This window comes from Streptomyces sp. NBC_01255, from assembly GCF_036226445.1.
Classification (GTDB): domain Bacteria; phylum Actinomycetota; class Actinomycetes; order Streptomycetales; family Streptomycetaceae; genus Streptomyces.
In genome coordinates, this window is sequence record NZ_CP108474.1 from 1,829,772 (window position 1) to 1,887,442 (window position 57,671).

Here is a 57,671-nt window from a genome sequence, read left to right on the forward strand (position 1 = left end):
ACCAATGAGGGTGATCACGGTGCCGGTGACGACCGGCGGGAAGAACCGCACGAGCCGGGAGAACCAGGGGGCGGCGAGGAAGCCGAGCAGTCCGGCGACGATGATCGCGCCGAAGATGACGGGGAGCGCGTCGGACTTGTCGTCCGTCGTGTCGACGATCGCGAGCATCGGGGCGACACCGGCGAAGGTGACTCCGTTGACGAACGGCAGCTTGGCGCCGATCTTCCAGACACCGAGTGTCTGGAGGAAGGTCGCGAGACCGGCGGTGAACAGGCTCGCGCCGGTCAGGAAGGTGAGTTCGGTGCCGGAGAGGCCGACGGCCGCTCCGACGATCAGGGGCGGCGCTACGACGCCCGCGTACATGGCGGCCACGTGCTGGAGGCCACTGGTGAGCATCTTTACTGGGGGCAGCGTCTCGTCGACCGGATGCTTCTCACGGTCTTCGGGGGCGGAGCCTGCGTCTTGTGCATTGCGAACCTGGGGCTTGGCGGCCACGGCGGTTCCTCCGGTCGGTTACACGTCGGCGGGGACGCGGGGTTCATGGAGGTGGAGCGATGCGGTGCGAAGTACAGGAGGTGCGGCTCGTTGCGGGGTGGAGCGGTGCGGGCGCGGGGTGGAGACGTACGCACGCGGGGTGGAGAGGTGTACGCGGGAGGAGGCGCTGCGCGGGGACGGGTGCCCTACAGGGGGGTGCGGGCAGGCATCACCTTCCCGGGAGGTGCCGTACGTCTTCTGCGTACGGCACCTCCCGGTCGGGCTGCCGCGGACCCCGCTCGGGTCCGCGGCGACCGACCGAGGGCCGTCCCCCTCGGTCGGACTCCATGGGGAGGGTCAGCTCTGGGCCGTGATACGGGCCAGGCGCTGCGCCTCCGCGCGCGCGTCACGCGCGATCTGCTCCTCGTCGGCGAACAGCAGTCGATTGTTCTCGACGATCTGCTTGCCGTTGACGAAGGAGGCGGTGACCGGGGCCGCGGCGCCGAAGACGATCGCGGTGACCGGGTCGGCGATCGAGGAGTGGCCGAGGCCGTCGATCTTCCAGAGGACGAAGTCGGCGAGCTTGCCGGCTTCGAGGGAGCCGATGTTGTCGGCGCGGCCGAGGACCTGCGCGCCGCCGTAGGTGCCGAGGCGCAGGGCCTGGCGGGCGTTGAGCGCGGACTCGCGGTGGGCGCCGAGGCGGTTGATGAGGAGCGCGTTCCGCAGCTCGGTGTGGAGCTCGCCGGACTCGTTGGACGCGGTGCCGTCGACGCCGAGGCCGACCGGCACGCCCGCCTTCAGCATGTCCGGTACGCGGGCGATGCCGGCGGCGAGGCGCGCGTTGGAGGACGGGCAGTGCGCCACACCCGTACCGGTGCGGGCGAAGGCGGCGATGTCGGAGTCGTTCATGTGGACGCAGTGCGCCATCCACACGTCCTCGCCGAGGAAGCCGGTGGACTCGAAGTAGTCCGTCGGGCCCATGCCGAAGAGCTCGTGGCAGAACTTCTCCTCCTCCACGGTCTCCGAGCCGTGGGTGTGCATGCGCACCCCGAGCCGGCGGGCCAGCTCGGCACCCTGCTTGAGCAGCTGGGTGGAGATGGAGAAGGGGGAACAGGGAGCGACGGCGACCTGGGTCATCGCGTCGAAGGAGGCGTCGTGGAACTTCTTGACGGTCTCCTCGGTCGCGGCGAGCGCGCCCTCGGTGGACTCGACGGCGAAGTCGGGCGGCAGGAAGCCGTCCTTCTCGCTCATGTCCATCGAACCGCGGGCGAGAGTGAAGCGGACACCCATGTCGGAGGCGGCACCGATGATGGCGCCGGACAGGTCACCCGAGTTCTTCGGGTAGACGTAGTGGTGGTCCATGGCGGTGGTGACGCCGCCGCGGGCCATCATCGCCAGGGAGCCCTGGGCGGCCACGCGGACCATCGACTCGTCGATCCGCGACCAGGTCGGGTAGAGCGCCACCAGCCAGTTGAACAGGTTGTGGTCGGTGGCCAGGCCTCGGGTGATCCACTGGTAGAAGTGGTGGTGGGTGTTGACCAGACCGGGCGTCACCAGATGACCGGTGGCGTCGATCCGGCGGACCACGTTCTCCAGGCCCTCGGGCGCCTTGCCGGCACCGATGGACTCGATCCTGTTGTCGGCGACGACGAGGTAGCCGGAGGCGTACTCGGTGTCGTTCGCATCGACGGTCGCGATCGCCGCGTTCTCGATGACGATGCGCTGGGCTGCCGAAGGTGCTGCCATGGCGGTGCTTCCTTCATTCCTCGGGGGTGGTGTGGGCACGGCAGGACCCTAGGAGGATTTGAGTGCCGGAGCCGCGTGACGGCTCCGGGTGCCGAGATGGTGGAAGAACAAGTTGAGCAGGACGGCGACGAGCGCCCCCGCGCTGATGCCGGAGCCGAGCACGGTCTGCGCCCAGGCCGGGAAGTCGGCGTAGAAGGTGGGAGCGGCGAGCGGGATGATGCCCGCTCCGAGCGCGACGGCCACCAGGATGATGTTGGAGCTGTCGTCGAGTCCGGCTTCCGAGAGGGTCCGGATGCCGCTGACCGCGATCGAGCCGAAGAGGACGATGCCGGCGCCGCCGAGGACGGGCATCGGGACGGTGGAGACGATCGCGCCGAGGACCGGGAAGGCACCGAGGACGATCAGGGCGCCGCCGGCGACGGCGACGACGTACCGGGAGCGGACCCGGGTCAGCGAGACGACGCCGACGTTCTGGGCGAAGGCCGAGGTCGGGAAGCCGCCGAAGACGGGGCCGAGCAGGGTCGCGATGCCGTCGGTGCGCAGACCCCGGGTGATGGTCTTCCCGTCGCTGCGGCGGTCGCAGATCTCGCCGAGGGCGAGCATCCCGGCGCTGGACTCGGTCATCAGGACGAGCATCACGATGCACAGGGAGAGGATCGCGGCGGGCTGGAACTCGGGGGCGCCGAAGGCGAAGGGAGCGGGCAGGGCCGCGACGGGCGCCTCGCGCAGGGCCGTGAAGTCGGCCATCCCGAAGGGGATCGCGGCGAGGGTGCCGATGAAGAGGCCGAGCAGCAGGGCGATCTGCTTGACGAAGCCCTTGCCGAAGCGCTGGAAGAGCAGGATGACGACGAGGGTGAAGCCGGCGAGTGCCAGGTACTTCATGGCGCCGAAGTCGGCGGCGGTCTTGTCGCCGCCCTGGGCCCAGCCGACGGGCACGGGCATCAGGGTCACCCCGATGAGGGTGATGACGACGCCGGTGACGAGCGGCGGGAAGAACCGCAGGAGCTTCCCGAAGAAGGGGCCCACGGCGAGGCAGAACACTCCGGCGACCATCACCGCACCGTAGATGGCGGGGAGTTGGTGCCCTGGGGCGCTGGTCTCGGCGATGGCGAGCATCGGGGCGATGCCGGCCGAGGAGGCGGCGTTGACGAACGGGAGCCGGTTGCCGGCGAACGTCCGGATGCCGAGGGTCTGCAGGATCGTGGCACAGCCGGCGATGAGCAGGCTTGCGGCGATGAGCCGGGTCATCCCCGCCGCGTCCAGGCCGACGGCCTGGCCGATGATGAGCGGAGGAGTGACGACGCCGGCGTACATGGCCGCGATGTGCTGGAGTGCCGCGGGGACGAGCCGCGAGGCAGGAAGCTTTTCGTCCACCGGATGGACCTGGTGTGTGGTGTCCGGTGGGGTGGAACACGGGCCTTCGGCGGATGCCGGCCCCATTGCGGGCTGTGCCATCGGAATCCCTCCGGTGCGGGCCCCGCCCGACTGCGGGCGGGCGGGGCCGTCACTCAGATGCCGCTTAGAGGTTGGTCATGTCGACCGGGATCAGCGCCGTGGCTCCGTCACGCAGCACGGTGGCCTCGATGAGGCCGTACATGCGGTCGGCGGCGTAGTAGACCTCGTTGTCGTTCTTCAGACCGAAGGGCTCGAGGTCGACCAGGAAGTGGTGCTTGTTCGGGAGCGAGAAGCGGACTTCGTCGATCTCCGAGCGGTGGTTGATGATGCGCGTGGCCATCTGGTACAGCGTCTGCTGGAGGGAGTACGAGTACGTCTCCGAGAAGGCCTCGAGCATGTGCTTGCGCGTCTGCTCGTAGGACCGCTCCCAGTTGGGCATGCGCTGGTCGTCGTCGGTCCAGTTGAACCGCCACCGGGCGGACACCTGCGTCGCCAGGATGCGGTCGTACGCCTCCTGGAGCGTCGTGTACTTGTCCTTGATGTAGCCCCAGAACTCCGAGTTGGTGGAGTTCATGACGACGAGGTCCTTGAGGCCGGAGATGACCTCCCACTTCTCGCCGTCGTACGTCACCTGGGTGACGCGGGTCTCCTGGCCCTTGCGGGCGAAGGAGTGGTTGACCTCGTCGGCGCCGATGAACTTGGAGTTGGCGTCCGAGGAGGCGATGCGCTCCCAGGAGTACTCCTCGATCCGGATGCGCGCCTGCTTGATCGGCTCCTGGCTCGTCACGAAGTGGCGGGCGAGGTGGATGCCGAACTGCTCGGCGGACTCGATGCCGTACTCCTTGGCGAACGCGAAGATGGTGTTCTTCGTCGTGTCGGTGGGGAGGCAGTGGGCGTTGGAGCCGGTGAGGTGGACGTCGTCGAGGTCGCCGGAGAGGGCGACGGAGACGTTCAGGTCCTTGATGTGGTGGGTGTCGCCGTCCCGCGTGATCTTGACGACGCGGTTCTCTGCTTTGCCGTACTGGTTCTGGCCGAGAATCGTGGGCATGTCTGCTAGCTCCCTCGGTAAACGGAGTAGCCGAACGGGTTGAGCAGCAGCGGTACGTGATAGTGCTCGCCCGGCTTGACGGCGAACGTGATCGCCACCTCCGGGAAGAACGCACCGCTGTCCCTTACGCGGGGGGCGTCCTGCTGCGCCTCGGCTTGCTTCTTGGAGAAGTACTCCTCGACCTCGAAGTCGAGTCGTACGTGGGTGGTTTCTTCCGGCAGGGCCGGCAGGTCCTTGCAGCGCCCGTCCGCGTCGGTGGCGGAGCCGCCGAGCGCGACCCACTCGCCGTCGAGGCCCTTGCGGGCCGCGAGCGTGATGGCCACGCCCTCGGCGGGGCGGCCGATGCTGGTGTCCAGGATGTGCGTGGACACCGAGGCCGTGGTGTCGGTGCTCATGCGGAGCTCTCTTCCTCGGAGGTCTCTACGAGACGGGTCAGCCGGATGCGGTTGATCTTGCCCAGTTCGGTGCGGACGATCTCCCGCTCCGCCTCGGGCGAGTTGCCGATCCGCTCACGGACCGCGTCGCGCATCTGCTCGCCGGTCCTGCCGGTGGCGCAGATGAGGAAGACATGACCGAACTTGTCCTGGTAGGCCAGGTTGAGTTCGAGCATCTCGGCCTTGAGCTCCTCGGAGGCGCCGGCCATCCCGCTCTGTTCGCGGGAGGAGGTCGGGTCCCCGGCCTTCGGACGACCGATCGGCGGGTGGCCCGCCATCGCGTCGGCCAGGTCCTCGGCGGTCAGCTCGGCCATGGCGGCGTCGCTGGCGAGGAAGAGGGCTTCGGCGGTGGCGTACGGGCGCTGGGCGAGCAGTTTGCTCCCCCACGCCGAGCTGGAGCACACCTCGTGGAGCGCGGCGAGAGCCTCGCTGTCCGCCGAGGTGTTGAACCGGGTCAGACCCGGTGTCGTACCTGAAGTCACGGGAAGCCTCCGTGGCTGTTTTTCGCTGTGCGTCGGACGGGCTGCGGATAGCTAACGCCCTCCGCAACACAACGTCAACACTTTGTTGAAAAGTCGGCCACACAAAAGCCGTCGTCCCGACATCTGGACGACGGCTCCTGGTCACACAAGATCAACTAGCTGCTCTCGGCAGCCTTTTCCCTGTTCAGGGCGGTCTCCCTGTTCAGGTAGTTGTACACGGTGAAGCGACTGACGCCCAGCGCCCCCGCCACCGTCTCCACCCCATGGCGCACCGAGAAGGCACCGCGTGCCTCCAGAACGCGCACCGCTTCCTGCTTCGCCTTGCGGTCGAGTTCGGCCAATGGCATCCCGTGCCGTCGTTCCATCGCCGCGAGGATGTGATCCAGGGAATCCGACAGCTGCGGCAGCCGCACGGCGAGCACGTCCTCCCCCTCCCAGGAGAGGACGACGTCGTCGCCCTGCGCCTGCGCGGGGCCGAGCAGCTCGGCCCCCATGGCGTCGACCAGCGGCTTCACTGCCGCGACCAGCGGGTGTTCGGTCACTTCTCGCCCTCCCCGATCACATTCACCTGGAGGGAGACCCGGGTGGCACCGGCCGCGAGCGATCTGCGCAGCAGCGCGTCGACCGCGCCGAGCACCTCGTCGGCACCGCCTTCCGCCGTGTTGCCGAAGGGGCCGACATCCACCGCGTCCAGTTCGGCCGACTGGATGACCTCTCGGGCCACGACCGCGTGCGCCGGCGCCTCGTCGAGGTCGAACGGCTCGGTCGTGAACTCCACTCTCAAACGCACCATGCCCCCAAAGTACGGCCCCGCTCCGGCCGGCGGGAGCCCCGGACCTGCGGGGACCTCTTGACAAGGAGGACAACCTGCTTGCAACATTCCGTCAGACAGAAACTTACTTCCGCGATACGGAAGGAGCGCCGCCCCTCATGGCCCGCTTCTCAGCAGGCGCAGGCACGGACCAGCGCTTCGATGTGAACCTGTCGATCCTCTTCACGGAACTCCCGCTCCTGGAGCGCCCCGCGGCCGCCGCCGCGGCGGGCTTCACCGCGGTCGAGCTGTGGTGGCCCTGGATCGACACCGCCACCCCCGAGCAGAGCGAGCTCGACGCCCTCAAGAAAGCCCTTGAGGACGCCGGCACCCAGCTGGTGGGTCTGAACTTCTACGCCGGGCAGCTCCCCGGCCCGGACCGCGGTGCCCTCTCCGTACCCGGGGACGAGTCGGACCGCTTCCGCGCCAACATCGAGGTGGCCGCCGACTTCGCCGCCTCGGTCGGCTGCAAGGCGCTCAACGCGCTCTACGGCAACCGCGTCGACGGCGTGGACCCGCAGATCCAGGACGCCCTCGCCCTGGAGAACCTGGTCCTGGCCGCCCGCGCGGCCGACCGGATCGGCGCGATCCTCCTCGTCGAGACCCTCAACAAGCCGGAGTCGCCGCTCTACCCGCTGGTGAGCGCCCCCTCCGCGATCGAGGTCATCGACAAGGTGAACGCGGCCACCGGCCTCGGCAACGCCAAGTTCCTCCTCGACATCTACCACCTGTCGATGAACGGCGAGGACGTCAGCCAGGTCATCGCGGAGTACGCCGCCAAGACCGGCCACGTCCAGATCGCGGACAACCCGGGCCGCGGCGCGCCGGGCACCGGTGAGCTCCCCCTGGAGCAGCTCCTCGGCGAGCTCAAGAAGGCCGGCTACGACGGCTGGGTCGGCCTGGAGTACAAGGCCGCCGACGCCGCCGCGTCCTTCGACTGGCTCCCGGTCGAGGCCCGCCCGGCCCGCTGACGCGCGGCCCCGCCGTCACCCTCCCCAAGTACCACCTGTTTTTGAGAGGCACCCTCACCATGAGCAATCTCCCCAAGATCGCTTGGATCGGCCTCGGCATCATGGGCTCCCCCATGTCCGAGAACCTGATCAAGGCCGGCTACTCGGTCACCGGCTTCACCCTGGAGCAGGACAAGCTGGACCGCCTCACCGCGGCCGGCGGCACCTCCGCCGCCTCGATCGCCGAGGCCGTGAAGGACGCCGACGTCATCATCACGATGGTGCCCGCGTCCCCGCAGGTCGAGGCCATCTCCTACGGCCCCGCGGGCATCCTGGAGAACGCCAAGCAGGGCGCGCTGATCGTCGACATGTCGTCGATCACCCCGCAGACCTCGGTCGACCTCGCCAAGAACGCCGCCGAGAAGGGCATCCGCGTCATCGACGCCCCGGTGTCCGGCGGCGAGGCCGGCGCGATCGAGGCCGTGCTCTCGATCATGGTCGGCGGCGAGCAGGCCGACTTCGACGAGGCCCTCCCGATCCTGGAGACCCTCGGCAAGACCATCGTTCTCTGTGGCCCGCACGGCTCCGGCCAGACGGTGAAGGCCGCCAACCAGCTCATCGTCGCGGTCAACATCCAGGCCTGCGCCGAGGCCGTCGTCTTCCTCGAGAAGTCCGGCGTGAACCTCCAGGCCGCCCTGGACGTCCTCAACGGCGGTCTGGCCGGCTCCACGGTCCTGACCCGCAAGAAGGACAACTTCCTGAACCGGGACTTCAAGCCCGGCTTCCGGATCGACCTGCACCACAAGGACATGGGCATCGTCACCGACGCCGCCCGCAACGTCGGCGCGGCCCTCCCGGTCGGCGCTGTCGTGGCCCAGCTGGTCGCCTCCCTGCGTGCGCAGGGTGACGGCGGCCTGGACCACTCGGCCCTGCTGCGCGCCGTCGAGCGCCTCTCCGGCCAGCAGGTCTGATCCCAGGGGTGGCTTGCGGGCCACCCACAGCCCCTTCACCGGGGCCCCTGATTTCCGGTCGGCGGCGGCGCTGACACCTGTCCTGTCGCGCCCAGGCGTCGCCGCCGGCCGGAACACCTCACTTCATTTTCAACAAACTGTTGACGTTACGTTCAAGCCGAATTTACGCTCCTCGGACCGTCAGCAGAGTTCCCGTACGGAAGGTCACGATGTCGAAGCGCGTGCTTACGACCGAGTCCGGCGCCCCCGTCGCCGACAACCAGAACTCCGCCACCGCCGGCGTCGGTGGCCCCATCCTCCTCCAGGACCAGCACCTGCTGGAGAAGCTCGCGCGCTTCAACCGTGAGCGGATCCCGGAGCGCGTGGTCCACGCCCGCGGCTCCGGTGCGTACGGCTACTTCGAGGTGACCGACGACGTCACCGCGTACACCAAGGCCGACTTCCTCGGCGAGGTCGGCAAGAAGACCGAGACCTTCATCCGGTTCTCGACCGTGGCCGACTCGCTCGGCGGCGCGGACGCGGTCCGCGACCCCCGCGGCTTCGCCCTGAAGTTCTACACCGAAGAGGGCAACTACGACCTCGTCGGCAACAACACCCCGGTGTTCTTCATCAAGGACCCGATCAAGTTCCCCGACTTCATCCACTCCCAGAAGCGCGACCCCTTCACGGGCAAGCAGGAGGCGGACAACGTCTGGGACTTCTGGGCGCACGCCCCCGAGGCGACGCACCAGATCACCTGGCTCATGGGCGACCGCGGCATCCCCGCCTCGTACCGCCACATGAACGGCTACGGCTCGCACACCTACCAGTGGACCAACGAGGCCGGCGAGGCCTTCTTCGTCAAGTACCACTTCAAGACGAATCAGGGCATCCGCAGCCTCTCCGGTGAGCAGGCCGCCGAGCTCGTCGGCAAGGACGCGAACTCGCACCAGACCGACCTGCTCCAGGCCATCGAGCGCGGTGTGAACCCCTCCTGGACCCTGTACGTCCAGGTCATGCCGGCCGCCGAGGCCGCCGAGTACCGCTTCAACCCGTTCGACCTCACCAAGGTGTGGCCGCACAGCGACTACCCGCTCCAGCGCGTGGGCCGTCTGGTCCTCGACCGCAACCCGGAGAACGTCTTCGCCGAGGTCGAGCAGGCCGCCTTCTCCCCGAACAACTTCGTCCCGGGCATCGGTCCCTCGCCGGACAAGATGCTCCAGGGCCGCCTCTTCGCCTACGCGGACGCCCACCGCTACCGCCTCGGTGTGAACCACACCCTGCTGCCGGTGAACGCCCCCAAGGCGACCACGGCCGAGAACTACGGCCGCGACGGCTTCATGGCCACGCGGAACGGCTCGCGCCACGACAAGAACTACGAGCCCAACTCGTACCAGGGCCCGGCCCAGACCGACGCCGCGCTCTCCGCGCCGCTCGCGATCCACGGCTGGACCGGCACCCACGAGGCGCCCGCCCACACCAAGGACGACGACTTCTTCCAGGCCGGCGAGCTCTACCGCCTGATGTCCGCCGAGGAGAAGAACCGTCTGATCGCCAACATCGCCGGCGGTCTGTCCCAGGTGTCCCGCGAGGACGTCATCGAGAAGAACCTCGCGCACTTCGCCGCCGCCGACGCCGAGTACGGCAAGCGTGTGGCCGAGGCCGTCCGCGCCCTGCGCGAGGACTGAGCGGACAGCACCACCCAGACTGCGTACGGCGCCTGACGGGAGGTCAGTGCCGTACGCGGTCCGGATCGCCGGCCCGGATGAGGGGTGGTCGGCGGACCGGACAAGCGTGAGGACCGCGGCGGCGTCGAGCCAGTGCGGTGGTAAGGGCGTCGGGCTCCTCTTCTTGACCTGAAAGAAGAGGACAGCCGGCACGCCCGTCGCCGCCGCCGCGGTCCTATCGCCCAGCCCCCTCCCCCTCGGGGCACCCTCAGCCCCGAAAGCGGCTGCACCCACAGACTCCGTCCGGCGGCGCGAACGTCCTGTCGCGCCAGCCTCGCGCCGTCGGACGGGTACAACGGGAGAGCGCGGAACCAGGTTTACGGTCCCTGGTTCCGCGCTCTTCTTCGTATGTACGGGGACTTCGGCGGCGCCCAGCGCATCGTTTCTGCGGTCAACTTCTTGGTCCTGGAGGATCGAGCTTGTCACCCGATCCGTGGAGGGCCGTGATTGCAGGTGGAGCGCGGCTGGCTGTCGCGTGGTCCCCCGCGTCCGGAATCAGCGTGTGCTGACTCTGGGGCGATTGACTGCGCCCCGCTTCCACACAGCGTCGCCACGGTGGGCGATATTGCGGGAGCCGTTGTGGTCCGCGTGCATGACGGTCCCGCAGGACCGGCAGACGAACCGTGCTTGAGTCACCCTGTTCGTTCGATGGGTGTGCCAGCACTCCGAGCACTGGCGGGAGGTATTGCGCGGGTCCACGAAGACCACGGGCACCCCCGCCCGACGTGCCTTGTACTCGACAAAGGCGCCGAGCTGGGCGAACGCCCAGGAGTGCAGTCGTGCCCGCTGGTCCTTCTTGGCCGTAACCCTCTGCCGGATACCCGAGAGGTCTTCCAGGGCGATCCCGCGCGAGGTGCGTTCAGCGGTGGCGACGAGCTGTTTGGCGATGATGTGGTTGGTGTTCGCGGCATGCCGCGCCTCACGGCGACGGACACGCTTCAAGACCCGCTTCGCGGACTTGGTCCGCTTCTTCTGCAACTTCTGCCGCAGATCACGGTGCCGCTGCCGATAGCCGTTGAGCCCGCGCCCGGCCATGATCTCGCCGTCCGAGGTAGTGGCGATGTTGACGACGCCCAGGTCCACACCGAGGAAGCCGCACGGCTCGAACACCTCCGGGTCGGGCACGTCGACGGTGGCGATCAGGAAGAACCTGCCATCCCGCATCACCAGGTCCGACTCCCCCTTGCGGGACACAAGGAGTTCCATGGCCTGCTCGGAGCAGACGAACGGGATGTGTTTGATGCGCCCAGCCACGGTCCAGATCGACACCGTGCCGGCGTCGAGGTTCCACGTCAAGATGCGGTCGTCGAACGGCTGCGCCGCGTCCTCACGGAAGACGATCGGCTTCGACTCTGCACGTACGCGCCGTTTCGAGCCTTCCCGGCCGAGGTTCCCGGCCTTGATGTTGCCCTTCAGGGTGGCGTAGGCGTCGCAGACCTTCTTCACGACCCGCACAGCGGGCTGGGCCCCAAGGTCGTAGTCCGCCTTGAGCGCGAAGTACACCTCCTGCTGCAACAAGTTCCGCCGCTTGAGGCCCTTGATGAACGCCACCGACGACGCGTGGTTCGCGGCCCGGTTGCAGGCGCGCAGGGTCGCCGCCAGCGCGTCCGCATCATGCGCGGACGCTGGCAACAACTTCACCTGCGCGACAATCTTCACGCAAAGAGCACTACTACGATCGACCGCGGGAAACTGACCATCCCTCAGAGCGAACCGAAGCGAACTCCGCCGCCGCGCGGCTCCGCTCCAAGAAGCCGATCCCTCCCAGGACCGAAGCCCCGGGCTTCCTGACTCAGCAGGAGAGGGGTGAAGATCCGCACCCGCTCGGAGGAGCGCACCGCGATTCTCTCCCCGTGCGCCCCGCGACCGCCGCTATCCACTGGTACATGATCAAGAACCTGATGCGCGGCCTCGCGCCGCTCGCGCTGATCCTGTCCCCCCTCGCCGTCCCCTCCCCCGCCCTCTCCGCCGGCGTCGTCCTCTTCCCCGACGCGCTCGCCGAACTCACCGAGGCCTCCGAGGACCCGGACGGCTACAAGGAGTCGGCGTTCCGCCACTGGAACCAGGGCCTCGACGCGGCGGACGGCTGCGACACCCGCGCCGAGGTCCTCGTCGCCGAGGCCGTCGACGCCCCGAAGGCGGGCGCGGGCTGCGCCCTGACCGGGGGCCGGTGGACCTCGTACTACGACGGGCAGAACGTCACCGACCCGGCCGCGCTCCGCGTCGACCACGTCGTCGCGCTCGAAGAGGCCTGGCAGTCGGGGGCCTCCGGCTGGACGGCCGCCCGGCGCGAGAAGTACGCCAACGACCAGGGAGCCGCCGCGACCCTCGTCGCCGTCACGGCCCGCAGCCAGAAGGAGAAGGCCGGCCGCGACCCCGCCGAGTGGGTGCCCGCGGACAACGCCCGGTACTGCCGCTACGTCGGCGAGTGGGTCAGCACCAAGCTGCGCTGGGGCCTGTCCGCCGACAAGGACGAGGTGGAGGCGCTCAAGCTGTTCGCCGACGGTCCGTGCGAGGACACGGTCGTGCACCGCTCGACGGCGCCTCACTAGGAAGCGGTTCCCGGGTACCCCGGTCGGCCCGGTCGGCCCGGTCGGCCCGGTCGGCCCGGGCGAGCGCCAGGGTCACGGTGAGCGAGGCGAGGGCGAGCAGCACCATCCCCGTACGCGGTGACGTGTACTGGGCGAGGGTGCCCGCCAGCGCCGCGCTCACCCCCTGGAGGGCGAGCATCCCGGAAGTGTGCAGCCCGAGCGCGTGACCGCTCAGCTCGGCCGGTACCAGGGCCATCAGCCGTTCCTGGTGCAGCAGGCTCGCTCCGTACCCGACGGCCGAGACGGCGACGAAGGCGAGCGCGAGCGGTAGCCCCGGGTCGAGGGCGAAGAGCAGGAACGGGGCGGCGAGCAGCGCCTGGAGCGGGAAGCGGAGCCGGCCGCGCAGCCGCGCCGGTACGAAGCGGCCGACGGTGAGGTCCCCCACCAGCATCCCGAGCGCAGCGAAGGCGAAGAGGAGGCCGGCGCGCTCGGGGTCGTACGGCACGAAGAGCGACTCGCAGCCCACGATCAGTCCGTTGGGCAGCCAGAGGGCCAGGTAGGTGCGGCGACGCGCGGGCGAGGACCAGAGCCGCCGGTTGGTGCGCCAGGTCTCGGCGACCGAGGCACGCCCCGCGGCACGGGGCGCCCGCTCCGCGAGGCCGAACCGGGCGAGGAGGGCCGCGGCGAGGTAGAGCGCCGCGCCGACGAGGACCGTGCCGCGCGGCGAGAGGAGCGCGACGAGGACGCCGCCGGTCGCGAAGCCGCCGATCTGACAGACGCCGACGGCCATGTTCGTCACGGAGCGGCCGAGGAGATAGTCCTCGCGGGGCAGGATCTCGTTGAGGAGCCCGTGGCGCACGCCCCCGCCGAGTGAGGCCGCGAGCCCCTCGGCGAGGAGCACCACGAAGACGGCCCAGGTCGGCAGGGCGGGGAGCGCCAGGAGGGCGGTGCCGAGGGCGAAGAAGAGCGCGAGCCCGGCGATCGTGGCGCGCGGCCGCAAACGGTCGGCCGCCGAGAGCAGGGTGGTCGCGCCGATCAGCTGGGCGAGGGAGGGCCCGAAGAGCGCGAGGGCGGAGAGGAGCGGGGAGCCGGTCTCGCGGAACACGAGCGTGGCGAGACCGAGCCCGGCGATGGTCTGGGCGGCGTTGTGGGCGGAGCCCGTGAGGAAGAGCGGGGTGAACTCGGGGGTACGGAAGAGGGTGCGGTAGCGGGGCATGCGAGGAGCTTCGGGGACACCGGGCAACGGGGATATTGTTTCGCTCGGTGGCGAAACCAACGGGTCGTGGCGAAGGTGCGGTCGTAGGCGTATGGGCTGGTGGCAGATCGGTACGGACTCGCTCGCGGGGAGTCGTTTCGTCGTCTCGCCGCTGACCGAGACGATCGCGGCGCTGAAGATCCTGCACGCGGCCTCGGGCTCCCACCCGGGCGAGCAGGCCTGGCTGGCCCGGCACCTCCCCGCCTACCGGGCGCGCCTGGCGGCCGAACCGCTCGACGGTCTGCTCGTCGGTGCCGCGATCGGTCGGACGTGGAACGCGGACTTCCTGACACCGACGCCGCTCGGCGAGGGCGAGCAGTCCTTCGAGGAGGAGGTCGAGGCCGTCCGCGCGGCCGATCCGGCCGCTGCCGTACCGCAGTTGGCCGTCGCGCTCGGCGGTCCCGTACCGGAGCCGCTGCGCTCGGCCCGCGACCTGCCGGAGCGGATGGCCGGGGTCCTGACGTGGGTGTGGCGGGAGACCGTGCTGCCGGACTGGGCGCGACGCCGGAGGATCCTCGAAGCCGATGTGGTGGCGCGGACGGCCCAGTTGGTCCGGGGCGGCTGGGCGGCGGCACTCGACGAGCTGTGCCCGGGGAAGATGCGCTGGCTGGGCGACGGCCGGCTCCAGGTCAACTCACGGAACTATCCGCCCCGTTCCGTCGACGGCGGCCGTCTGCTGTTCGTGCCGGTGACCGCGAACACGGGGTGGGTGTCGTGGGAGGGGACGGAGCGCTACGCGGTGGTGTACGCGTGTGCGGGCGTCCTGGCGGACAGCGCGGGGCCCGTCGTGCCCCAGGCGCTCGGGGCGCTGCTCGGCACGGCCCGGGCGGGCGTGCTCGTACGACTCGAAACTCCCAAGTCCACCAGCCAATTGGTGGCGCTGACCGGACAGGGGCTCGGCTCGGTGGGCCGCCACCTGAAGGTGCTGCTCGACGCCGGGCTCGTACGCAGGGGCCGGGCGGGACGCTCGGTCCTGTACGAGTGGACGGACGCGGGCGCGGTGCTGGTGACGGCGCCCGGGGGCGTACGGGAGGGGTGAACGCGGAGCGGCCCCCGTCCCGGTGCTCCTCGGGACGGGGGCCGTGTCACTGCGGCCGGGATCGGACCTTCAGGTCCTTCAGACCTTGAGGGGCTTGATCGCGGTCGGCGCGTGGCCGGGCTCGGTCGCGAGCTCCTCGAACTCGGTGACGTCGCTCATGTCGACCGTCTTGCTCATCGCGATGTTCGTGATGCGCTCCAGGATGGCCTCGACGACGACCGGGACCTGGTGCTCGACGGCCAGCTTCTTGGCCTGCTCCAGGGCCTCCCCCAGCTTGTCCGGGTCGGTGACGCGGATGGCCTTCACGCCCAGGCCCTCGGCGACCTTGACGTGGTCGACGCCGTAGACGCCGATCTCCGGGGTGTTGATGTTCTCGAACTCGAGGTTGACCTCGAAGTTGATGCCCAGGTTGCCCTGCGCCTGGCGGATCAGGCCCAGGTAGGCGTTGTTCACGAGGACGTGGACGTAGGGGACCTTGTGCTGGGCGGCGACCGCCAGCTCCTCGATCATGAACTGGAAGTCGTAGTCGCCGGAGAGGGCGACGACCGGGGTCTCCGGGTCCGCGGTGGCGACACCGATCGCGGCCGGGATGGTCCAGCCGAGCGGGCCGGCCTGGCCGCAGTTGATCCAGTGGCGCGGCTTGTAGACGTGCAGGAACTGCGCGGCCGCGATCTGGGAGAGGCCGATGGTGGTGACGTAGCGGGTCTCCGGGCCGAAGGCCTTGTTCATCTCCTCGTAGACGCGCTGCGGCTTGATCGGGATGTTGTCGAAGTTCGTGCGGCGCTGCAGGGTCGCCTTGCGCTCCTGCGCGGAGGCGGTCCAGGCGGAGAAGTCCGGGAGCCTGCCCGCGGCCTTCCACTCCTTGGCGATCTCGACGAAGAGCTCCAGCGCGACCTTGGCGTCGGAGGCGATGCCGTAGTCCGGGGCGAAGATCTTGCCGATCTGGGTGGGCTCGATGTCGACGTGGACGAACTTGCGGCCCTTGGTGTAGGCGTCCATGTTGTAGCCGGTGTGGCGGTTGGCCCAGCGGTTGCCGATGCCCAGGACGAAGTCCGACTCCAGGAAGGTCGCGTTGCCGTAGCGGTGCGCGGTCTGGACACCGACCATGCCGGCGGCCAGCTCGTGGTCGTCCGGGATGGTGCCCCAGCCCATCAGGGTGGAGATGACCGGGACGTTGATCAGCTCGGCGAACTCGACGAGCAGGTCGGAGGCGTCGGCGTTGATGATGCCGCCGCCGGCGACGATCAGCGGGCGCTCGGACTCCAGGAGGAAGCTCAGGGCCTTCTCGGCCTGGGCACGGCTGGCCTGCGGCTTGTAGACCGGCAGCGGCTCGTAGGTCTCCGGGTCGAACTCGATCTCGGTCAGCTGGACGTCGATCGGGAGGTCGATGAGGACCGGGCCCGGACGGCCGGAGCGCATCAGGTGGAAGGCCTGCTGGAAGACGCCCGGGACCTGCGCGGCCTCCAGGACGGTCGTCGCGGCCTTGGTGACCGGCTTGGCGATCGAGGCGATGTCGACGGCCTGGAAGTCCTCCTTGTGGAGCTTCGAGACCGGGGCCTGGCCCGTGATGCAGAGGATCGGGATGGAGTCCGCGATCGCCGAGTAGAGGCCGGTGATCATGTCGGTGCCGGCGGGGCCGGAGGTGCCGATGCAGACGCCGATGTTGCCGGCCTTGGCGCGGGTGTACCCCTCCGCCATGTGCGACGCGCCCTCGACGTGACGAGCGAGCGTGTGGCTGACGCCGCCCACGTTCTTGAGCTCGCGGTAGAAGGGGTTGATCGCCGCGCCAGGCACGCCGAACGCGTTGGTGACGCCTTCGCGCTTGAGGATCTCAACGGCCGCTGCGGCGGCGGTCATACGAGGCATGGGAGTGCTCCTGCTTCGGCCGGTCGGAGACAAACGCACCCGGCGGCTCGGGGAGCCCGGGGAGGCTTGTTTCCGTAATGCGGAAATACTGTTCTGCTATACGGAAGCAATGTAGGTCGGGTCCCGGAGAACCGTCAAGAGAAGTCCGCCTCGCGGGATCAGCGAAGTGGCCGAACTCCCTCCCCCGAGGTGGCCGATGGGTGGACGATGGGGCGGAACGACAGGGGGTAAGGGTTGTGGCTGAGTCGGTACCGGTGCGCTGTCCGGAATGCCAGCGGACGCAGGCGTACGCGGCGCCCGTCTTCCCCTGCGCGTGCGGGAGCCCGGTGGCGCCGCCGGTGACGGCGGGCGGGACGGCGGAACCGATCACGCACCGGAACTGGACGGACGAGTGGGTCACCGTCCGCTGCGGCGCCTGCGGCCGCGAGGACGACTGGCCCCACCCGGAGCTGGGCTGCGCCTGCGGCACGGTCCTCCGGGTCCCGGTCCAGCCGGTGCGGCCGATGGGCGCGGAGCCCGACGCGAGCGGGGGCGCCGGTGACGGGGCGGCTCATGGCCGCCGGGAGCCGGACGTCCCTGGCGGGACGGGGGCCGTCGGCTCACGGCCCGACGCCCTCCGGCGGGCCGAGGTGCCGCGACCGGCCGAGCGGAGCGCGCCCTTCCCCGGGCCGGCCCTTCAGCCGCCCCTCACCCCTCCCTCCCCTCCCTCCGCGGACGGGCCCGGCTCGGCCGCGCCGAACGCGGGCCCGGCGGGCAGGTCCGGCCCCTCGGAACCGTCCGGTACGCGCCCGGGCACCGACCCGCGCGGCCCGGGGCTCATCCCGCCGACGGCCACCGGCGGGACCTTCGGCGCCCGGCCCGAAGGGGCGCCCCTGCACCCCGGTACGAGCGGGCTGTCCGGCGCGCCGGGAGCGGAGGCCCCCGGCGGCCCGGCCCGGCCCCGGGCGTTCGGACCCGGCTCGGAGTGGTTCGGCCCGGGACCGGCCGCCCCGGACGGGAGCACGCCGGGCGGCCCGGACCGCAGGATCCCGGGCGGCCCCGACGGCAGCGCTCCGGGCGGCCGGGACGTCCCGCCGCGGGCAGGCGCGCACCGCACGTTCGCCGAGCGGTACCCCGCGCACATCCCGCTGCCGCCCACGGCCCCGCGCCCCGGACCGGTGCGGGGCACCTTCCGGCCGGTGACGATCCGGACCGCGCGGGACGCGGTGGCCGCGGCCGCCGGGTACCTCCGCTGGCTCGGGTTCCGGGACGTGGTCCAGCCCGAGGACCGCCCCGCCTCCGGCGTGGACCTACGGGCGCCGGGCCTCGTCGCCCAGGTGGATCCGAGCACGCGGCCCGCCGGGCTGCGGGCCGTCGAGTGCCTCTGGCTCAACGGCCTGAGCACCCCCGACACGAGCGTGAGCGTGTTCTTCTCGCTGGCCGGCTACACCCCGGAAGCGCGCAAGCGGGCCGCCGAGATCGGCCTCCCGCTCTTCGTCCTCGACCTGACGGGCACCCCGCAGCCCGCCAACCACGCCGCCGACGAACTGGCCGCCGACGGCGCCTGACCCTCCCGCCGGGGCCGCGCGCACCTCACCGCGCCCCCGCCCACAACACCTCGCCATCCGAAACCGGCCATTCACGCGTGACGATCACGCTCCCCCGGGCACAACACCCTCGGGGGGTGGCGTCATGTCGACGGCGATGTGGTGGTTCATCGGGGTGGCCTGCGCGGAACTGGTGCTCGCCGCCTTGCTGTTGCGAACCCGCAGCCAGGAAAGCGGAGCGTGGCCCGGGGGCGCCGAGCCACCGCCGCAGGCCCTCGCGCTGCTGCGGGGAGGGCGCCGGGCGGCCGTCACGGTCGCGCTCGTGGCACTGCACCAGCGAGGTGCGGTCGCCGCCGGCCGCAAACGTACAATTCGGGCCAACGGAGGGCCGGGCCGGACCCGTGACCCCGTACAGCTCGGGGTGCACGGCGCTCTGCACCGGGCCCTGGCGCTGCGGGCGCTCGCCCTGCGCCCCGAGGCGCGGCGGGCCGTGGACGCCCTGCACGGCGAGCTCGGCCGGGCCGGTCTGCTGCGGCCGACCGCCCGGCTGCGGGCCGCCCGCGCCCTGCTCGTCTGCGTCCCGCTGACGGTCGGCGCCGGACTGCTCTTCTCCTGGGCGCGCCACGGCCACGGAGGCGGGTACGCCGACGGATCCGGCGGCGTGGGTCTCGTCGTCGCGGTCGCCGTGCCGCCGGTCCTCGCCGCGGTGGTGCTGCTGCGCCTGCGGCCGGCCACGCGGGCCGCCCGGCACCTGCTCGCCGGCCTGCGGGAACGGCATCCGCTGCCGGCCCACCGGCGCGAGGTGACGGACGGACGGCTCGTCCAGCTGTACGTGGCGCTGTACGGGGATCCGGCGCTGGCCCTGTTCCTGCCCCGCTTCTCCCGGGACGGCGGGCTGCTCGACCGCCCGCGCGAGCCGGACGAGAACCGGCCGCCGCCGGAGCCGGGCGGGGGGACGGGCCGCACCGCTCGCTGACGCCGCGCCATACTGTCGTATGCGCATCAGAGCGGCCGCTCCGGCCGAACTCCCGCTGCTCCAGGACATCGAACGGGCGGCGGGCGAGCCGTTCCGTTCTCTCGGCATGGCGGCGATCGCCGACGACGACCCCCTGCCCCTGGACGTCCTGGAGGCGTACCGCTGCGAGGGCCGGGCCTGGGTGGCGGTGGACACGGCCGACCGTCCGGTCGCCTATCTGCTCGCCGACACGGTCGACGGCTCGGCCCACATCGAGCAGGTGTCGGTGCACCCGGACGCCGCCCGCCGGGGCGTCGGGCGGGAGCTGATCGAGCACCTGGCAGCAGCCGCCAGGGAGCAGGGCCTGACGGCCCTGACCCTGACGACCTTCACCGAGGTCCCGTGGAACGCCCCGTACTACACCCGGCTCGGCTTCCGCCCGCTCGCCGACTCCGACCCGGCGCTCACGGACGGGCTGCGCGCCATCAGCCGCGCGGAGGCGGCACACGGCCTGTCGGTCTGGCCCCGGGTCTGCATGCGCCGAGAGGTCTGCTGACGCGGGGGCGCCGCCGGCGCGGCAAGACCCGCTGCCGCGGGGCGGTCAGTCGGTCCCGTACCGCTGCCGCAGCTCCACCTTCCGGACCTTGCCGCTGACCGTCATGGGGAACTCGGTGAGGATCTCCACCCTGCGCGGGATCTTGTAGTGGGCGAGCCGGTCGCGGCAGAAGGCGGTGATCTCCTCCAGGCCCGGCGGGTCGGCCGGGTCGCGGGGGATCACGCAGGCCAGGATCTCCTCGCCGTACCGGGCGTCGGGCACGCCGACGACCTGGACGTCGGCGATCTTGGCGTGCCCGTAGAGGAACTCCTCGATCTCGCGCGGGTACACGTTCTCCCCGCCCCGGATGATCATGTCCTTGATGCGGCCGACGATCTCGACGTAGCCGTCGTCCCGCATCACGGCCAGGTCCCCGGTGTGCATCCAGCGGCCCGCGTCGACGACCTCGGCGGTCTTCTCCGGCTCGTCCCAGTAGCCGAGCATCACGCTGTAGCCGCGGGTGCACAGCTCCCCCGCCGTGCCGCGCTCCACGGTCAGTCCGGTCCCGGGGTCGACGACCTTGACCTCGACGTGCGGCAGGACCCGGCCGACGGTGCCGGTGCGGCGCTCCAGGTCGTCGTCGCGCCGGGTCTGGGTGGAGACGGGCGAGGTCTCGGTCATGCCGTAACAGATCGACACCTCCGCCATGTTCATCTCGGCGACGACCCGCTTCATCACCTCCACCGGGCACGGCGAGCCGGCCATGATCCCGGTGCGGAGCGTGGAGAGGTCGTAGGCGGCGAAGTCGGGGTGGTCGAGCTCGGCGATGAACATCGTCGGCACCCCGTACAGCGAGGTGCAGCGCTCCTCCTGCACGGCCCGGAGGGTGGCGGCGGGGTCGAACGACGGCGCGGGGATCACCATGCAGGCGCCGTGCGAGGTGGCGGCCAGATTGCCCATCACCATGCCGAAACAGTGGTAGAACGGGACGGGGATGCAGATCCTGTCCTGCTCGCTGTAGGCGATCATCTCCCCGACGAAGTAACCGTTGTTGAGGATGTTGTGGTGGGAGAGGGTGGCCCCCTTCGGGAAGCCGGTGGTCCCCGAGGTGTACTGGATGTTGACCGGCTCGTCGCAGGAGAGCGGCTCGGAACGCAGCCCGCCCGCCGTACGCGCCAGCAACACGTCCCAGCTCGGGTCCCCGAAGTGCACGACCTCCCTCAACTCCGGACACTCCCCCCGTACTTCCTCGACCATGGCCCGGTAGTCGCTCGTCTTGTGGGCGAGCGAGGCGAAGAGCAGGGAGATGCCCGCCTGGTTCAGCACGTACACCAACTCGTGGGAGCGGTAGGCGGGGTTGATGGTGACCATGATCGCGCCGATGCGGGCGGTGGCGTACTGGACGAGGACCCACTCGGCGCAGTTCACCGCCCAGATCCCGACCCGGTCGCCCTTCCGGACGCCGCTGCCGAGCAGCGCGCCGGCCAACCGGTCGACGTCGGCGCCGAATTGGGCGTAGGTCCAGCGCCGTCCACCGGGGACGTCGACGAGGGCCTCCCGGTCGGGCCAGGTGGCGACGGCCCGGTCGAGGTTGGCGCCGACGGTGTCGCCGAGGAGGGCGGTGCCGGACACCCCGTGCGCGTACGAGAGTTCCGTGGTCGTCCCCTTGGTCATCCCCGCTCTCCTTCGGCGTACTCCGTGCCGGCGCCCTCGGCGGTGAGCCGGCGCAGTTCCACACGCCGGATCTTCCCGGAGACGGTCTTGGGCAGCTCGGCGAACTCGATGCGCCGGATCCGCTTGTACGGGGCGAGGACCGCGCGCGAGTGGGCGAAGAGGGCCTTCGCCGTCTCCGCGCCCGGCTCCCAGCCCGCGGCGAGGACGACGTACGCCTTGGGGACGGCGAGCCGCAGCGGGTCCGGGGCGGGGACGACGGCCGCCTCGGCGACGGCCTCGTGCTCCAGGAGGGCGCTCTCCAGCTCGAAGGGGCTGATCTTGTAGTCGGAGGCCTTGAAGACGTCGTCGGCACGCCCGATGTACGTGATGTACCCGTCGCCGTCCCTGGCTCCGATGTCACCGGTGCGGTAGTAGCCGCCCGCCATCGCCTCGGCCGTACGCTCCGGGTCGCCGTGGTAACCGGTCATCAGGCCCACCGGGTTGGCCGACAGGTCGAGACAGATCTCGCCCTCCTCCACGTCCGCCCGGCCGGTCACCGGATCGACGAGCGTGACGCGGAATCCGGGGCTCGGGCGGCCCATGGACCCTTCCTTGAGCCGCTGGCCGGGGCTGTTGGAGACCTGCACGGCGGTCTCCGTCTGGCCGAAGCCGTCCCGGATGGTGACGCCCCAGGCGCGCCGTACCGACTCGATGACCTCGGGGTTGAGGGGTTCGCCGGCGGCGACGACCTCGCGCGGCGGGGTCTTCAGCTGCCCGAGGTCGGCCTGGATCAGCATCCGCCACACGGTCGGCGGGGCGCAGAAGCTGGTGACGCCGTGCCGCTCCATCTCGCTCATCAGACGGGCCGGGTCGAAGCGCGTGTAGTTGTGGATGAAGACGGTCGCCTCCGCGTTCCAGGGCGCGAAGAGGTTGGACCAGGCGTGCTTGGCCCAGCCGGGCGAGGAGATGTTGAGGTGCACGTCCCCGGGCTTGAGGCCGATCCAGTACATCGTCGAGAGGTGGCCGACCGGGTACGAGGTGTGGGTCTGCTCGACGAGCTTCGGCCGGGCGGTCGTCCCGGACGTGAAGTACAGCATCAGCGTGTCCTCGGCGAAGGTCACGCCGTCGGGCTCGAAGTCCGCGGACTCCTGGGCCGCGTGCTCGTAACCGAGCCAGCTCACCCCGTCGCCGCCGATCGCGATGCGGGTGTAGTCGCCGGGGACGTCGTCGAACTTGGCGGTGTCCTCGGCGCGCACGATGACATGGCGGGCGCGGCCCCGCTCGACGCGGTCGCGGAGGTCGGCGGGGCCGAGGAGGGGCGTGGCGGGGATGACGACGGCGCGCAGCTTCATCGCGGCGAGCATCGTCTCCCACAACTCGGCCTGGTTGCCGAGCATGACGATGATCCGGTCCCCGGCGCGGACGCCCTGGGCTCGCAGCCAGTTCGCGACGCGGTTCGAGCGGGCGGACATCTCGGCGAAGCTCGACGTCGTCCCGGAACCGTCCTCCTCGACGATGTGCAGGGCGGTTCTGTCGTTGCCGGCGGCGATGACGTCGAACCAGTCGAGCGCCCAGTTGAAACGGTCGGGCCGGGGCCACGCGAAGCCCTCGTAAGCCGTCTCGTACTCCTCGCGATGCCGGAGCAGGAAGTCCCGGGCGGCCCGGAACATCTCCGTCGCGCTGGTCGCGCTCGCTTCCGTCATGTGTCCTCCTCGTTGCGGGACCGGTCCCGGACATCGTGTAATCGGTGACCCAGGTCTCACTACCCCCGTTCGGGGGTGAACCGGCCGCACAGCCCAACGGACAGCGGGGAGAGAACGGTGCGCGAGCACGTCGAATCGGTGGAGCTGCGCGGCGCGCTGCTGCGGATGCGCCGCACCACCGGTCTCCCCGTGGTGTTCGGGGGGCTGCTCCACGAGGGCCGCGTCCTGCGGATCGCCGAGCTGAACGGGGCGGTGACCCCGGCGCTGCACGGGCTCGCGATCTCGACCGGCTGGGGGCTCGGCGGAAAGTGCCTGGCCCTCGCCCGGCCGTGCGCGGTGACGGACTACCCGACGGCCCGGCACATCACGCACGAGTACGACGTGCCGGTCTCCGCGGAGGGGCTGCGGTCGGTGATCGCGGTGCCGGTCGTGGTCCGCCGCAAGGTGCGCGGGGTGCTGTACGGGGCGCTGCGCGACGCGCTGCCGATCGGCGAGCGGGTCTTCGACGCGGCGGTGGCGGCGGCCCGGGACCTGGAGCAGGCGCTCGCGGTACGGGACGAGGTCCGGCAGCTGCTGACGCCGCCGCCCTCGGAACCGTCCTGGGAGGAGGTGCGCCAGGCGTACGGAGAGCTGCGCGCGCTGGCTCCGCGGGTGGCGGATCCGGAGCTGCGGGAGCGGCTGCTCGCGGTGTGCGGACGCCTGGGGGCAGCCTCCGGCGCGACGGCGGCACCGGTCCCGGGGGCTCCTGTACCGGGGGTGTCGCTGACCCCGCGCGAGACGGACGTCCTGGCGGCGGTGGCGTCGGGGGCGACGAACGCGACGGCGGCGTCACGCCTTGGGCTGCGGCCGGAGACGGTGAAGGGCTACCTGCGCTCGGCGATGCGGAAGCTCGGCGCGCACACCCGTCTGGAGGCGGTGGTGGCGGCGCGCCGGGCGGGGGTGCTGCCGTAGTACTCGTGGTCACTGATGGACGATGTCGTACGGGGTGCCGGGCGGCGTCATGATCCGGAGGGTCCGCTCGGCCTCGGCGGCGAGCTCGGCGCGCTCGGCGCGTGTCACGGGCGCGAAGGGCTCGATGGTGAGGGTCGTGCGGGTGGTGCGGGTGGTGCGGTCCTTGGCCTCGTCGAGGCGCCAGATGCCGGCGAGGATGCCGTCGAGGAGGAAGACGGAGAAGGCCCGGTTGCCCTGCCAGGTCCGGGAGCGGATCTCGGGGGTGACGACCCGGGTGCGGTCGGCGTGCGACAGGAGCAGGTTGTCGAACTCGGGCAGGAACCGGGGCGGGGCGGGGGTGTCCTCGTCGGGGCGGGGCGCGTCGGGAAGGTCGAAGAGCTCGGTGCCGCGCTCGTCCTGGAAGACGAGGAGCCGGGGCCTCAGGCGCTCGAAGGACTCACCGAGGCGGGTCAGGCCGCACCAGGTCTGCATGTCCTTGACCGAGGCGGGCCCGAAGGCGCCGAGGTAGCGCAGCACGGTCTCGTCGGTGTCGGCGGTCTCCGCGGGGACGGCGTCCCCGAACCACACGTCGGTGGTGGTGAGGGCGACCTGCCCGCCGCGGCCCCACAGGCCGCGCGGCGTGACCTGCACCAGGGGGAGGAGGCAGCGGGCGGCGAGGGAGAGGGACTGCGGGTCGGCGTGGGGCCACACCGTGAGGAGCTCGTCACGGAGCTGCTTGGGGGTACGGGGCCGGTCCTCGACGAGCGCGCGGGAGAGCGCGGCGAGCCTGTCGAGGTCGACACCGTCGAGCCCCTTGCGGCCGACGAAGATGGCGAGCTCCCGGTCGATGGCCCCGGGCTGCACGAGCCGGCGCAGGGCGACGGCGTCCCGGGCCGTGTGGGTGTGGACGGTGGAGCGCATGGTCACGATGCGGGCGACGGCGTGGGACTCCATGAGCGCGGACAGCTGCTCGGGCCGGAACCCGTCGAGACGGGCGGCGAGCGCGTAGTACGGGGGCTTGGTGTTCTGTGCCTGGAGGCCGAGCAGATGGGCCACGGCGTCCTCGACGCCGAGCGGGGCGCGGCGCAGGAGGAGCTGACGGTCGAGGGTGGCACGGTTCAGGGCGCGGGGGCTGAGGACCGGGTGCTTCGTCGTGGAGGCCATGAGAGGACGCTACTGCGCCTTGCGGACAGATTCGGTCCGCAAGGCGCTGCGGATCAGCCCGAGCCGCAGCGACAACCGCCGGATAACATGCCCAAAGCCCCACAGACACCACGCGACACCCCGCGACACCCCGCCGGCACTCACCGGCCGGCACCCACAGGAGGAGGGGAAGACCCGTGTCCGACCGTCGTCCCCGCGCGGCCTGGCGCCGCCACCCGGACCAGCCGCCCGAGCCCGCGTCGGCGCCGAGCCGCGCCGACCGGCCGAGCGTGGTGCAGGCGAGCCTCTACCGCGAAGGCCTGCGGGTCTCCTCCCCCGCGACGCTGGCGGACACGTTCCGCCAGCTGCGCGAACACCCCGACGGCATGGCGTGGATCGGCCTGCAACGCCCGACGGAAGCGGAACTCCACTCCCTGGCCGCGGAGTTCGACCTCCACGAACTGGCGGTGGAGGACGCGCTGGAGGCCCACCAGCGCCCGAAGCTGGAGCGGTACGGCGAGACCCTGTTCGTCGTCCTGCGCGCCGCACGGTACCTCGACGCCCAGGAGGAAGTGGAGTTCGGCGAACTCCACATCTTCGTGGGCCCGGACTTCCTCATCACGGTCCGCCACGGCGCGGCCCCGGACCTCTCCACGGTCCGCCGCCGCATGGAGGAGAACCCCGACCTCCTCGCCCTCGGTCCGGAAGCGGTCCTGTACGCGATCCTCGACGCGGTGGTCGACGGCTACGCCCCGGTGGTGGCGGGCGTGCAGAACGACATCGACGAGATCGAGACGGAAGTCTTCGGCGGCGACCCCGCGGTCTCGCGCCGCATCTACGAACTCTCCCGCGAAATGGTCGAGTTCCAACGAGCGACCCGCCCCCTGGTGGGCATGCTCCACGGCCTGATGGCGGGCTTCGCCAAGTACGGCACGGACGAGGAACTCCAGCGCTACCTCCGCGACGTCGCCGACCACGTGACCCACACCAGCGAACGCGTGGACGGCTTCCGCCAGGCCCTGACGGACATCCTCACGGTCAACGCGACCCTGGTCACCCAACAACAGAACGCGGAAATGCGCGCACTGGCGGAAGCAGGCTTCGAACAGAACGAGGAGATCAAGAAGATCTCCTCCTGGGCCGCCATCCTCTTCGCCCCCACACTCGTGGGAACGATCTACGGCATGAACTTCGACGCGATGCCTGAGCTGGACTGGGCGTTCGGCTACCCGTTCGCGATCCTGCTGATGGCGGCGGTGTGCACGAGCCTGTACTTCGTCTTCAAGCGCCGGGACTGGCTGTAGACGGAAGACCGGAAACGCTCAGCAGGCGAGTTCCATGGCCACGAGGGAGCCGGCTGACTCCTTACTGATGGGCGCCGGGTTCACTGCCTGGCCAGGTGCATGCGCATCTCGCTGTCCGCGTCGGTGATGAGTTCGCCGGACAGGTCGACGGTCACGCTGTGGAGTGTTCCGGTGAACCGGAACGGTTCCCGGTAGTCGGCCGTGACCGGCTGGCCGGGGTTGGCGCCACAGGTCAGACCGCCGGGGTTGAACATGATGGGGGTGGTCACCGGGAGGTCGGCCTCCGCCACGAGGCGGCGGTCGATGTACAGCTGGGCGCGGCCTGGTGCGCCCTTGCCTGCGGAGAGGTCGGGTTCGCCCGTCGGTTCGAACTCGAAGCGCAGTTCGTGCCGGCCCGTGGGCACCGGGTCGGGAGACGTCACCGTGTAGACGGCTCGCGAGACGTAGTTGTGGACGTAACTCAGCTTGCCGTCCTTGATGTACAGGCTCCAGCCACCGGCCCCGGAACCCTGACTCATCAGGACGCCTTCGGCGCCGTCGGCGGGGATCTCCACGTCTGCGGTGACGCTGTGCGGCCGGTTGAGGACCCGGGGGGCGACGGAGGGCGGCAGCGTCTGGGTGCCGGGCCGCAAGGTGTAGCTCGATCGCGCCGTGGTGATCTGGGGGCGTTCCACGGTCATCCGTGCGAGGACGCTGCTGTCGATCGGCAGCACGCCGTACTTGCCGGCCTCCACATACCACAGGGACACCATCTCGATGACCTTGTCGCGCTGCTCCGCCGCGATGTCCCGGGTCTCCGCGAAGTCCTCGTCGACGTGGTAAAGCTCCCAGGAGTTGGCGTCCAGCCCGGCGAGCGTCTCGGAGGTGATGGGCGTGCCGAAGGGCTGATGCGCCTCGGAGAAGGAGGGACCGGGCCAGGGGCATACGGCGCGCCATCCGTTGTGGTCGATGGCGCGGTGTCCGAGCATCTCGAAGTACTGGGTGTGGTGCAGCGTCGGCGCGTTCGGGTTGTCGAAGGTGTGGGCGAGGCTGACGCCGTGCAGGGGGGACTGGGTGACGCCCTTGATGGTGTCGGGCGGTTCGATGCCGAGGACGTCGAGCACGGTGGGGACGATGTCCACGAGGTGGGCGTACTGGGTGCGCACCTCTCCTCGGGCCGTGATGCGCTGCGGCCAGTGGACGAGGAACGGGTCGCTGGCGCCGCCGCGGTACGTCTCCCTCTTCCAGCGCCGGAAGGGGGTGTTGCCGGCCCATGTCCAGCCCCACGGATAGTGGTTGAACATGGTCGGGCCGCCGAGTTCGTCGATCCCCTTGAGGCTGTCCTCGATCGGTTCGGGGGCGTTGTTGAAGAACTGGGCCTCGTTCGTCGTCCCGGTGACTCCGCCCTCCGCGCTCGCCCCGTTGTCGGAGACGACCAGGATCAGCGTGTTGTCGAACTCGCCGATGTCCTTGAGGAAGTCCAGCAGCCGCCCGATCTGGTGGTCGGTGTGGGAGAGGAATCCCGCGTAGACCTCCATCATGCGTGCGGCGAGGTGCCGGGCCTCCGGGGTGAGGGAGTCCCAGGCCGGGACGTCGGGGTCGTGGCGGGAGAGTTCGGCGCCGGGCGGCACGACACCGAGTCTCTTCTGGTTGGCGAACGTCACTTCGCGGTAGGCGTCCCAGCCGTCGTCGAACCGGCCTCGGTAGCGGTCCGCCCATTCCCGGGGTACATGGTGCGGTGCGTGCGTGGCCCCGGTGGAGAAGTTGAGGAAGAACGGCTTGTCGGGGGTGACCTGCTTGGCGTCGGAGATGAAGAGCATCGCCCTGTCCGCCAGGTCCGCGGTGAAGTGATAGCCCTGATCCGGTGAGGCGGGGGGCTCGACCTGGTGGTTGTCGTACACGAGGTCCGGATACCACTGGTTGGTGTCGCCGCCGAGGAAGCCGTAGAACCGTTCGTAGCCGCGGCCGAGCGGCCAGCGGGTGTAGGGGCCGGCGGGGGACTCCTGTTCCGAGGGCATGAGGTGCCACTTGCCGAGCATGTACGTGTTGTAGCCGTGCTCCAGCAGCATCTCGGACAGGAATCCGTTCTCGAACGGGATGTTGCCGTTGTAGCCGGGGTATCCGGTGGCCATCTCGGTGATCGCGGCCATGCCGTTGGCATGATGGTTGCGGCCGGTGATGATGCAGGAACGCGACGGCGAGCACAGCGCCGTGGTGTGCATGTTGTTGTAGAGCAGACCGCCGGCCGCCAGCGCGTCGAGACGGGGCGTCTGCAGCGGACTGCCGTAGCAGCCGAACTGCCCGTAGCCCGTGTCGTCGAGCACGATCATCAGCACGTTGGGGGATCCGGGTACCGCCCGCGTCGGCTCGGGCCAGGCGGGGGTGGACTCGTCGGCGGTCCTCCCGATCATTCCGGGGAAGGCGCTGCCTGGCTTGTACGTGTTCACTGGCATCGTGGCTGTCCTCAATCCCGCCGGGCTGCCGGGCAGCTCCAGCGAGTGGACCGTGACGGTACTGCTGCCGCTCGCTGCGCCGGCCATGTCGGTGGGCCGGGCGGAAGGGCCCGTCCGCCGGACGCAGGGGCGTCGTTGCGTGCCCGTGCCATCGGCTTCCGCCCGGGGGAGAGCCGACATGCGGCCCGCTCCGCGAAGTCGCTTCGCACCAGCGGCGGTTACGGCCAGAGCAAGGGCACACGCGGTTTCAGCTCGGTGAGCGCCGGGACTCGGTGGGTGAGGCCCGGTTGCCGGACTGTCGCGCATGCCGCACCGTTTTCATCGTAGATCCGCACCAGGCCGGTTTCCACCGGGGCAGCCGGACGCCGATCCGTCCGCGGCTCCCTGCGCCTGCGCTGGACGGCGGAGCACGGAAAGGGTGCTCATGGTTCGGCATTGGTATCCGCTCGCCCCAAGTGACGACGCGTTCCTCGGGTCCGCGCCCTTCCGTTACGTGCACTCCGTCGAGACCACGGCCTCCTCGGAGCGCGGCCTACGTGCGGGCCCGGCGGCCTGCGGCTCCGGGTAGGACAGCCCGGCCCGTCCGCGCCCTGGCCTGGCCTGGCCTGGCCTGGCCTGTGAGCGTGGACACAGCGGCCGATTCGGCCGCTGTCCCGTGCGTACGATATGCGCGAAATGCCGCTCCGTGCGTTGCGGGGCTTGGGAGGCTTCAGCCGGCGCGTGTCCTGGCGTACGAAAGGCGAGCCTCTCCGGTGATGCGCGGAAGGCTCCTCGGATGGTGGCTCCCCGGACGGTGCGACTGGCTTCCTCGGACGACGCGCGCGTGCGTGCCGTGGGCGAGGCACTGGCCCCTCATGCCTGGCGAAGGCTCACACCCGGCATGATCAGCCGTCGTGCACTCGCCGCGATCGACGCACGCGAGCGGGCGGACGCGACGCCGGTGGCCCGCCATGACGAGCGGATCGACATCCTCGTCGAGTTCCTCACCGGCTGCCGCTGGCGCTCGCTCACGGCCGACGCGTTGAGCCGCCACCTGGTGACCGCCCTCGACGCGTGGCATCACGAAAGCCAGTGGCTGGAGATCGAACTGCTCTGGTCGCTGGACCGCAACGGCTGAGACGCCGGGAGATCTCCCGGACCACGACGGATCCCGACGGATCCCGACGGATCCCGACGCCCCGGACGTCCGGCGCCGCCTCACGTCTCCGGGTGGTCCAGGCGGCCGAGCCTGCCGCGTGCGGGGGTTTCGGGTACGGGAGTGCCCTCGCGCAGGTCACGGGAGGCGGCCGAGGCCTTCTCGTGCCAGCGGCCGTACCGCTCGGCGAGGGACACGGCCGAAACGCCGTGCAGGAGGACGCTGAGACCGACGGTGACCGCCACCACCCTGCCCAGCAGTTCCACCCCCGGGACGTGCTCCTCCACGACGAGCAGCGCCAGGACCACGGACGCGAGCCCGCGCGGCCCGAACCAGCCGATGTACGCCACCGTGGGCGGCCGCAGCCCGCTCCCGGCGAGCGAGAGAGCCACGGGCAGCATCCTGACCACGGTGAGACTGAGCACCGCGTACAGGATGATCCGCCAGCTCAAGTGCTCCAGTGCGGGGCCGAGCAGCACCGCCCCGAAGACGAGAAGGCTGATCGCGGCGAGGAGCCCCCCGAGGTTCTCGGTGAACTCGGCAGTGCGGTCCGGCTGCCCCTTCTCGCTGTCGGCCCTGTGACGGCGCAGGGCGAACCCGCAGGCGAACCCGGCCACCCAGGCGGCGATGAAGCCGCTGCCGTCCGTCACCACGGCGAGTTCGTACGCCCCGGCCGCGACGGCCGGCAGATAGACCTGCCGCCACTGCCCCGTGATCCAGCCCCTGGCCCGGGACCACTGCAGAAGCCGGCCACCCACCCACCCGACCAGCAGGCCCAGTGCGGTGCTCAGCACCAGGGCGCGCCAGAAGACACCCGCCACGCCCTCCTCCGCGTAGTGGGTGCCAGGGATGGCTGCCAGGAACAGGAGGAAGAAGGGCAGCACCATGCCGTCGTTCAGGCCGCTCTCGACATTCAGCCCGTGCCGTACGACGGCCGGCACACGGGGGTGCGAGATGGCGGTCTTCCCGAGGGCGGCGTCGGTCGGGGCGAGGATGGCGCCGACGAGGGCGAGCTCCCACATCGTCAGCCCCGGCAGCAGAGGCCAGGCGAGCAGCCAACCGGCCCCGATGCTCAGCGGCAGTCCGATGCCCAGCAGACGCCCGGGGAGGAATCCGCCGGTCCGAAGGTCCCTTCTGCGCACCGTCATGGCATCGGTGAACAACACCAGAGCCAGGGTGACTTCGAGAAGCGCGACGATCGGCGCGGCGTCTTGCGTCAGGTCGATGATGTCCAGCACCGCGGGCCCGAGAAGGATGCCCGCGCCGACGAACACCATCGCCGACGAGATCGGTGTCGAGGACAGCCGACGCGAGCCCAGTGCGTATGCGGCGGTGACGGCCGCCACCGCCGCGCCGGTCCAGGCACCACTGCTCATGTTCCAGTCCTCCGGATGCTCGCCCGTGCCCCCTTCTACAGGTCGGCGAAGAGCTGTCCGCCGACATCCACGGGGACACGCCGGACAGCACCGCCCATCCGCACACCGATCTGATCCAGTGAGCGGGCGCCCGCCGCTCGATGCGGTGGGCGCCGGTGTTCTCGTTGCCGGGCAGAGCCCGTTCAGCAGGGGTTGACGGTGATCTTGAAGTTGGTCGTGTTCCGGATGTTCTCGACGTTGTCCTGCATGCGCAGGCAGTTGAAGGTCGCCTCGCCGACGGGCGGGCCCTGGCCGGGCTCGGGCATCTCGTTGGCCCAGACGCCGATGCCGGACTTGGCGTCCCAGGCGTCACCGCTCCGCTTCGCGCCGGTGATGGAGATGTCGGTGAAGACGGTGTCCTTCACGGGGTTCTCTGGCTGCGAGCCGGTGTACTTCGTCTGGAACATGATCCCGCTGTACGTGGGATCCACGATGTCCACGTGGCTGACCCGGATTCCCTGGAAGACCTTCGAGGCGGAGAACAGCCAGATGCCGGGGAAGGCCTGGTTGCCCCAGAAGTGACCGCCGGACCGGACGATCGAGATGTTCTCGAAGTTCGTCGGGATGGTCCCGAAGCCGTTCATCGGGTAGCCGAAGTCCAGCGAGGAGATCGTGATGCCGGAGTAGACGAGGGTGTCGGCGATGTGGATGTTGCGGAAGGTGTTGTTGTAGCCGCCGTACACCGCGACACCCGCGGCCCGCCAGGTGAGCGTGGAGGTCAGGTTCTCGTAGACGTTGTTCTTCATGTCCGCGCCGCCGGCGTCGATCGCCGAGAAGAGCGCGAAGCTGTCGTCGCCGGTGGCCCGGGCGTCGTTGTGGGCCACCAGGTTGTCCGTGGACCCGTTGGTCATGTTGATGCCGTCGGCGAACATGTTCCGGATCCGGGAGTTCTTGATCGTGATCCGGTCGGTGTTGGTGCCCCAGTACAGGCAGACCATGTGCTCGTTCCAGATGTCGGCGATGACGATGTCGGCGACGTTCTGGAAGTCGAAGACCTTGCCCGGGCCGTCGATTCGGGTGACGTAGTTGCCGAAGTAGGCGAAGCCCTTGAAGAGCGAGCCGTTCGCCGTGGCCTCGGCGCGGAAGCCTATGTCGGTGTTGTCCTGCGTGGTGGGCGCGTGGAACTTCGTGTACCAGGGGCCGGCGCCGACGACCTTGACCGCCTTGCCGTAGACCTGGAACTTGCTGGAGGTCTGATAGTCACCGGGCGGCAGGTAGACGCCGACGAGTTTGCCGGTGGTGTCCATGCGGACCTTGTCGAGCGCGTTCTGCACGTCCTGGTGCGTGAAGCCGGCCGGCACCGTGTACGTGGCCGGGTCCGGGTTGGCGACCGGCGCGACCTGCTCCAGGTCGACGAAGTCGATCGCGTAGTGGGCGGCGGAGTTCGCGGCGTCCTTCTGCAGCCTGATCCTGCTGCCGGCGGGAACGGTCTCGCCGAACATCAGGTGCGCCTCGTCGTAGATGTGGCGCGGGGCACCGGAGCCCGGGTCGTTGCCGGGACCGGCCTCGGCGCCGTACAGCCAGGAGTACTTCGAGGTGAGCGGCAGGGCCTTCTTGAACACGCCGTCGACGTAGACGTTGACGGTGGAGTCGATGCCGCCGCCACCCGGGGCGTCCGGGAGGGAGAAGCGGGTGACGAGGGTGTTGGTGGCGGCGCGGGTGGTGAACTCGACGTACTCGCCGGTCGAGTCCAGGGTGACGGCCTTGCGGCCGGACGCCTCACCGGCGATGTCGCCCACGGTCCGGTTGGGGCCGACGACGGCCGCTCCGCCGCCGGCGGTGCCGTCCTCCGCCTCGTACATCGTGTACGGCATGTCGGCGCCGCGTCCGACGAACAGCGGCTGCGTCCGGGTGTTGTTCTCGCGCTTGACCGGCAGTTCGTTCGCATCGTCGGCGAGGACGGTCCTGACGGTGTACGAGCCGTTCACGGCGGTCCACGTGCCGAGGCTCACCTCGGCGGCAGCTCCGGGTGCCAGCGCTCCGCTGTGGGCCCCGGTCAGCGTCCTGACGACGCCGCCCTGTGCGTCGACCAGCTCCAGCGTGACGCCGTGGCCGCCGCCCGCGGTCGCCTCGGTGCCCTGGTTCCTCACCGCGACCTTGAACGTCACGGCGTCGCCGGCGGTCGGGCTCGACGGGACGGTCGTCACCGAGGTGGCGACGAGGTCCGCGCTCGCGACCGGCTTGACCACGAGTGCGGTGGGCCGGGTGTAGCTGTTGTTGGTCTCGTTCTGCTCCAGGACCTGGTTCGCCTCGTCCGCGACCGCGCCGAGCTCGTAGGAGCCCGATGCGCGCACGCCGAGGGAGACCGGGACGGTGGCCTGCTCACCGGGGGCCAGGGCCGGGGCCTGCCCGGTCGCGACCTTGGTGCCGCCGAGGCGGACGGCGACCTTGCTCGCCGGTGCGGCGGCCGTTCCGTCGTTGCGGACGACGGCGGAGACGGTGATCTCGTCGTCCTCATCCGGCGAGGCGGGCTCCGTGGACAGTCCGGTGACGGTGAGGTCCGGGTTGGGCGCGGGCACCCCGACGACCTGGAACTCGGCGATCTGGCCGGCGGGCGCACCGGAGTTGGCGGTGAACCTGAGCCGGACGTCCGCCAGCCGCTCGGTCAGCGGGATGGTGACGGTGTTGCCGCTCGCGGGGTCGAAGGCGTGGCTCTTGGCCGCGATCTCGCTCGTGAAGCCGGTGGCGCTCTGCTCGCGGCCGAGGACCTCGATGGTCTGGGTGCGGGCCTGCCAGGCCTGGGCGGGGTTGAGCTTGAGCACGAGCTTGTCGAGGTCGGCGTTGGCGCCGAGCTTGACGGTGAGGGTCTGCGGGTAGGTGCCGCCCGCGCCCTCCCAGTAGGTGGCGGTGTCGTTGTCGTTGGCGTTGCCCGCGACGAAGGTCCCCGTGGTCGAGGACGCCTCGACGGACTTGCCGACGGCGAGGTCGGATCCGTTCCCGCCGCTTCCGTTGCGGGTGACGCTGCCGGAGGTGACGGAGGTGTTGCCCGCCGCGTCCCTGGCCACCACGTGGTACGTCACGGTGGCGCTCGCCGGCTGGGTGTCGGTGTACGTGGTGACGGTGCCCGCGACGCTGCCGCGCAGGACGTTGTTCGCGTAGACGTCGTAGGCCGTGACGCCCCTGTTGTCGGTGGAGGCGTTCCAGGCGAGTGTGACCTGGCCGTTCGTGGGTTCGGTGAATCCCAGGTTCGCGGGGGCGGTCGGGGCCTGGGTGTCGCCGCCGTCGCCGATGCGGGTGACGGTGTTGCTGTCACCGGACTGGTTGCCGGCCGCGTCCTTCGCGCGGACCCGGTACGAGACCGTCTGGTCCGCCGGCCGGTTGTCGGTGAAGGTCGTGACGTCGCCGGCGACGGTGGTGAGCAGGACGTTGTTGGCGTAGATGTCGTACGCCGTGACGCCCTCGTTGTCGGTCGAGGCGTTCCAGGCGAGCTTGACCTGCCCGGTGGCGGGCTGGGTGTAGGTCAGGTTCGCGGGGGCGGTCGGGGCCTGGGTGTCGCCGGTGGCCGGGCCGTAGATCTCCAGCTCGGATATCTGGGCGGCGGGCTGGACGGTGTTCGCGGTCACCAGGACGCGCACGTAGCGGGTGGTGGTGGAGTCCAGGGTGATCGTCGCGGTGTTGTCGTTGCCCGCGTCGAAGGCGTAGGCCCGGGAAGCCGAGAGGTCGGTGAACGCGGTGCCGTCGGTGCTGCCCTGGATCTTCAGGGTCTGGCTGCGGGCGCCCCAGCCGGCGGGCAGTTTGAGGACGACCCGGTTGACGGCCACGGCGGCGCGGAGGTCGGCCTGGAGCCATTGCGGCAGGGCGTTGTTGGCGCTCTCCCAGTAGCTGGCCCGGTTGCCGTCGTTGGCGTTGGGCGCGGCGTACACCTCGGCGTGGCTGCCGGCGGTGAGGGTCTTGCCGGCGGCGAGGTTCGCCGAGGAGCCCTCGGCGGCGTGCACCTCCAGTTCGGAGAGCTGCGCCGCCTGCCAGGTCGTGTTCGCGGTGATGGCGACACGGACGAAACGGGTCTGCGTGGCCGGGAAGGCGACGGTGACCGTGTTGGCCGAACCGGGGCTGAAGGTGTAGGTGGCGGAGCTCTTCAGGGTGGTGAAGCTGGTGCCGTCGGCGCTGCCCTGGATGGACAGGGTCTGGTTCCGGGCCTCCCAGCCGGCGGGCAGCTTCAGCACGACCTCGTCGACGCGGGTCGCGGTGCCGAGGTCGGCCTGGACCCACTGGGGCAGGGAGGTGCCGGCGCTTTCCCAGTACGAGCCCTGGTCGCCGTCGGTGATGTTGCCGGCGGAGTAGCCGGACTGGGCGCTGCTGGAGGAGGCGGTGTCACCGAGCGCGATGTTGGGCCCGCCGGCCGCGTGGGCGGCCGTCAGGGGGCCGCCCAGTGCCAGCAGGCTCGTCGCGATCGCGGCGCTCAGGCACCGTGATCGCCAGGTGGGGGTTCTCATCGTTCCTCGCTTCGTGGATGGCGGGGGGGTGCGGTGGGGACGCCGGGATGCGGAGCCGGGCGTCCCCACCGGTGGCGGGGCGTCAGCCCTGGTTGAAGACGAACTGCGTGCCGGGCTGCGAGCAGACGTCGCCCTTGGCCGAGTTCGTGACGGTGACGTCCGTCAGCGTGGCGCTGCCGCGCGCGCCGCCCATCGCGAGGATTCCGCAGCCGTTGAGCGACTTGTCGATGCGTACGTTCGTGACCTTGACGTTCGGCATGGCGCCGCCGCCGGTCTTGAACTGGATGCCGTCGTACGTCGACTCGTGGATGTCGGTGTCCCGGATGGTGACGCCCGGGATGTCGGGCCCCTGGGCGAAGAGGGTGATGGCGCCGAACTCCTGGTCCTCGTTCCAGAAGGCTCCGCCCGTGCGGTACAGGGCGTTGTTGGCGATCAGGGTCTGTCCGGAGAAGGGGATCGGGTCGTGGTCGGTGGCGAGCATGATCCCCGGGTAGTTCATGGTGTCGGCGACGACGTTGTTCTCGATCGTGTTGCCGTAGCCGCCGTAGACCGCGATGCCGTTGGCACGCCACGGGAGCTGGACGGTGTTGTTGCGGAAGTGGTTGTCGTGGCCGACGTCCACCGAGGTGTCCTTCACGTACTTGTTGGCCCACACCGCGAGGGCGTCGTCGCCGGTGTTGCGGAAGGACGAGTTGTAGACGGTGGAGTTGCGGGTGCCGTTGGAGAAGTTGACGCCGTCGGCGTAGGTGTTGCGGATCCGCATGCCGCTGAACTCCAGGCCGTCACCGGGACCCCACAGCTCGGGGATGTTGGAGTAGTCGCGGCCGACCCAGGCGGCGACGTTGGCGTGCTCGATCCAGACGTTCCCGATCTTCGTGTTCTTGCCGAAGCGTCCGTTGAGCCCGACGCCTCCCTCGGCGTTGCCGTCGCCGCCCCGGATGGTGCCGGAGCCGAAGATGGCGATGTCCGAGATCTTGGTGTTGTCGTCGATGTCGAAGCCGAAGTTGCCCTCGTGCGGGTGGTTGATCCCGTTCGCCAGGTGCGGCGGGGTCAGCGTGTAGAGCTGGGAGTGCCACATGCCGGCGCCTCGGATGGTGACGTCCCGGATGCCGACCTGGTTGTGGGTGCCCCGGTTCAGGGGGTCGTCGGTGAGGATCTTCTGCTCCTGGCGCCACTGGCCCGCCGGGATCCACACACAGGGGATCTCGCCCTTCTGATCGGCGGTGACGGCGCGCTGGAGGGCGTCGGTGTCGTCGATGCCGTCGTTGGGGACCGCCCCGTACGTGGTGATCGAGACGCACTCCGCGGGCTTCGCGGCCGGCGGGGCGACCTGCTCCAGGTCGATCAGGTCGACGATGTAGAAGGCGGCGGTGTCGCCCGCGTCGCGCTGGAGGCGGAACTTCGTGCCGGCCGGGTAGGACTGGGTCAGCAGGGCGTGGGACTCGTCGAAGAGACGCCGCGCGTCACCGCCCGGGGTGTTGGTGAGCCCCTCCGGCTGGTCGGTGGTGCCGTAGAGCCAGCTGTGCTTGGAGGAGAGGGTCAGCTTCCGCACGAACTGCCCGTTCGCGTACAGGCTCAGTGTGGCCTCCTGGCCACCGCCGCCCGGGGCGTCCGGTATCGAGTTCCGTACGACGACGGAGTTCGCGGCGCCGGCGGAGGTGAACTCCACGTAGTCGCCCGTGGTGTTGAGGCGTACCGACTCGCGGCCCGAGGATTCGGTGGCGAAGTTGGTGTGGCCGAACGGGCGGGTGGAGTCGGTGTACAGGAGCGTGCCGCGGTACGCCGCGTCCTCCGCCTCGTACTCCGTGTACGGGACGGCGGCGCCGCGCCCCACGACGAGGGATCGGCCGAAGACGTTGTTGTTCTCGTTCGTCTCGGTGACGGTGCCGGTGGCGTCGGCGGTCGCGGTCAGCGTGACGCCGCCGTCGGTGGCCGTCCAGGTGCCGGTCAGGGCGACGTCGGCGGTGTCCCCCGCGGCGATGGCCGGGGTCGTGCCCGACAGGGTGGTCGGACCCACCGTGAGGCGCGTGACGCTGCCGGCCGGGACGGCGGACGTACCGCGGTTCCTGACGGCGACCGTGAAGGAGACGGGCGCCCCGACCGCGGGTGTGGCCGGGTTCGGGGTGATGCCGGTGACCGTCAGGTCCGGGCCCGGGGTCTGCGTGACGTTCAACCTGTCCGTGGCGGTACGGCTGTTGTTGCCGTTGTCGAGCTCGGGCACCGTGTCGGTCGGGTCGACGGCCGCCGAGACGGTGTAGGAGCCCATCGGGCGCTTGCCGATGGCGACGTTCACGGTCGTCGACTGGCCCGCGGCGAGCGCGGGTACGGGGGCGGAGCCGGCGACGGTGCCCTCGGCGCTGACGTTCACCGTGGTCGCCGCGGCCGGGGCGGTGCCGGCGTTGCGTACGGTGACCTTGGCGGTCACGTCGTCGGCTTCGGACGGGGTGGCCGGTTCCCAGGTGAGCTCGTTGACGACGAAGTCCGGGGCGGGCGCCGCCTTGCCGAGCACCTGGACCTCCGCCACCTGGACACCGGGTGCGCCGGTGTTGGAGAAGCCGGTCAGCCGCAGGTCGGACACGCGGCCGGTGACGGGGATGGTGACGGTGTTCTGGCCTGCGGACGGGCTGAAGGCGTAGTCGGCGCGCGGCTTCAGGGTGGTGAAGGCCGAGTCCGCCGAGGCGCGGCCGAGGACTTCCAGGGACTGGTTACGGGGGCCCCAGGCGGAGTCCGGGTCGAGCTTGACGACGACGGCCTCGATGTCGGCGTCCGAGCCGAGCTTGACCGTGAGTCCGCTGGGGAAGCCCGCCGACTCCCAGTAGGTGGAGGTGCTGTCGTCATTGGCGTTGCCGGCCACGTAGTTCTGCGTCGTGGACGTCGCCTCGATCGGCTTGTTCCGCGCCAGGTTCGTGCCGGTGACCGGCGGCGGGTCGCCCGGGTCGCCGCCCCCGGCCTCCCCGTAGACCTCCAGCTCGGAGAGCTGCGCGGCGTTCCAGGCCGTGTTGGACGCCACCTGGACCCGTACGAAGCGAGCTGTGGCCGAAGGCAGGTCGATGTTCACCGTGTTCGCGGCGGACGGGGCGAACGACCGGGCCTGGGCGGCGGTGAGGGTGCTGAACGTGCTGCCGTCGGCGCTGCCGAGGACGGCGAGGGACTGGTTGCGTGCCTCCCAGCCGGTGGGCAGCTTGAGCGCGAGGCGGTCGAGGTCGACCTGGGTGCCCAGATCGACCTGCACCCACTGCGGGAACGAGCCCAACGGGCCTTCCCAGTACGACTGCTGGCTTCCGTCGGTGACGTTGGAGGCCGGGTAGCCGCCGTTCGCGCCGCCGGCCGTCGCCGCTCTGCCGAGGGCGAGGTTGGTCTCGCCCGCGGCCTGCGCGGGGACGGGGAGCAGTCCTACGGAGATCAGGCCCGCTGTCAGCAGACCGACCCCCAGCCGCCTGCTCGGATGTGTGCCTCTCATGGTGACCTCTCCACGATGTGGGCAGGGCCCGTGACCCGTCGCCGTCCTGAGCAGCCCTCACCGGCGGACGCGCGAGGGAGCTCGGAGGAGTTCGACAGGGTCACGCGCCGGGAGCCCGACATGACTCCGACAAAGATCGAATGACAGCCAGCCATGTTCTTGAGTAACTCTGTGGCTCATTTGCGCTGTCAGCCCGCAAGGTTTCTACTGGATGACGACTTTGTCAACGGTCCCCGTCCACTCGCGAACAACCGACATCCTTCGGAAACGCCGACGGCACCGGTGTCCTAGCCGCTCGGGGCAGGGATACCGGTGCCGTCAGGTGATGGCTGTTCAGTTGTCGGGGCGCGCCCCCGGGATCAGCGGGCGGACGGCGGGGCCGTCGAGCCGCGGACGACGAGCTCGGGCTCGAAGAGCAGCTCCCCGAGGTGGTGCTGGGTGCCCTGGATCTGTGCGATCAGCAGGTCCACGGCGGCGCGCCCCATGGCCTCGATGGGCTGGCGCACCGTCGACAGCGGCGGCTCCGTGCAGGTCATGAAGGCGGAGTCGTCGAAACCGACGACCGACACGTCCGACGGGACCGACAGGCCGCGCCGACGGGCGGCCCTGATCGCGCCCAGCGCCAGCGGGTCGCTGCCACAGGCGATGCCGGTGACTCCACGCCCCAGGAGGCGGGTGGCGGCGGCCTGTCCGCCCTCCAGCGAGAAGACCGACCGCTCCACGAAGGCGTCGTCCCACTCCATGCCGGCGGCCGCTGCGGCCACGCGGGCGGCCTCCAGCTTGCGGCGGGACGGCACGTGATCCCCGGGGCCGAGCACGAGTCCGATCTTCTCGTGGCCCAGGGAAGCAAGGTGACGCCAGGCCTGTTCGATGGCCACGGCGTCGTCACAGGAGACGCAGGGGAAGTCGAGTCCTTCGATCGACGCATTGACCAGGACGACCGGGATGCTGCGCTCGGCCAGCCGGTAGTAGTGGTCGTGCGGGGCATCGGCCTGCGCGAAGAGCCCACCGGCGAACACGACACCGGAGACCTGCTGCTGAAGCAGCAGCTCCACGTAGTCGGCTTCGGAGACACCGCCCTTCGTCTGCGTGCACAGGACCGGGGTGAGCCCCTGCTGGGCGAGCGCGCCGCCGATGACCTCGGCGAACGCAGGGAAGATCGGGTTCTGGAGCTCCGGGAGGACGAGACCGACGAGCCGGGCTCGCTCACCGCGCAGCTGTGTCGGCCGTTCGTAGCCGAGCACGTCGAGCGCTGTCAGCACGGACTGCCGGGTCGCCTCCGAAACCCCGGGCTTGCCGTTGAGGACACGGCTCACCGTCGCCTCGCTGACCCCCACCTTCTTCGCCACCTGAGCAAGTCGTCGCGTCATACACGCAAGTCTAGCGCAAATCACGCAAGAGAATTGCGTGAGTTTGCCAACGCAGGCGGACTTTCCGACGCAAATGAACCGGGTGACCGCCGCGACGTGCCGGGGACCGTCCCCGGACTCAGGCGCGCAGCCAGGCGGCGGTGTCCGGAGGGAGGGTGCCCGCGGGGTCGAGGGGGCCGCTGGTGAGCAGAAGCGTGGAGTGGGCGGGGAGTTCCACCGGTCCGTCGGAGTGGTTGACGACGCAGGTCAGGCCGGAGTGGCGGGTGAAGGCGAGGACGCCGTCGGGGGCCGGGAGCCAGGTGAACGGCCCGTCGCCGAAGCCGGGCTCGGAGCGGCGCAGGGCGAGGGCCGTGCGGTAGAGGGTGAGCATGGAGTCGGGGTCGGTGCTCTGCCGGTCGACCGCGTAGCGGGCCCAGTCGCCGGGCTGCGGCAGCCAGGAGTCCGTACCGGGCGGGGTGCCGAAACCGTAGGAGGGTGCGTCGGCCTTCCAGGGGAGCGGCACCCGGCAGCCGTCGCGGCCCGGGTCGGTTCCTCCGGAGCGGAAGTGCATGGGGTCCTGGATGCGGTCGCGCGGGACGTCGACCTCGGGCAGGCCCAGCTCCTCGCCCTGGTAGAGGTAGACGGAGCCGGGCAGGGCGAGGGTGAGGAGGGCGGCGGCGCGGGCGCGGCGGGTGCCGAGCTCCAGGTCGGTGGGGGTGCCGAAGGTCTTGGTCGCGAACTCGAAGGCGGTGTCGGCGCGGCCGTAACGGGTGACGGTGCGGGTGACGTCGTGGTTGCAGAGAACCCAGGTGGCGGGGGCGTGGACGGGGGCATGTTCGGCGAGGGTGTCGTCGATGGCGCGGCGCAGCCGCTCCGGCTCCCAGGGGCAGGCGAGGAAGTTGAAGTTGAAGGCGGTGTGGAGCTCGTCGGGGCGCAGATAGCGGGCGAAGCGCTCGGCGTCGGGGAGCCACACCTCACCGACGAAGACGCCGCCGTACTCGTCGGCTATGGCCCGCCAGGAGCGGTAGACGTCGTGGATCTCGTCGAGGTCGATGTACGGGTGCGGGTCGACGCCCTCGGTGAAGTCGCGGAGCCCGGGGTCCTTGGTGAGCAGGGCGGCGGAGTCGATGCGGACGCCGGCGACGCCGCGTTCGAACCAGAAGCGCAGAACGTCCTCGTGTTCGCGGCGGACGTCGGGGTGGGACCAGTTGAGGTCGGGCTGTTCGGGGGTGAAGAGGTGGAGGTACCACTCGCCGTCGGGGACGCGGGTCCAGGTGCAGCCGGAGAACTGGGAGGGCCACTCGTTGGGCGGGAGTTCGCCGTGCTCGCCGCGGCCGGGGCGGAAGTGGAAGCGTTCGCGGGCGGGGCTGCCGGGTCCGGCGGCGAGGGCCTCCCGGAACCAGGCGTGCTGGTCGGAGACGTGGTTGGGGACGATGTCGACGATGACGCGGAGGCCGAGTTCGGCGGCCTCGGCGATCAGCTTCTCGGCCTCGTCGAGGGTGCCGAAGGCGGGGTCGATGGCCCGGTAGTCGGCGACGTCGTAGCCGCCGTCGACCATCGGGGAGGCGTACCAGGGGGTGAACCAGACGGCGTCGACGCCGAGTTCGGCGAGGTGGGGCAGTCTCGCCCGGACGCCCGCGAGGTCCCCGGTGCCGTCGCCGTCGCCGTCGGCGAAGCTGCGGGGGTAGACCTGGTAGATGACGGCGTCGCGCCACCAGTCGGTGGTGCGGGACGGAATGGGGGCTGCCACGGGACGGTCCTTTCGGGCAGGGTCGGCGGGTAGGCAGGAGTTCCTCGCCGCCGGCCCGGAGGAGCGGGGACGGGATGGGCCCGGGACGACGGCGAGGGCTTGGGGGGAGGAAGGGACGGTGCGCGGCGTCAGCCCTTGAGGCTGCCGGCGGTGAGGCCGCCCATGATGTTGCGCTGGAAGACGAGGAAGACGAGCAGTGTCGGGAGGGAGGCGATGGTGAGGGCGGCGATGAGGACGTTCACCGGGACCCCGTTGGCGAGCGAGTAGATGCCCACGTTGAGGGTCTGCTTCGCCGGGTCGGGCAGGGTGAGCATCGGCCAGAGGAAGTCCTTCCAGACGCCGACGACCGCGAAGATCGACACCACGCCGAGGATCGGCCGCGAGACCGGCAGGACGATCGACCACAGGATCCGCAGCGGGCTCGCGCCGTCCATGGACGCGGCGTCGAGGAGTTCCTTCGGGATGGAGTCGAAGAACCGCTTCAGCAGGAAGATGTTGAAGGCGTTGGTGACGGACGGCAGCCAGATCGCCCACGGGGTGTTCAGCAGGTTCCGCTCGACGATCGGGACGTCCAGAACGGTCAGGTACTGGGGGACGACGAGGACCGTCGCCGGGATCATCAGGGTGGCGAGCATCAGGCCGAGGATCGCCTTGCCGAGCACCGGGCGCAGCTTGGACAGCGAGTACGCCGCCGCCACGTCGAGGATCAGCTGGAAGGCGAGGGCGCCGAAGGCGTAGTAGAAGGTGTTGAACAGCAGGGAGGACAGGTCCATGACCTCCCAGGCGCGGCTGTAGTTCTCGGGGGTGAAGCTCTCCGGCACCAGCGTCGGCGGGGTCCGGACGACCTCCTGGGTGTCCTTGAATCCGCTGGAGATCAGCCAGTACAGCGGCCCGAGGAACACCAGGGTGAAGCCGCCGGTGACGAGGGCGAAGGCGCTCCAGTACAGGCGCTTGCCGCGGCGCTTGCCGAGCACGGCCGGTGAGATGAGCGTACGTGTGGACATGCTGGTCTCCCGGTCCTACTCGTCCTCGGCGCGGCTGAGCTTGACGTACGCCGCCGAGAAGCCGGCGAGCAGTACGAGCAGGAGCAGGCCGAGGGCCGCCGCGGCGCCGTAGTTGTTGAAGTTGAAGGCGTATTGGTAGATGAGGTAGACGACCGTGGTCGTGGACCCCTCCGGTCCGGCGCCGCCGGTGAGCAGGAACGGTTCGACGAAGACCTGCATGGTCGCGATGATCTGCATCAGCAGCATCAGCGAGAGGATCAGGCGCGTCTGCGGGATCGTCACGTGCCAGATCTTGCGGAACAGGCCGGCGCCGTCGAGCTCGGCGGCTTCGTACAGCTCGCCGGGGATGCCCTGGAGCGCGGCGAGGTAGATCAGGGTGGCGCCGCCCATGTTCATCCAGGTCGAGGCGACGACGAGGGAGAACATCGCGATGTCCGCGTCCTGGAGCCACTGCTGTTCGGGCAGGTGGAGGAAGCCGAGCAGCTCGTTGAGGAGGCCGTAGCCCGGGTCGTACAGGTACTGGAAGAGCAGGACCGCCGCGACCGGCGGCAGCATGACGGGCAGGTAGACCAGGAGCCGCAGGTAGCTCTTGCCGTGCCGGAACTCGTTGATCGTGATCGCCAGGACGAAGGGAACGGCGAAGCCGAGGACCAGGGCGAGGGCGGTGTACCAGAGGGTGTTGCCCCAGGCCTGCCAGAAGGCCGGATCGTTGAAGACGGTGCGGAAGTTGTCCAGTCCGACCCAGACGGAGTCGCCGCTCTCGGTCTTCTGGAAGGCCAGGAGAAATTCCCTGACCATCGGATACCAGGAGAAGACGGCGAAACAGAGGACGGCGCCGATGAGGAACGAGTGGGCCGTCAGGTTGCGCCGCAGGCTCTTGGCGAAAGCGCCGCCGGGGGCCGCGGGCCCCTCTGGGCGGGGCTCGGGATCGCGGGAACGCCCCGCCTTGGTCGGGGTCAGGCTCGGGGCCGACATGCGTGCTCCTTGGTACGGGACTGCCGTGTCCGCTGGCGGGTGGGGAGTGCCGGGCGGGACGGCCGGTGGCTGACGCCCGCCCCGCCCGGTTCCGTCACTGGTTGGCCAGGACCTGGTTGACCTGCGTCTCCGCGGTCGACAGGAGCTTGTCGACGTCGGCGTCCTTGTTGGTGAGGAGGCCGGACATCACGTTGTCGAGCACCTTGTAGACCTCCTGGGCCTTCGGCGGCTCGGCCTTGCCGGGGACGGGGCTGTCCGTGAACGCCTTGAAGTTGGCGACCGGCATGGTGGCGTTCTGGGTACGGGAGGCGTCGTCCTTGGCCTTGGAGTCGTTCAGCCAGAAGTTCGGCTGCGGAAGACCGACCGGCAGGCTGTCGGCCTTGGTGCGGGCCCAGTCGAACTGCCCCTTGCCGACGGTGGTGAACTTGAAGTCGAGCCAGGCGATGGCGGCCTTGATCTTGTCGGGCGATATGCCCTTCTTGATCATGTAGCCGTTGCCGCCCGCGAGCGTGTTCTTGCCGCCGGGGATCGGGCCCATGCCGAAGTTCTCGTACTTCGCGCCCAGCTGCTGGACCATGTACGTGATGTCGTCGGGGGCGGCGAGGAACATGCCGAGCTTGTCGGTGGCGATCTGCTTCTGGAGGTCGCCCCACTTCAGCAGCTGGGTCTTGCCCATGCTGTCGTCCTCCCAGCGCATGGCGTGGAGGTTCCTCGCGACCTGCTTGCCGAGGTCGTTGTTGAAGGCGGCCTTCGTGCCGCTCGCGTCGACGATGTCGCCGCCGAGGCTGTACAGCTGGGCGGTGAAGTGCCAGCCGCCGGTGTTCCCGGCGCTGTACTCGCCGAACCCGGAGACGCCCTCGCCCAGGCCCGCGATCTTCTTCGCGGCGGCGCGGACCTCGTCCCAGGTCCGCGGCGGGGTGTCGGGGTCGAGCCCGGCGTCCTTGAAGAGCTTGCGGTTGACCAGCAGGCCCATCGTGTAGTTGCTCGTGGGCAGGCCGTACAGCTTGCCGTCCTTCTTGAGCGTGCCGAGGACGTTCGGGTCGATGTCCTTCAGCCCCGGGACCGTCTTGTCGCTGACGTACGCGCTGATGTCGGCGGCGCCGTCCTCGGAGAGGACCTGCGGCAGGTCGGTGAAGTAGGTGTAGAAGACGTCCGGCTGCGACTTGGCCTTGAGCATCGCGGTGAACCGCGGCGGCTCCAGGCACTGCCCCGGAGTGGAACGGCCTTCGATGGTGACGTTCGGGTACGTCTTGTTGAACTCGGCGACGTCCTCCTTCCACTCCTTCAGCTCGGCCGCCTTCGCCGCGGGCGGCATGCAGTCGATCGTGATCGACACCTTCGTCTTCGGGTCCAGCGGGGCGGAGGCGTCGGGCGAGCCGCTCTGCTGCGAAGCACCGCCGCCGCCGTCGTCGCTGCTGCTCGTGCCGCAGGCGGCAAGCGCGGTCAGCGTCATCGCGGAGACGAGGGTGACCGCGCTGGCGCGGCGGGTACGGCGGAGCCTGGCAGTTCTCATCGAGTGGTCCCCTTCGGGCAAGAACGTGGAGGTTGCCCCACCGGAGTCGGCGACTGCGGTGTGGGGCGCGGCACACTCAACCACCGCCGACAAGTGAACGCAAGATATCGCGCCGATTTCGTAATTGCTCGACAATCGAGGCCCCGCCGGCCTCCACACCCGCCCGTGACGGCGTCGGCGCGCACCCAGCTGATCAAGTCGCGTGAAATATTTTCATGATCTCTTCAAGTTTTTCCATCAACCCGTTACCTTGGTGTACTCGACCACTGCCGTCGGTCACCCTGGCCCTGTCCGTCGCCGCGGGCGACTGCCCTCTTCATGGCCTTCGTCATCGGGTCGTGGGAGCAGCTCGCGCTCGTCTACGTCTCCCGGATCGCGCGGCGCGCGGTCGGGGGACGGGCGCGGAGCGATGAGTTTCGGGCGGCCCGGCGGTCTGCCCTGCATGGACAACACTTCACCCATGGAACCGATCGATCTCGGCGCGGCCGCGGAGCGCGTCGCCCGGCTCGCGGAGGGCATCGACGACGAGCGGCTCGGCGATCCGACGCCCTGCCCCGAGTACGCGGTACGGGAACTGCTCGCCCACCTCGCCGGGCTCAGCGTCGCCTTCCGCGACGCGGCCCGCAAGCAGTTCGGCCCGACGACCGGCACACCGCCCGGCTCGTCCCGTCCGGTACTGGCGGACGACTGGCGGACGGCCCTGCCGAAGGCGCTGGCCGAACTGGCCGCCGCCTGGCGGGAACCGGACGCCTGGAAGGGGGACACCCAGGCGGGCGGCATCGACCTGCCGGCCGCCGTCATGGGCCGGATCGCACTCGACGAGCTGCTCATCCACGGCTGGGACCTGGCGCGGGCGACCGGCCGGACGTACGAGGCGAGCGAGGAGGAACTACGGGTCTCCGAGGCGTTGTTGGCGCCGTCCGACGAATCCTCCGAGGAGGGATTCTTCGGCCCCGTCGTCGCGGTCCCGGACGACGCGCCCCTGCTGGACCGCGTGATCGGCCTCAGCGGCCGCCGGCCGGACTGGCGGCCGGCCCAGGGGGTGCTGCGTGGACGGTGAGGGCATCGCGTTCACCGGTGCTGGTGACCCACGTCGCGCGCGAGGTCCAGGCCGAGGACGCGGTCGAGGAAGGCGAACGTCTCGAACTTGGCACCGGCCGGTACGTCATCCCGCGTCGCCAAGGTGCCCAGCGTCTCCAGGACCGCGGGGACGCCGAGATCATCAGCCAGCACGGCGTGGGCGTGCCGCAGCACATCGGCTGGGACCGGCCTGGACGGCTCCTCCGCCCAGTCGGCCACCAGCAGCCGCCAGTCCCCCAGCGCCCGCCGGGCCTCTTCGAGCGCGGTATCGGTGACCGTGACCGGCGTGCCGTAGGGGTGGCCGAGCATCAGCATCCTCACGGCCAGCGGATCGGTCCCCGCCGGAGCCACGGCGTCCAGGAGCCCCGGGGACAGGAGGTGGGAACGGTCGGTGGCGTCCGTCTCCCGGGAGGCCGGGACGGCCCGGCCCACGTCCATGTGGACCCCGCCGGCCGCGCCCTGTGCGGTGGTTCCGTACGCGCGGACATGCACGTCGGCAGCGGCGCAGAGCGTTCCGTCCGGAGGGTGCGCACCGAGGGTGGCGGGCGGGTGGACGCCAAGGGCGGACATCGCGCGATCAAGCGCCACGGCCTGCTCATGCGGCAGATGCGGCAGGTCCGGCATGGTGAGGAACGTGCGGGACTGCAGGCCGTGCAGCTCCGCTGTGCGCGCCAGTACGTCGCCGACCAGCAGCGTCCGAAGGTCCATCATGCCGATCCCGGCGTCGCTGACCGGCAAGTGGACGCAGATGCTCAGCAGATGACGGCGTACGGAGGGAATCTCCGCCAGGTGGCCGGTACGGGTGTCGACGATACGCAGCATGATGCGGAGGCTAGCCGTGGAAACCGTCGGGCCCGGGGAGGAACTCACCGGACGCTCGGCCCGTCAGTCGTCGAATGCGTCGAGGTGCCGGCGCAGCAGGCCAGTGACGTCGTCGCGGCTCCCCTCGGCCGGCAGGGGCGAGGGGGTGTCCTCCCCGTTCGCCATGGCGAGGCTGCTCGTGAAGCGCACGAGGTTCGGCTGCGGGGCGAAGGAGTCGCGCAACCAGACGGCGAAGACGCCGGCTTCGCCTGCGGTCACGTCGGTGAGGGTGATGTAGGCGTAGTCGGGCCCGGTGAGGGCCGCGGTGCCGTCCACCCATACGTCCGGTGCCAGCTCGATCTCGAAGTCCAGCACGGTCATCTCGTGGACGCCGGATCTCCGGTACCCGACGACGGGATCGGGGAACGCCTCCCGCAGCGCCCGCTCCAGGGACTCCACCGTGGCCTGCCATGCTCCGCCGTGGCCCTCGGGGGGATGGAAGGCGAAGTTCGTCCTGAACTCGATGTACATCGTCACTGCACTATATGTGCAGGAAGAGCCGTGGATGCCACTGCTCGCCGCACCACCGGCGGCACCCACAAGTGCGACGGCGCCAACGGCAGCGCCCACGCGTCGAAGGTCCCGACGCCGGTCGGCGGCTGCCAGTTCGAGATCGAGAACGGCGACCGGGTCGCGTTCACCTGGACCTCGTTCTGACAGCCACGACACTCAGCGCGTAGGTGACGCGGCCGCCCTCCGGTGCCTGAGGTTGACGGAGGCTGCCTTCGTCACCGCCGCGGGGTTCAGGAAGCGCAGCGGGCCGATCAGGCGCGAGGCGAAGAGATGCATGTGCCGTGCCAGCGACTCGTCGCGCGCCGCCGCCGAGAACATCAGGCGTTCCATGGGGTTGAACGGGCGGGCCTTGGCGAAGTCCGCGGCCAGGTTCTGGTGGGCCGACAGCCGGCGCCGGTGCGTGCGGGCGTACGTCGCGAGCGCCTTGTCGAGGTCGAGGTCGCCCCTGCCGGTCGCGGTCGAGGCGACCGCCTCCGTCAGCCATCGCGCGGACTCCAGGGCCCACCCGCAGCCCACGCCCCACAGGGGGTCGCCGGTCAGGGCGGCGTCGCCGACGAGCGCGACGCCCGGTGCGGCCGCCTTGCGGCTGCGGAGCGGGTAGTCGATCGTGCCGATGATCTTCGTGATGCGCTCGGCGGAGTCGATGGGCGGCGCCTCGGGCAGCGCGCGGACGAATGCGAGGAAGCTGCCCTCCAGGTCGTCGCGGAAGGCCGGCAGTCGTTCCTTGTCCGGGACCACGGCCATGACCGTCACCCCGTCGTCGTTCGGGAACGCGTACGCCATGTCGGGTTCGAGGAACCAGGTCTGGGCGATCCCGCCGGGCAGCGGAAGGTTGCGGAAGTGCGCGAGGTAGGCGAACCGCGTGTTCTCGTACTGCCGGGTGGGGATGTCGGCGAACTTCGCCACGGCCGAGTCCTTGCCGTCGGCACCGACGACCAGGCGGGCCCGGATCTCGCGCTCGCCCTGGGGTGTCGACGCGCGCACCCCCACGGTTCACCCGGCTTCCCGGACCAGTCCGGTCACCTGATGGCCGAGGAGCAGATCGACGCCCGGGGTCTCCGCCGCTCGGGTCCTGATCAACGGGTCGAGGGTGCTGCGCCGGATGTTGTACCCGTACGGGAGCGGCGGGCCCGCCGCCGCGGCCCGCGGCTCGATCCAGCCCCAACGGGTGTGCCAGCGGGCCTCGTTGCGGACGGCTCCCGCCTTCTCCAGGGCGGGGACGAGGCCGAGTTCGTCCAGGACCGGGTAGGCGTTGGCCGTGAGGGAGTGGGTGCACAGCACCTTGTACGCCTCGGGGTCCGAGCGGCGTTCCAGCAGGGCGACGCGGACACCGCGTCGAGCGAGCAGGATCGCCGCGGCGCTGCCGGCGAGGCCGGCTCCGCTGATGACGACGTCGTAGTCGTGTACCGCGCTCTCCGGCTTGGTCATGCGCTGATCGCTCCCTTGGGGTGGGGTGCCGTTCACGGGAGTGTGCAACGCTCATACTGTCAGGCGCATGACCAATCCGGTCCACGTCAGTCGATCGTCCACTGCTGCAAGGACGAGCCCGTGTCGGGCTGTTGGGTGACCGAGGCCCCGTTCGCGGTGGACGCGGTGGTGAGCAGGAGGCCGCTCTTCACCGAGGCGACGGTGTACGCGCCGTTCGCCAGCCGTGTCACGGTCCAGCCCTGGTTGGCGCCGCCGGTGCAGGTCCACTGGATCACCTTGGCTCCGGCGGCCGTCGACCCGCCGTCGACGTCGGCGCAGAGCCCCGACTCGGCGTTGGCGAGCTCGTAGGAGCCGTCGGTGCGGCGGGTGAACCGCCACGTCTGGTTGGCGCCGCCGTTCGCGGTCCAGGTGACGAGCTGCGTACCGGGAGTGGTGCTGTGACCCGGGTTGTCCAGGGCCTTCCCGCTCGCGCCGAGGGTGTGGTCGCCGTCGGCGATCCCGTCGGGGACCTGGCCCACCGCCGTGAGGGTCAGGGTCTGCTCGCCCGCCGTGCGCGTGCCGCCGACCGCGTTGCCCGTGGTGTTGGTCCACGAACGGGTCGGGGTCGTCTCGGCCAGTCGGTTCGCGGTGCCGGACAGGCCGATCACGAGGCCGCTGTAGCGGTTGACCAGGCGGTACGTGCCGTTCGGCGAGCCGTCCGCGGAGGACGCGCCGGGTATCACGAACCACTGCTGACCCACGGTGGGGCCGCCCGCGGGCGCCGCGGTGACCGTCGGCCTGGTGCCCCAGGCGCGGTTGCCCGTACTGGCGGAGTCGACGCCGAGGAGCTGCCCGGTGGCGACGTTGGCGATCCGGTGCGACCCGTCGCCGTTGGCGGTGAAGATCCACGATTCCAGGTCGCTGCCGGTGGCCGACGGTACGGACGTGGTGGCCGGGCCGCCGGAGACCTGGGCGAGGACGCGACCGCCCGCGGCGGCGATGCGGTACGCCTTGCTCGTGTCGACCGGCGCGGCGGGCGCCGAGGTGCCGATCGACAGATTGACGTACTCGCTCGACGTTCCGCCCGAGCAGCCGAAGGAGCAGTACGAACGGAAGTTCTTGCCGACGATCCCCGAGCCGGTCTTGTTCACGCTGTCGAGGAACCAGCGGTACCACGACGCGTTCTTGTAGCTGCCCGTGTCCCCGAGGCGGAACCACTTCTGGGTGGTGAGGTCGTCGGTGGCGTAGATCTCCTGGGGCGCGTTCCCGCTCTGGTCGACGGCCTGCGGTTCGCCGATGTACAGCCCCAGGTGCGCGTTGTACGTGATGTCCATGACAAACAGGGGCGATGTGGCGGGCATCTCGCCCGCCGCGACCTGCTGGCTCACCGTGCCGGGGGTCGCCGGGTCGTACTCGCCCCCGACGGGGGTGTAGCCCGTCGTGTCGGTGCCCCCCACCGGCGTCATGTTGCTCTCGCGGCCGCCGACACCGGGCTCGGTCCAGGCGCCGTCGTACCACTTCTTCCAGGAACCGGGCGCCATCTTCCCCGAGATGGGGGCGCGGGCCACGTGCGCGTGGAAGGCCTTCCAGCCGCCGCCCTTCTCCACGATCCGGGAGCCGTAGAAGGCGTAGAAGTACCCCGACGCGGTGTCGACGAACAGGCGCTGGTCACCGTCGCCGTAGTGGTACGTCTGCTGCGGGAAGGCCGCCGTGTCGCCCCGCTTGGTGCTGAACGGGGAGGTGATGACGTGGTCCTTGATGGTCCAGGTCCGGCCCTGGTCGGTGGAGACCGCGTAGTCGATCCCGTCGTAGTGGACGCCGTCGCCGAAGGGCTGAGGGGTGAACTCGTTGTGGACCAGGCCGTACCAGTCGCCGGTGTCCGGGTCGACCCACACCCCGGCCAGGTCGCAGAAGTTCCGCTGGGAGTAGCCCGATCCGGCCGGCGGGTAGGTGGACTTGAGGCCGGTCGGACTGTTGTTGCACCGCCAGGTCGTGTCGTTGTTCCGGTCGTTGCCGTTCGCCGGGTTCACGGCGTCGCTGAGGGCGCTCGACCGGGCGGCGGTGTCGAAGTTCGTCCCGGTGTAGAACGTCCACTTGCGCGGCTGCGTCGATCCGTAGAGCGCGTGGGCCTGCTGGAAGTAGAACGTGCCGTCCTTGTCGATGTAGGTGGCGGCCGGCGTGTCGTCGGGGTGCGACCACGTGCCCTTCGCACCGACGGTGACGCTGTACGTGGCGGCACTCGCGCCAGTTGGTTCGGACGTCGTCGCCGATGCCGGCGCCGTCACCGCGGCGCCGCCTCCGACCATCGCGAGGGTCACGGCGACGACCGTACCTATCAGGCTTCTTCGAGGAGTTGACAACGGTGACTCCTTGGCTGGTCTCCGTGCGCAGCTCTTCATGACTGCGCTACCTCGCCGACCGGAACCCTGCGGGGCGCCCGCGGCGGCTGGGTCCACAGAACCGCGCGGCGCAGACCGTGCACATAGACGCTTGGCCGCAGGGACTTGGACTTTCCGGGCCGGGGACTCGCGGAGGAGTACGGGGGGGACCTGCCGAGGGCCGGAAGCTACGACTGCGGCAGCCGGTCCAGCTCCACCTCGACGGCCTGCGCCATGAGGCTGCGTGCGTGGTCGATCGCGAGGCCGCCGCTCAGCCAGCGCATGCTCAGGCCCTCCAGCAGAGCCGTGAGCCGTTCGGCGGCCGCGGCGAGCCCGACCGCCGGGGCCAGCGGCCGCACCTGACCGAGGAGCCCGGCCACCTCCTGCACCCACACCATCGTCGCCCGGGCGAGGTCCTCGCGCAGGACGGGGTCGAAGACGGCGCTCGCTCGCAGTTCGCCCCACGCCGTGCTGTTCTCCCGCACCTCGGGGGTGTCCTGGAGCTCCAGGAGCAGCACCTGGTCGAGCTCCTCGCGGGGGCTCAGCGGCTCCGCCGCCTCGTCCTGCGCCGCGGTGTACCGCTCGGCACGGTTGTTGATGAACTCCAGCGTGTGGCGCAGGATTCCGGTGCGATCCTTGAAGTGGTAGTAGATCAGACCGGTGGAGACCCCGGCCTCTTCGGCCAGTTCCTCCACGCGGAGCCCGCGGACCCCGCGCCGGGCGATCACCCGGGCGGCCGCTTCCAGGATCTGAGTACTACGAGATGCCATGTCACGAACCCTATCCGGACCACCGCGCGGCACCCGCGCTCGGTCCGGCCACCGCCGCCGCCACCCGGGGGCCGAGGACGCTCAGCCGTTCCGCCGGTACTGGCTCAGCACGAGGGTGACGGGCCCGCCGCCGGAGGCACCGTCGACCAGTCGCGCCACGACGAGCCGCTTGCCGTCGGCGGCGCGGACGCAGAACGGCCGCTCGTCGGCGAGCTCGTCGAACGGCAGGCTCGTCACCGGTTCCGCGTCGAGCCCGCGCTCGCAGTCGGCCGGGCCGAGCACGTACCCCGAGGCGACGAAGGCGTCGGCGTCCTCGGGGAGCACGAAACCGCCCTTGTCCCGGGCGAGGTACCAGTCGGCGGTCTCGGCGGGCGCCACCTTCCCGGCGCCCAGGTCGAACTCGTAGCCGTCGTCCGGAGCGGTCAGTTCCGCGTCCGCGTAGCCCGGCGTGTACCCGGCGGCCGGCCGCGCGCCGCCGCCCCGATCCGGATCGGCCGCCGGCCAGTACGCGACGCCCGCCACCACCAGCCCGGCGAGGACGGCGGCGCCACCGGCCGCCAGAGCCGTACGACCGCGCCGCTTCCCGGGCCGGCCACGCCGTACGCCCGGTCCGCGCGGCGGTGCGGGCGGGGGGACGCGCGCGGGTACGGGCGCGGGGACGCGCGGGGGTACGGGCGTCATGACCCGATCCGTGGGCACCGGGACCGCGGGGGCGGCCGCCCGTGTGGGGTCGTCGTGCGGCGAGCGCCCGTCGAGAGTCGCGGTCGGCCACCGCTCGTCGGGCAGCCGAAGCTCCTCGGGCAGCCGGAGGTCGCCGGGATCCGGCGAGGGGCCGACGGCCGGGTGCGCGCGGACGGCGGCGATCAGCTCCGCCGGAGTGGGACGCCGCTCCGGGGCCTTGGCCAGGCAGTGCCCGACGAGCGCGCGCAGCTCCGCCGGTACGCGCGAGAGGTCGGCGGGCTCGTGGACCACGCGGTAGAGGGCCGCCGACTCGGGCCCCGACCCGAAGGGCAGGGCGCCCCCGGCGACGTACGCGGCCAGCGCGCCGAGCGCGAAGACGTCGGTCGCGGGCGTCACGGCGTGCCCGAGGGCCTGCTCGGGAGCCATGTACGCGGCGGTGCCGATGCGCAGACCGGTGCCGGTGAGCCCGGTGGCGTCGGCGGCGCGCGCGATGCCGAAGTCGATGACGCGCGGGCCGTCCTCGGCGACGAGGACATTCGCGGGCTTGAGGTCACGGTGGATGACACCCGCCCCGTGGATGACCTGAAGGGCCTCGGCGATCCCGGCGACCAGGCGCAGCACGGTGGGCGCGGGGAGCGGGCCGTGGCGCTCGACCACCTGCTGGAGCGAGGGGCCCGGGACGTAGGTGGTGGCGAGCCAGGGGACGGCGTCGTCGGCGCCGGCGTCCACCACCTGCGCGGTGAACAGGCCGTGGATGCGGCGCGCGCTCGCGACCTCCTGGGCGAACCGCAGGCGGAACTCCGGGTCGGCCGCGAAGTCCTCCCGCACCACCTTCAGGGCGATGGGCCGGCCGCCGGGGGTGTGGGCGAGGTAGACGACCCCCATGCCACCGGAGCCGAGCCGGGCGTGGACCCGGTAGCCGCCGATCTCTCGGGGGTCGTCGGGTGTCAGCGGGAGGTGGGCCGGCTGAACCACGGGCGGCGGGGTGGAGGACATGAGCGGCTCTTTCGGCGGTACGGAACGGCGGACCGATGGGGCGCACGGCGCGCCCTGCGTCCGAGAGTGCCCGTTGACTAAAGTTTCAGTCAATATAGCCTCCGAGTACCCATGCCCTCCCTCCCTGGCTGTTTGACTGAAAATTCAGTCAGTGCCAGAATGAAGCTCACGGCCACCCCCACTCACGCCGCTGCCCAGCCGTCTCCACGGCCGCTGTACGCGTGAAGCCAAGGCCCGCGATTCCGCCGCCGCGCCGCGTCACCGCGATCCGCCGGCCGCCGCCGGATACTCTCGCCAGCCCACGATCGGAGCACGCTGTGTCCCACTTCATCCCCACCCGCCGCACCGCCCTGCGCGCCTTCGCCGGAATCGGCGCCGCGCTCGGCCTCGGTGCCGCCGCCTGCGGACCGGAGGACTCCGCACTCGGGGGCACGGCCGCCGCCCCCTCCCGTACGCCCGCCGCCGACGGGGAGCGGCGCTTCGGCGCCGAGTGGGAGAGCCACGTCCGTACGTTCATGTCCTGGCCGGCCCTCGCCTCCGTCTGGGAGGAGGACCTGCCCTACGTACGGGATGACATCGCCCGTATCGCGCGGGCCGTCGGGGAGTACGAGGCGGTCGTGATGATGGCCCGCCCGGAGCAGGTGGCGGCGGCGCAGCGGGCCTGCGGCAGCCAGGTCGAGGTCATCCCGCTCGCCGTCGACGACCTGTGGGCCCGCGACACCGTCCCGGTCTTCGTCGAGGACGCCGGCGAGGTCATCGGGGTCGACTTCAACTTCAACGGCTGGGGCGACAAGCAGGAGCACACCAACGACGCGCAGGTGGGCCGGAAGCTCCTCGCCAAGTACGGCATCCCGCGCGAGCAGGCTCCGCTCGTCGCCGAGGGCGGCTCCTTCGAGACGGACGGCGAGGGCACGCTCCTCATCACCGAGAGCTCGATCGTCAACGACAACCGCAACCGCGGGAAGAGCCGGGACCAGATCGAGGACGAGCTGATCGAGACGCTCGGTGTGGAGAAGGTGGTCTGGCTCGCGGGCGTCCGCGGCGAGGACATCACCGACGCGCACGTCGACAGCCTCGTCCGCTACACCGCGCCCGGCGTGGTCCTGCTCGACCAGGCGTTCCCCGGCACTCCCCCGGACTCCTGGTCCCGCTCGGCCGACCAGGCCCGCTCGGTGCTCGAGAAGGCGACCGACGCGCGGGGCCGGCGCTTCGAGATCATCGACCTGCCGCAGCCCGACCTCGACAGGATCACCGGAGAGGGCGACGACTTCGTGTCGACCTACGCGAACTTCTACGTCGCCAACGACTCGGTCTTCCTGCCCAAGTTCGGCGACCGGAAGGCCGACGCGCGGGCGAAGGCCATCCTCCGGGAACACTTCCCGAAGCGGGACGTCGTCCAGCTGCAGATCGACACCATCGCCTCGGGCGGGGGCGGGATCCACTGCGCCACCCACGACGAGCCGGGCAAGCCCGCCGCCTGACCGTTCCCGGCGGCCCGCCCCCCGTCGCCCGCCCCTCCGTCACGGCGTCCAGTAGCGCGCGAGCGCACCCTCCCGGTACGGCGCCGGACTCACGCTGAGTTCGCCGGCGAAGGGGCGGTCAAGGACGAAGACCAGGAGCAGGCTGAAGCCGATGAGGGCGGCGACGGAGGCGACGAAGAGAAGCTGGATCCGCAGCTTGCGCATGCCGTAGAGGAAGGTGAGCGGGATCAGGACGAGTGCGCCGCCGAAGGCCAGGGCCTGGAGCAGCGGGGGAAGTTGCTGCTCGGCCATGGTCAGGCGGGCCCGCCGCTGGGAGGCGACGTCGTTGAGGTGGTCGACGGCCTCCCCGTAGAAGACCTCCTCGTGGGCGGTCTTCGGCTCGTACTCCTGGAGCACGTCGTAGACGGCCTGGAACTTGACGGCGGTGGCCTCGTAACTCGGCACGCCCTCGCGCATCAGGGGCCACTGGACTTCCACGACGGCGTGGACGTAGTCACTGAGGGCGTCGTCGAGGCGGGCGCGGACCGGGGGCGGGAAGGCGGCGGCGTCCCGGGCGATGAGGGCCATGTCCGTGGCCTCGGCGGCGACGATCGTCTGCGTGCTCTCCAGTTGTGTCCAGAGGGTGACGATGACGAAGGCGAGGATGATCCCGTAGATCGCGCCGAACATGCCCAGCGTCACGCCGACCATGTCGTTGTGTTCGCCCTCCGCCAGGGAGGGGTACCTGCGGCGGAGCAGCACGCTGCCGGTGACGGCCAGGACGACGGTCCCGCCGACGGTGGCCACGGCCAGGGTGAACGTACTGAAGTGATTGAGCAGCCAGAGCGACATATGCGGGGAGTGTAGGGATACGTGGGGATACGCCGGACCGTCGCCGCCCGCCCGCCGGCGGGGGCGCATGAGGGTCCGTCACCCGCGCGGGCGGTGGGACACGCTCCGTTCGTCCACGTCGCCGCGCGCCGCCACCCGTGAGAGTCCACACCATCGAGTGAGACGGCGGTCGGCGCCCGGGCATCACCGGGGTCGGCGCGATGACACTCGGCCGTATCCGGCCCTCCCCGCTCGCGCTACTGCCCCACTCGTCCGTCCACGCACTCGCGCAACAGGTCGGCGTGCCCGCAGTGGCGGGCGTACTCCTCGATCCGGTGGACCATCAGCTCGCGGACGGCGATGCCGTCCTTCGCCAGGCGCTCGTTCAGGTCCGGGTGGCCGGCGAGCACGGCGTCGGTCGCGGCCTGCTCGCGCTCCAGGTCGGCGTAGGCGGCGTCGACCACGGCCTGGTCCGCCACGGCGCCGAGGAAGTCCCCGTCGTCCTCGCCGTACAGGCTCGGCAGCGGTTCGCCGTCGACGATCCAGTTCTGCCAGTCCCGTTCCACCTCGGCGAGGTGCCGGATCAGGCCGAGCAGCGACATCGTCGACGGCGGCACCGACCGGCGGGCCAGCTGCTCCGGGTCCAGGCCCTCGCACTTCATCCGCAACGTCAGGCGGTAGCCCGAAAGGAAGTCCAGCAGCGTCGCGAGCTCGCCCTCCGGGGCGTCTCCTTCGCTGTTGCGGGGGTCGTCGTCCGGGTCCGCCCACATG

The 57,671-nt window shown here is 70.7% G+C and carries 46 protein-coding genes (2 of these 46 cut by a window edge); 14 read left to right on the forward strand and 32 right to left on the reverse strand.

Going from position 1 to position 57,671, the window contains the following annotated elements; translation table 11 throughout:
* From OG357_RS07910 to OG357_RS07945, 8 genes are all read right to left on the reverse strand, one after another.
* On the reverse strand, positions 1–396 hold the beginning of the coding sequence (locus OG357_RS07910; RefSeq protein ID WP_329620474.1) for a nucleobase:cation symporter-2 family protein. The gene continues 954 nt to the left of window position 1, outside the view; only the first 396 of its 1,350 coding nucleotides appear in the window; the start codon lies at positions 394–396; its stop codon lies off the left edge, out of view.
* 435 nt (positions 397–831) lie between these two features.
* On the reverse strand, positions 832–2,220 hold the full coding sequence (locus tag OG357_RS07915) for an 8-oxoguanine deaminase (RefSeq protein WP_317600494.1): 1,389 nt from the start codon (positions 2,218–2,220) through the stop codon (positions 832–834).
* Between the two features lie 48 nt (positions 2,221–2,268).
* Complete coding sequence (locus OG357_RS07920; RefSeq protein ID WP_329620475.1) at positions 2,269–3,675, reverse strand: nucleobase:cation symporter-2 family protein; 1,407 nt, start codon at positions 3,673–3,675, stop codon at positions 2,269–2,271.
* A gap of 64 nt (positions 3,676–3,739) precedes the next feature.
* A complete protein-coding gene (gene pucL / locus OG357_RS07925; RefSeq protein WP_329620476.1) occupies positions 3,740–4,663 on the reverse strand; it encodes a factor-independent urate hydroxylase in 924 nt (307 codons plus the stop codon).
* 5 nt (positions 4,664–4,668) lie between these two features.
* Positions 4,669–5,058 (reverse strand): hydroxyisourate hydrolase, encoded by a 390-nt coding sequence (uraH, locus tag OG357_RS07930; protein ID WP_024758738.1) that lies wholly within the window; start codon positions 5,056–5,058, stop codon positions 4,669–4,671.
* The gene (gene uraD / locus OG357_RS07935; protein WP_317600487.1) at positions 5,055–5,579 is read right to left on the reverse strand and encodes a 2-oxo-4-hydroxy-4-carboxy-5-ureidoimidazoline decarboxylase; all 525 of its coding nucleotides are present in this window, start codon (positions 5,577–5,579) and stop codon (positions 5,055–5,057) included. Before uraD ends, uraH begins: the two co-directional genes overlap by 4 nt.
* Before the next feature lie 155 nt (positions 5,580–5,734).
* A complete protein-coding gene (locus OG357_RS07940; RefSeq protein WP_329625518.1) occupies positions 5,735–6,073 on the reverse strand; it encodes a helix-turn-helix domain-containing protein in 339 nt (112 codons plus the stop codon).
* A 44-nt stretch (positions 6,074–6,117) separates the two neighbouring features.
* The gene (locus tag OG357_RS07945; protein ID WP_329625519.1) at positions 6,118–6,369 is read right to left on the reverse strand and encodes a hypothetical protein; all 252 of its coding nucleotides are present in this window, start codon (positions 6,367–6,369) and stop codon (positions 6,118–6,120) included.
* A 140-nt stretch (positions 6,370–6,509) separates the two neighbouring features.
* On the opposite strand from OG357_RS07945, the gene OG357_RS07950 reads away from it, so the two are divergent.
* The 3 genes from OG357_RS07950 to OG357_RS07960 all read left to right on the forward strand — a co-directional run bounded on the left by OG357_RS07950 (position 6,510) and on the right by OG357_RS07960 (position 9,978).
* Complete coding sequence (locus OG357_RS07950) at positions 6,510–7,361, forward strand: TIM barrel protein (RefSeq protein WP_317600485.1); 852 nt, start codon at positions 6,510–6,512, stop codon at positions 7,359–7,361.
* 59 nt (positions 7,362–7,420) lie between these two features.
* Positions 7,421–8,311, forward strand: a complete 891-nt coding sequence (locus OG357_RS07955) for a 2-hydroxy-3-oxopropionate reductase (RefSeq protein WP_329620477.1) — start codon at positions 7,421–7,423, stop codon at positions 8,309–8,311.
* A 209-nt stretch (positions 8,312–8,520) separates the two neighbouring features.
* Positions 8,521–9,978: a catalase gene (locus OG357_RS07960; protein ID WP_329620478.1), complete on the forward strand. Its 1,458-nt coding sequence runs from the start codon at positions 8,521–8,523 to the stop codon at positions 9,976–9,978.
* A 534-nt stretch (positions 9,979–10,512) separates the two neighbouring features.
* Here the strand turns inward: OG357_RS07960 and OG357_RS07965 are convergent.
* Entirely contained in the window at positions 10,513–11,676 is a 1,164-nt protein-coding gene (locus OG357_RS07965) for an RNA-guided endonuclease InsQ/TnpB family protein (protein WP_329620479.1), read from the reverse strand.
* A 227-nt stretch (positions 11,677–11,903) separates the two neighbouring features.
* Here OG357_RS07965 and OG357_RS07970 point away from each other — a divergent pair, with 227 nt between their 5' ends.
* Entirely contained in the window at positions 11,904–12,569 is a 666-nt protein-coding gene (locus OG357_RS07970) for an HNH endonuclease (RefSeq protein WP_329620480.1), read from the forward strand.
* Here OG357_RS07970 and OG357_RS07975 read toward each other — a convergent pair.
* Positions 12,505–13,764 (reverse strand): MFS transporter, encoded by a 1,260-nt coding sequence (locus tag OG357_RS07975; protein ID WP_329620481.1) that lies wholly within the window; start codon positions 13,762–13,764, stop codon positions 12,505–12,507. The genes OG357_RS07970 and OG357_RS07975 overlap by 65 nt on opposite strands.
* A gap of 91 nt (positions 13,765–13,855) precedes the next feature.
* On the opposite strand from OG357_RS07975, the gene OG357_RS07980 reads away from it, so the two are divergent.
* Positions 13,856–14,842 carry an ArsR/SmtB family transcription factor gene (locus OG357_RS07980; protein WP_329620482.1) on the forward strand — a complete coding sequence of 329 codons (987 nt, stop codon included), beginning with the start codon at positions 13,856–13,858 and terminating at the stop codon, positions 14,840–14,842.
* 78 nt (positions 14,843–14,920) lie between these two features.
* Here the strand turns inward: OG357_RS07980 and gcl are convergent, their stop codons facing one another.
* Entirely contained in the window at positions 14,921–16,708 is a 1,788-nt protein-coding gene (gcl, locus tag OG357_RS07985) for a glyoxylate carboligase (RefSeq protein ID WP_329620483.1), read from the reverse strand.
* Between the two features lie 872 nt (positions 16,709–17,580).
* On the opposite strand from gcl, the gene OG357_RS07995 reads away from it, so the two are divergent.
* The 3 genes from OG357_RS07995 (at position 17,581) to OG357_RS08005 (ending at position 19,745) form a co-directional block, all read left to right on the forward strand.
* A complete protein-coding gene (locus OG357_RS07995) occupies positions 17,581–18,255 on the forward strand; it encodes a hypothetical protein (RefSeq protein WP_329625520.1) in 675 nt (224 codons plus the stop codon).
* A gap of 124 nt (positions 18,256–18,379) precedes the next feature.
* Positions 18,380–19,210: a TIGR04222 domain-containing membrane protein gene (locus OG357_RS08000; protein WP_329620484.1), complete on the forward strand. Its 831-nt coding sequence runs from the start codon at positions 18,380–18,382 to the stop codon at positions 19,208–19,210.
* Positions 19,211–19,229: 19 nt separating this feature from the next.
* Complete coding sequence (locus tag OG357_RS08005) at positions 19,230–19,745, forward strand: GNAT family N-acetyltransferase (RefSeq protein WP_329620485.1); 516 nt, start codon at positions 19,230–19,232, stop codon at positions 19,743–19,745.
* Positions 19,746–19,790: 45 nt separating this feature from the next.
* On the opposite strand, the gene OG357_RS08010 is transcribed toward OG357_RS08005, so the two are convergent.
* Both OG357_RS08010 and OG357_RS08015 read right to left on the reverse strand, forming a co-directional pair.
* On the reverse strand, positions 19,791–21,398 hold the full coding sequence (locus tag OG357_RS08010) for an AMP-binding protein (RefSeq protein WP_329620486.1): 1,608 nt from the start codon (positions 21,396–21,398) through the stop codon (positions 19,791–19,793).
* The gene (locus OG357_RS08015) at positions 21,395–23,080 is read right to left on the reverse strand and encodes an AMP-binding protein (RefSeq protein WP_329620487.1); all 1,686 of its coding nucleotides are present in this window, start codon (positions 23,078–23,080) and stop codon (positions 21,395–21,397) included. Before OG357_RS08015 ends, OG357_RS08010 begins: the two co-directional genes overlap by 4 nt.
* Before the next feature lie 117 nt (positions 23,081–23,197).
* Between OG357_RS08015 and OG357_RS08020 the strand changes: the two genes are divergently transcribed.
* Entirely contained in the window at positions 23,198–24,031 is an 834-nt protein-coding gene (locus tag OG357_RS08020) for a helix-turn-helix transcriptional regulator (protein WP_329620488.1), read from the forward strand.
* 9 nt (positions 24,032–24,040) lie between these two features.
* Here the strand turns inward: OG357_RS08020 and OG357_RS08025 are convergent, their stop codons facing one another.
* Positions 24,041–25,174, reverse strand: a complete 1,134-nt coding sequence (locus OG357_RS08025) for a winged helix DNA-binding domain-containing protein (RefSeq protein WP_329620489.1) — start codon at positions 25,172–25,174, stop codon at positions 24,041–24,043.
* 176 nt (positions 25,175–25,350) lie between these two features.
* On the opposite strand from OG357_RS08025, the gene OG357_RS08030 reads away from it, so the two are divergent.
* Complete coding sequence (locus OG357_RS08030; protein WP_329620490.1) at positions 25,351–26,457, forward strand: magnesium and cobalt transport protein CorA; 1,107 nt, start codon at positions 25,351–25,353, stop codon at positions 26,455–26,457.
* 80 nt (positions 26,458–26,537) lie between these two features.
* On the opposite strand, the gene OG357_RS08035 is transcribed toward OG357_RS08030, so the two are convergent.
* The gene (locus OG357_RS08035) at positions 26,538–28,889 is read right to left on the reverse strand and encodes an arylsulfatase (protein WP_329620491.1); all 2,352 of its coding nucleotides are present in this window, start codon (positions 28,887–28,889) and stop codon (positions 26,538–26,540) included.
* A gap of 880 nt (positions 28,890–29,769) precedes the next feature.
* On the opposite strand from OG357_RS08035, the gene OG357_RS08040 reads away from it, so the two are divergent.
* Entirely contained in the window at positions 29,770–30,006 is a 237-nt protein-coding gene (locus OG357_RS08040; protein ID WP_329620492.1) for a hypothetical protein, read from the forward strand.
* 80 nt (positions 30,007–30,086) lie between these two features.
* Here OG357_RS08040 and OG357_RS08045 read toward each other — a convergent pair whose 3' ends face one another.
* From OG357_RS08045 to OG357_RS08080, 8 genes are all read right to left on the reverse strand, one after another.
* Positions 30,087–31,400, reverse strand: a complete 1,314-nt coding sequence (locus tag OG357_RS08045) for a cation:proton antiporter (RefSeq protein WP_329620493.1) — start codon at positions 31,398–31,400, stop codon at positions 30,087–30,089.
* 182 nt (positions 31,401–31,582) lie between these two features.
* Positions 31,583–35,872 (reverse strand): discoidin domain-containing protein, encoded by a 4,290-nt coding sequence (locus tag OG357_RS08050; RefSeq protein WP_329620494.1) that lies wholly within the window; start codon positions 35,870–35,872, stop codon positions 31,583–31,585.
* Positions 35,873–35,954: 82 nt separating this feature from the next.
* Entirely contained in the window at positions 35,955–39,332 is a 3,378-nt protein-coding gene (locus OG357_RS08055) for a CARDB domain-containing protein (protein ID WP_329620495.1), read from the reverse strand.
* Positions 39,333–39,691: 359 nt separating this feature from the next.
* Positions 39,692–40,702 carry a LacI family DNA-binding transcriptional regulator gene (locus OG357_RS08060; RefSeq protein ID WP_329620496.1) on the reverse strand — a complete coding sequence of 337 codons (1,011 nt, stop codon included), beginning with the start codon at positions 40,700–40,702 and terminating at the stop codon, positions 39,692–39,694.
* Between the two features lie 118 nt (positions 40,703–40,820).
* The gene (locus OG357_RS08065) at positions 40,821–42,431 is read right to left on the reverse strand and encodes a glycoside hydrolase family 13 protein (RefSeq protein ID WP_329620497.1); all 1,611 of its coding nucleotides are present in this window, start codon (positions 42,429–42,431) and stop codon (positions 40,821–40,823) included.
* Between the two features lie 128 nt (positions 42,432–42,559).
* Positions 42,560–43,435 carry a carbohydrate ABC transporter permease gene (locus OG357_RS08070; RefSeq protein WP_329620498.1) on the reverse strand — a complete coding sequence of 292 codons (876 nt, stop codon included), beginning with the start codon at positions 43,433–43,435 and terminating at the stop codon, positions 42,560–42,562.
* A gap of 15 nt (positions 43,436–43,450) precedes the next feature.
* Positions 43,451–44,410, reverse strand: coding sequence for a carbohydrate ABC transporter permease (locus OG357_RS08075; RefSeq protein WP_329620499.1), 960 nt, complete (start codon positions 44,408–44,410; stop codon positions 43,451–43,453).
* 94 nt (positions 44,411–44,504) lie between these two features.
* Positions 44,505–45,923, reverse strand: a complete 1,419-nt coding sequence (locus tag OG357_RS08080; protein ID WP_329620500.1) for an extracellular solute-binding protein — start codon at positions 45,921–45,923, stop codon at positions 44,505–44,507.
* Positions 45,924–46,383: 460 nt separating this feature from the next.
* Between OG357_RS08080 and OG357_RS08085 the strand changes: the two genes are divergently transcribed.
* Positions 46,384–46,983: a TIGR03086 family metal-binding protein gene (locus OG357_RS08085; protein WP_329620501.1), complete on the forward strand. Its 600-nt coding sequence runs from the start codon at positions 46,384–46,386 to the stop codon at positions 46,981–46,983.
* A gap of 11 nt (positions 46,984–46,994) precedes the next feature.
* Here the strand turns inward: OG357_RS08085 and OG357_RS08090 are convergent, their stop codons facing one another.
* On the reverse strand, positions 46,995–47,825 hold the full coding sequence (locus OG357_RS08090; protein WP_329620502.1) for a hypothetical protein: 831 nt from the start codon (positions 47,823–47,825) through the stop codon (positions 46,995–46,997).
* 63 nt (positions 47,826–47,888) lie between these two features.
* Positions 47,889–48,341 (reverse strand): hypothetical protein, encoded by a 453-nt coding sequence (locus tag OG357_RS08095; RefSeq protein WP_329620503.1) that lies wholly within the window; start codon positions 48,339–48,341, stop codon positions 47,889–47,891.
* Positions 48,342–48,365: 24 nt separating this feature from the next.
* On the opposite strand from OG357_RS08095, the gene OG357_RS08100 reads away from it, so the two are divergent.
* Positions 48,366–48,521, forward strand: coding sequence for a hypothetical protein (locus OG357_RS08100; protein WP_443066640.1), 156 nt, complete (start codon positions 48,366–48,368; stop codon positions 48,519–48,521).
* A 12-nt stretch (positions 48,522–48,533) separates the two neighbouring features.
* On the opposite strand, the gene OG357_RS08105 is transcribed toward OG357_RS08100, so the two are convergent.
* From OG357_RS08105 to OG357_RS08125, 5 genes are all read right to left on the reverse strand, one after another.
* A complete protein-coding gene (locus tag OG357_RS08105; RefSeq protein WP_329620504.1) occupies positions 48,534–49,361 on the reverse strand; it encodes a hypothetical protein in 828 nt (275 codons plus the stop codon).
* A gap of 9 nt (positions 49,362–49,370) precedes the next feature.
* Positions 49,371–49,805 (reverse strand): NAD(P)/FAD-dependent oxidoreductase, encoded by a 435-nt coding sequence (locus OG357_RS08110; protein ID WP_329620505.1) that lies wholly within the window; start codon positions 49,803–49,805, stop codon positions 49,371–49,373.
* A gap of 86 nt (positions 49,806–49,891) precedes the next feature.
* Positions 49,892–52,144 carry an RICIN domain-containing protein gene (locus OG357_RS08115; protein ID WP_443066641.1) on the reverse strand — a complete coding sequence of 751 codons (2,253 nt, stop codon included), beginning with the start codon at positions 52,142–52,144 and terminating at the stop codon, positions 49,892–49,894.
* Between the two features lie 206 nt (positions 52,145–52,350).
* Complete coding sequence (locus tag OG357_RS08120; RefSeq protein WP_329620507.1) at positions 52,351–52,932, reverse strand: TetR/AcrR family transcriptional regulator; 582 nt, start codon at positions 52,930–52,932, stop codon at positions 52,351–52,353.
* A gap of 81 nt (positions 52,933–53,013) precedes the next feature.
* Entirely contained in the window at positions 53,014–54,609 is a 1,596-nt protein-coding gene (locus OG357_RS08125) for a serine/threonine-protein kinase (protein WP_329620508.1), read from the reverse strand.
* A gap of 317 nt (positions 54,610–54,926) precedes the next feature.
* Between OG357_RS08125 and OG357_RS08130 the strand changes: the two genes are divergently transcribed.
* Positions 54,927–56,090: an agmatine deiminase family protein gene (locus OG357_RS08130; RefSeq protein ID WP_329620509.1), complete on the forward strand. Its 1,164-nt coding sequence runs from the start codon at positions 54,927–54,929 to the stop codon at positions 56,088–56,090.
* A gap of 39 nt (positions 56,091–56,129) precedes the next feature.
* Here OG357_RS08130 and OG357_RS08135 read toward each other — a convergent pair whose 3' ends face one another.
* A complete protein-coding gene (locus tag OG357_RS08135; RefSeq protein WP_329620510.1) occupies positions 56,130–56,921 on the reverse strand; it encodes a bestrophin-like domain in 792 nt (263 codons plus the stop codon).
* A 236-nt stretch (positions 56,922–57,157) separates the two neighbouring features.
* A protein-coding gene (locus OG357_RS08140; protein ID WP_329620511.1) for a DinB family protein crosses the window boundary here: on the reverse strand, positions 57,158–57,671 show its 3' portion. The gene runs 56 nt beyond the window's last position; the window shows 514 of its 570 coding nt (coding positions 57–570); the start codon falls outside the window, past its right edge — the gene reads right to left on this strand; its stop codon occupies positions 57,158–57,160.

Excerpts from the sequence above, each read along its gene's own strand:
- OG357_RS07915 (WP_317600494.1), bottom strand. The coding sequence starts at position 2,220 with ATGGCAGCACCTTCGGCAGCCCAGCGCATCGTCATCGAGAACGCGGCG.
- OG357_RS07920 (WP_329620475.1), bottom strand. The coding sequence starts at position 3,675 with ATGGCACAGCCCGCAATGGGGCCGGCATCCGCCGAAGGCCCGTGTTCC.
- pucL (WP_329620476.1), bottom strand. The coding sequence starts at position 4,663 with ATGCCCACGATTCTCGGCCAGAACCAGTACGGCAAAGCAGAGAACCGC.
- uraH (WP_024758738.1), bottom strand. The coding sequence starts at position 5,058 with ATGAGCACCGACACCACGGCCTCGGTGTCCACGCACATCCTGGACACC.
- OG357_RS07940 (WP_329625518.1), bottom strand. The coding sequence starts at position 6,073 with ATGGGGGCCGAGCTGCTCGGCCCCGCGCAGGCGCAGGGCGACGACGTC.
- OG357_RS07950 (WP_317600485.1), top strand. The coding sequence starts at position 6,510 with ATGGCCCGCTTCTCAGCAGGCGCAGGCACGGACCAGCGCTTCGATGTG.
- OG357_RS07955 (WP_329620477.1), top strand. The coding sequence starts at position 7,421 with ATGAGCAATCTCCCCAAGATCGCTTGGATCGGCCTCGGCATCATGGGC.
- OG357_RS07960 (WP_329620478.1), top strand. The coding sequence starts at position 8,521 with ATGTCGAAGCGCGTGCTTACGACCGAGTCCGGCGCCCCCGTCGCCGAC.
- OG357_RS07970 (WP_329620480.1), top strand. The coding sequence starts at position 11,904 with ATGATCAAGAACCTGATGCGCGGCCTCGCGCCGCTCGCGCTGATCCTG.
- OG357_RS07975 (WP_329620481.1), bottom strand. The coding sequence starts at position 13,764 with ATGCCCCGCTACCGCACCCTCTTCCGTACCCCCGAGTTCACCCCGCTC.
- OG357_RS07980 (WP_329620482.1), top strand. The coding sequence starts at position 13,856 with ATGGGCTGGTGGCAGATCGGTACGGACTCGCTCGCGGGGAGTCGTTTC.
- gcl (WP_329620483.1), bottom strand. The coding sequence starts at position 16,708 with ATGCCTCGTATGACCGCCGCCGCAGCGGCCGTTGAGATCCTCAAGCGC.
- OG357_RS08000 (WP_329620484.1), top strand. The coding sequence starts at position 18,380 with ATGTCGACGGCGATGTGGTGGTTCATCGGGGTGGCCTGCGCGGAACTG.
- OG357_RS08005 (WP_329620485.1), top strand. The coding sequence starts at position 19,230 with ATGCGCATCAGAGCGGCCGCTCCGGCCGAACTCCCGCTGCTCCAGGAC.
- OG357_RS08010 (WP_329620486.1), bottom strand. The coding sequence starts at position 21,398 with ATGACCAAGGGGACGACCACGGAACTCTCGTACGCGCACGGGGTGTCC.
- OG357_RS08015 (WP_329620487.1), bottom strand. The coding sequence starts at position 23,080 with ATGACGGAAGCGAGCGCGACCAGCGCGACGGAGATGTTCCGGGCCGCC.
- OG357_RS08025 (WP_329620489.1), bottom strand. The coding sequence starts at position 25,174 with ATGGCCTCCACGACGAAGCACCCGGTCCTCAGCCCCCGCGCCCTGAAC.
- OG357_RS08035 (WP_329620491.1), bottom strand. The coding sequence starts at position 28,889 with ATGCCAGTGAACACGTACAAGCCAGGCAGCGCCTTCCCCGGAATGATC.
- OG357_RS08040 (WP_329620492.1), top strand. The coding sequence starts at position 29,770 with ATGATCAGCCGTCGTGCACTCGCCGCGATCGACGCACGCGAGCGGGCG.
- OG357_RS08045 (WP_329620493.1), bottom strand. The coding sequence starts at position 31,400 with ATGAGCAGTGGTGCCTGGACCGGCGCGGCGGTGGCGGCCGTCACCGCC.
- OG357_RS08050 (WP_329620494.1), bottom strand. The coding sequence starts at position 35,872 with ATGAGAACCCCCACCTGGCGATCACGGTGCCTGAGCGCCGCGATCGCG.
- OG357_RS08055 (WP_329620495.1), bottom strand. The coding sequence starts at position 39,332 with ATGAGAGGCACACATCCGAGCAGGCGGCTGGGGGTCGGTCTGCTGACA.
- OG357_RS08060 (WP_329620496.1), bottom strand. The coding sequence starts at position 40,702 with ATGACGCGACGACTTGCTCAGGTGGCGAAGAAGGTGGGGGTCAGCGAG.
- OG357_RS08070 (WP_329620498.1), bottom strand. The coding sequence starts at position 43,435 with ATGTCCACACGTACGCTCATCTCACCGGCCGTGCTCGGCAAGCGCCGC.
- OG357_RS08075 (WP_329620499.1), bottom strand. The coding sequence starts at position 44,410 with ATGTCGGCCCCGAGCCTGACCCCGACCAAGGCGGGGCGTTCCCGCGAT.
- OG357_RS08080 (WP_329620500.1), bottom strand. The coding sequence starts at position 45,923 with ATGAGAACTGCCAGGCTCCGCCGTACCCGCCGCGCCAGCGCGGTCACC.
- OG357_RS08085 (WP_329620501.1), top strand. The coding sequence starts at position 46,384 with ATGGAACCGATCGATCTCGGCGCGGCCGCGGAGCGCGTCGCCCGGCTC.
- OG357_RS08090 (WP_329620502.1), bottom strand. The coding sequence starts at position 47,825 with ATGCTGCGTATCGTCGACACCCGTACCGGCCACCTGGCGGAGATTCCC.
- OG357_RS08110 (WP_329620505.1), bottom strand. The coding sequence starts at position 49,805 with ATGACCAAGCCGGAGAGCGCGGTACACGACTACGACGTCGTCATCAGC.
- OG357_RS08120 (WP_329620507.1), bottom strand. The coding sequence starts at position 52,932 with ATGGCATCTCGTAGTACTCAGATCCTGGAAGCGGCCGCCCGGGTGATC.
- OG357_RS08125 (WP_329620508.1), bottom strand. The coding sequence starts at position 54,609 with ATGTCCTCCACCCCGCCGCCCGTGGTTCAGCCGGCCCACCTCCCGCTG.
- OG357_RS08135 (WP_329620510.1), bottom strand. The coding sequence starts at position 56,921 with ATGTCGCTCTGGCTGCTCAATCACTTCAGTACGTTCACCCTGGCCGTG.